At 45.1% G+C, this 56,569-nt stretch carries 60 protein-coding genes (2 of these 60 only partly in view); 23 read left to right on the top strand and 37 right to left on the bottom strand.

The window, feature by feature from the left end; translation table 11 throughout:
• A protein-coding gene (locus R7035_RS03300) for a DUF6482 family protein (protein ID WP_005374898.1) crosses the window boundary here: on the top strand, window positions 1–187 show its 3' portion. Its footprint begins 119 nt before the window's first position; 187 of the gene's 306 nt are visible here — the last part of the coding sequence; its start codon lies off the left edge, out of view; the stop codon is at window positions 185–187.
• A 68-nt stretch (window positions 188–255) separates the two neighbouring features.
• Here R7035_RS03300 and R7035_RS03295 read toward each other — a convergent pair whose 3' ends face one another.
• Both R7035_RS03295 and R7035_RS03290 read right to left on the bottom strand, forming a co-directional pair.
• A complete protein-coding gene (locus R7035_RS03295) occupies window positions 256–1,236 on the bottom strand; it encodes a rhodanese-related sulfurtransferase (RefSeq protein ID WP_005374899.1) in 981 nt (326 codons plus the stop codon).
• Between the two features lie 455 nt (window positions 1,237–1,691).
• Complete coding sequence (locus R7035_RS03290) at window positions 1,692–2,987, bottom strand: alpha/beta fold hydrolase (protein ID WP_186585073.1); 1,296 nt, start codon at window positions 2,985–2,987, stop codon at window positions 1,692–1,694.
• Window positions 2,988–3,197: 210 nt separating this feature from the next.
• Here R7035_RS03290 and R7035_RS03285 point away from each other — a divergent pair, with 210 nt between their 5' ends.
• Window positions 3,198–4,355 carry a D-alanyl-D-alanine carboxypeptidase family protein gene (locus tag R7035_RS03285; protein ID WP_186585074.1) on the top strand — a complete coding sequence of 386 codons (1,158 nt, stop codon included), beginning with the start codon at window positions 3,198–3,200 and terminating at the stop codon, window positions 4,353–4,355.
• An 85-nt stretch (window positions 4,356–4,440) separates the two neighbouring features.
• Here R7035_RS03285 and R7035_RS03280 read toward each other — a convergent pair whose 3' ends face one another.
• Both R7035_RS03280 and R7035_RS03275 read right to left on the bottom strand, forming a co-directional pair.
• Entirely contained in the window at window positions 4,441–7,098 is a 2,658-nt protein-coding gene (locus R7035_RS03280) for an alpha-amylase family glycosyl hydrolase (protein WP_262651684.1), read from the bottom strand.
• Between the two features lie 129 nt (window positions 7,099–7,227).
• Window positions 7,228–8,691: a helix-turn-helix transcriptional regulator gene (locus R7035_RS03275; protein WP_262651686.1), complete on the bottom strand. Its 1,464-nt coding sequence runs from the start codon at window positions 8,689–8,691 to the stop codon at window positions 7,228–7,230.
• A 167-nt stretch (window positions 8,692–8,858) separates the two neighbouring features.
• Here R7035_RS03275 and R7035_RS03270 point away from each other — a divergent pair, with 167 nt between their 5' ends.
• On the top strand, window positions 8,859–9,512 hold the full coding sequence (locus R7035_RS03270; RefSeq protein WP_005374924.1) for an oxygen-insensitive NAD(P)H-dependent nitroreductase NfsB: 654 nt from the start codon (window positions 8,859–8,861) through the stop codon (window positions 9,510–9,512).
• 69 nt (window positions 9,513–9,581) lie between these two features.
• Window positions 9,582–9,872, top strand: coding sequence for a putative quinol monooxygenase (locus tag R7035_RS03265; protein ID WP_017820150.1), 291 nt, complete (start codon window positions 9,582–9,584; stop codon window positions 9,870–9,872).
• Here R7035_RS03265 and R7035_RS03260 read toward each other — a convergent pair.
• On the bottom strand, window positions 9,869–10,792 hold the full coding sequence (locus R7035_RS03260; protein ID WP_005374928.1) for a LysR family transcriptional regulator: 924 nt from the start codon (window positions 10,790–10,792) through the stop codon (window positions 9,869–9,871). The genes R7035_RS03265 and R7035_RS03260 overlap by 4 nt on opposite strands.
• A gap of 132 nt (window positions 10,793–10,924) precedes the next feature.
• Between R7035_RS03260 and R7035_RS03255 the strand changes: the two genes are divergently transcribed.
• On the top strand, window positions 10,925–11,143 hold the full coding sequence (locus R7035_RS03255; RefSeq protein WP_005374929.1) for a VF530 family DNA-binding protein: 219 nt from the start codon (window positions 10,925–10,927) through the stop codon (window positions 11,141–11,143).
• A 693-nt stretch (window positions 11,144–11,836) separates the two neighbouring features.
• On the opposite strand, the gene R7035_RS03250 is transcribed toward R7035_RS03255, so the two are convergent.
• Window positions 11,837–12,289, bottom strand: a complete 453-nt coding sequence (locus R7035_RS03250) for an acyl-CoA thioesterase (protein ID WP_005374933.1) — start codon at window positions 12,287–12,289, stop codon at window positions 11,837–11,839.
• Between the two features lie 210 nt (window positions 12,290–12,499).
• Between R7035_RS03250 and R7035_RS03245 the strand changes: the two genes are divergently transcribed.
• Together R7035_RS03245 and R7035_RS03240 are read left to right on the top strand one after the other, a co-directional pair.
• Window positions 12,500–13,264 carry a ferredoxin--NADP reductase gene (locus tag R7035_RS03245; RefSeq protein ID WP_062730902.1) on the top strand — a complete coding sequence of 255 codons (765 nt, stop codon included), beginning with the start codon at window positions 12,500–12,502 and terminating at the stop codon, window positions 13,262–13,264.
• A 180-nt stretch (window positions 13,265–13,444) separates the two neighbouring features.
• Window positions 13,445–13,891, top strand: coding sequence for an RDD family protein (locus R7035_RS03240; protein ID WP_005374936.1), 447 nt, complete (start codon window positions 13,445–13,447; stop codon window positions 13,889–13,891).
• A gap of 59 nt (window positions 13,892–13,950) precedes the next feature.
• On the opposite strand, the gene R7035_RS03235 is transcribed toward R7035_RS03240, so the two are convergent.
• From R7035_RS03235 to R7035_RS03190, 10 genes are all read right to left on the bottom strand, one after another.
• Window positions 13,951–14,622, bottom strand: coding sequence for a DUF2057 domain-containing protein (locus R7035_RS03235; RefSeq protein WP_017634411.1), 672 nt, complete (start codon window positions 14,620–14,622; stop codon window positions 13,951–13,953).
• Window positions 14,623–14,838: 216 nt separating this feature from the next.
• Window positions 14,839–15,987, bottom strand: coding sequence for an AI-2E family transporter (locus tag R7035_RS03230; RefSeq protein WP_005386936.1), 1,149 nt, complete (start codon window positions 15,985–15,987; stop codon window positions 14,839–14,841).
• Entirely contained in the window at window positions 15,980–16,666 is a 687-nt protein-coding gene (locus R7035_RS03225) for a potassium channel family protein (protein WP_005374942.1), read from the bottom strand. Before R7035_RS03225 ends, R7035_RS03230 begins: the two co-directional genes overlap by 8 nt.
• A gap of 16 nt (window positions 16,667–16,682) precedes the next feature.
• Entirely contained in the window at window positions 16,683–17,573 is an 891-nt protein-coding gene (locus tag R7035_RS03220) for an HlyD family secretion protein (protein ID WP_033906681.1), read from the bottom strand.
• 12 nt (window positions 17,574–17,585) lie between these two features.
• Window positions 17,586–17,789 (bottom strand): DUF1656 domain-containing protein, encoded by a 204-nt coding sequence (locus R7035_RS03215; protein WP_005374946.1) that lies wholly within the window; start codon window positions 17,787–17,789, stop codon window positions 17,586–17,588.
• Window positions 17,789–19,432 (bottom strand): TolC family protein, encoded by a 1,644-nt coding sequence (locus tag R7035_RS03210; RefSeq protein ID WP_054730103.1) that lies wholly within the window; start codon window positions 19,430–19,432, stop codon window positions 17,789–17,791. Before R7035_RS03210 ends, R7035_RS03215 begins: the two co-directional genes overlap by 1 nt.
• Window positions 19,433–19,442: 10 nt before the next feature.
• Window positions 19,443–21,620: an FUSC family protein gene (locus R7035_RS03205; RefSeq protein ID WP_262651689.1), complete on the bottom strand. Its 2,178-nt coding sequence runs from the start codon at window positions 21,618–21,620 to the stop codon at window positions 19,443–19,445.
• Between the two features lie 388 nt (window positions 21,621–22,008).
• On the bottom strand, window positions 22,009–22,878 hold the full coding sequence (locus R7035_RS03200) for a DMT family transporter (protein WP_053303887.1): 870 nt from the start codon (window positions 22,876–22,878) through the stop codon (window positions 22,009–22,011).
• Window positions 22,879–23,019: 141 nt separating this feature from the next.
• Window positions 23,020–23,988 carry an HTH-type transcriptional regulator YidZ gene (gene yidZ, locus R7035_RS03195; protein WP_053303886.1) on the bottom strand — a complete coding sequence of 323 codons (969 nt, stop codon included), beginning with the start codon at window positions 23,986–23,988 and terminating at the stop codon, window positions 23,020–23,022.
• A complete protein-coding gene (locus R7035_RS03190) occupies window positions 23,963–25,153 on the bottom strand; it encodes an MFS transporter (protein ID WP_005386919.1) in 1,191 nt (396 codons plus the stop codon). The genes yidZ and R7035_RS03190 overlap by 26 nt, the downstream gene beginning before the upstream one ends.
• 132 nt (window positions 25,154–25,285) lie before the next feature.
• Here R7035_RS03190 and R7035_RS03185 point away from each other — a divergent pair, with 132 nt between their 5' ends.
• From R7035_RS03185 to R7035_RS03175, 3 genes are all read left to right on the top strand, one after another.
• Complete coding sequence (locus tag R7035_RS03185) at window positions 25,286–25,756, top strand: GNAT family N-acetyltransferase (RefSeq protein ID WP_005374960.1); 471 nt, start codon at window positions 25,286–25,288, stop codon at window positions 25,754–25,756.
• A gap of 118 nt (window positions 25,757–25,874) precedes the next feature.
• Window positions 25,875–26,957, top strand: a complete 1,083-nt coding sequence (locus R7035_RS03180) for a type I restriction endonuclease (protein ID WP_053303885.1) — start codon at window positions 25,875–25,877, stop codon at window positions 26,955–26,957.
• A gap of 184 nt (window positions 26,958–27,141) precedes the next feature.
• A complete protein-coding gene (locus tag R7035_RS03175) occupies window positions 27,142–27,600 on the top strand; it encodes a GNAT family N-acetyltransferase (protein ID WP_053303884.1) in 459 nt (152 codons plus the stop codon).
• A 34-nt stretch (window positions 27,601–27,634) separates the two neighbouring features.
• Here the strand turns inward: R7035_RS03175 and R7035_RS03170 are convergent, their stop codons facing one another.
• Window positions 27,635–28,147, bottom strand: coding sequence for a DUF2799 domain-containing protein (locus R7035_RS03170; protein WP_005374970.1), 513 nt, complete (start codon window positions 28,145–28,147; stop codon window positions 27,635–27,637).
• A gap of 259 nt (window positions 28,148–28,406) precedes the next feature.
• Between R7035_RS03170 and R7035_RS03165 the strand changes: the two genes are divergently transcribed.
• From R7035_RS03165 to R7035_RS03150, 4 genes are all read left to right on the top strand, one after another.
• Window positions 28,407–29,117, top strand: coding sequence for a response regulator (locus R7035_RS03165; RefSeq protein WP_053307945.1), 711 nt, complete (start codon window positions 28,407–28,409; stop codon window positions 29,115–29,117).
• A complete protein-coding gene (creC, locus tag R7035_RS03160; protein ID WP_104980176.1) occupies window positions 29,117–30,559 on the top strand; it encodes a two-component system sensor histidine kinase CreC in 1,443 nt (480 codons plus the stop codon). Before R7035_RS03165 ends, creC begins: the two co-directional genes overlap by 1 nt.
• Before the next feature lie 75 nt (window positions 30,560–30,634).
• Entirely contained in the window at window positions 30,635–31,975 is a 1,341-nt protein-coding gene (gene creD, locus R7035_RS03155) for a cell envelope integrity protein CreD (protein WP_262651696.1), read from the top strand.
• Window positions 31,962–32,390 (top strand): DUF2809 domain-containing protein, encoded by a 429-nt coding sequence (locus tag R7035_RS03150; protein ID WP_053303880.1) that lies wholly within the window; start codon window positions 31,962–31,964, stop codon window positions 32,388–32,390. The genes creD and R7035_RS03150 overlap by 14 nt, the downstream gene beginning before the upstream one ends.
• 505 nt (window positions 32,391–32,895) lie before the next feature.
• Here R7035_RS03150 and R7035_RS03145 read toward each other — a convergent pair.
• Window positions 32,896–33,570, bottom strand: a complete 675-nt coding sequence (locus tag R7035_RS03145; RefSeq protein WP_053304029.1) for a fructose-6-phosphate aldolase — start codon at window positions 33,568–33,570, stop codon at window positions 32,896–32,898.
• A gap of 258 nt (window positions 33,571–33,828) precedes the next feature.
• Between R7035_RS03145 and R7035_RS03140 the strand changes: the two genes are divergently transcribed.
• Complete coding sequence (locus tag R7035_RS03140) at window positions 33,829–34,770, top strand: glycyl-radical enzyme activating protein (RefSeq protein WP_262651699.1); 942 nt, start codon at window positions 33,829–33,831, stop codon at window positions 34,768–34,770.
• Between the two features lie 2 nt (window positions 34,771–34,772).
• The gene (locus tag R7035_RS03135) at window positions 34,773–37,211 is read left to right on the top strand and encodes a formate C-acetyltransferase/glycerol dehydratase family glycyl radical enzyme (protein ID WP_262651701.1); all 2,439 of its coding nucleotides are present in this window, start codon (window positions 34,773–34,775) and stop codon (window positions 37,209–37,211) included.
• 84 nt (window positions 37,212–37,295) lie between these two features.
• On the opposite strand, the gene R7035_RS03130 is transcribed toward R7035_RS03135, so the two are convergent.
• On the bottom strand, window positions 37,296–37,841 hold the full coding sequence (locus R7035_RS03130; protein ID WP_042521682.1) for a TetR/AcrR family transcriptional regulator: 546 nt from the start codon (window positions 37,839–37,841) through the stop codon (window positions 37,296–37,298).
• A gap of 98 nt (window positions 37,842–37,939) precedes the next feature.
• Here R7035_RS03130 and R7035_RS03125 point away from each other — a divergent pair, with 98 nt between their 5' ends.
• The 4 genes from R7035_RS03125 (at window position 37,940) to R7035_RS03110 (ending at window position 39,486) form a co-directional block, all read left to right on the top strand.
• Window positions 37,940–38,413 carry an HPP family protein gene (locus tag R7035_RS03125; protein WP_064369614.1) on the top strand — a complete coding sequence of 158 codons (474 nt, stop codon included), beginning with the start codon at window positions 37,940–37,942 and terminating at the stop codon, window positions 38,411–38,413.
• A 138-nt stretch (window positions 38,414–38,551) separates the two neighbouring features.
• Window positions 38,552–38,767, top strand: a complete 216-nt coding sequence (locus tag R7035_RS03120; RefSeq protein ID WP_005374999.1) for a TIGR02450 family Trp-rich protein — start codon at window positions 38,552–38,554, stop codon at window positions 38,765–38,767.
• A 112-nt stretch (window positions 38,768–38,879) separates the two neighbouring features.
• Window positions 38,880–39,257, top strand: coding sequence for a PH domain-containing protein (locus R7035_RS03115; protein WP_005386881.1), 378 nt, complete (start codon window positions 38,880–38,882; stop codon window positions 39,255–39,257).
• Between the two features lie 10 nt (window positions 39,258–39,267).
• Window positions 39,268–39,486: a DUF6500 family protein gene (locus R7035_RS03110; protein WP_017634431.1), complete on the top strand. Its 219-nt coding sequence runs from the start codon at window positions 39,268–39,270 to the stop codon at window positions 39,484–39,486.
• On the opposite strand, the gene R7035_RS03105 is transcribed toward R7035_RS03110, so the two are convergent.
• The 9 genes from R7035_RS03105 to fliD all read right to left on the bottom strand — a co-directional run bounded on the left by R7035_RS03105 (window position 39,483) and on the right by fliD (window position 46,114).
• Entirely contained in the window at window positions 39,483–39,770 is a 288-nt protein-coding gene (locus R7035_RS03105; protein ID WP_005375002.1) for a hypothetical protein, read from the bottom strand. The genes R7035_RS03110 and R7035_RS03105 overlap by 4 nt on opposite strands.
• 77 nt (window positions 39,771–39,847) lie before the next feature.
• Window positions 39,848–40,843 carry a flagellar motor protein MotB gene (locus tag R7035_RS03100; RefSeq protein ID WP_005375003.1) on the bottom strand — a complete coding sequence of 332 codons (996 nt, stop codon included), beginning with the start codon at window positions 40,841–40,843 and terminating at the stop codon, window positions 39,848–39,850.
• Entirely contained in the window at window positions 40,843–41,700 is an 858-nt protein-coding gene (gene motA, locus R7035_RS03095; protein WP_005375006.1) for a flagellar motor stator protein MotA, read from the bottom strand. The genes R7035_RS03100 and motA overlap by 1 nt, the downstream gene beginning before the upstream one ends.
• A gap of 10 nt (window positions 41,701–41,710) precedes the next feature.
• The gene (locus R7035_RS03090) at window positions 41,711–42,439 is read right to left on the bottom strand and encodes a FliA/WhiG family RNA polymerase sigma factor (RefSeq protein ID WP_005375008.1); all 729 of its coding nucleotides are present in this window, start codon (window positions 42,437–42,439) and stop codon (window positions 41,711–41,713) included.
• Between the two features lie 12 nt (window positions 42,440–42,451).
• Entirely contained in the window at window positions 42,452–42,952 is a 501-nt protein-coding gene (gene fliL / locus R7035_RS03085; protein WP_005375011.1) for a flagellar basal body-associated protein FliL, read from the bottom strand.
• A gap of 22 nt (window positions 42,953–42,974) precedes the next feature.
• Complete coding sequence (locus R7035_RS03080; RefSeq protein WP_171345518.1) at window positions 42,975–44,048, bottom strand: flagellar hook-length control protein FliK; 1,074 nt, start codon at window positions 44,046–44,048, stop codon at window positions 42,975–42,977.
• Window positions 44,045–44,365 (bottom strand): hypothetical protein, encoded by a 321-nt coding sequence (locus R7035_RS03075; protein ID WP_005375013.1) that lies wholly within the window; start codon window positions 44,363–44,365, stop codon window positions 44,045–44,047. Before R7035_RS03075 ends, R7035_RS03080 begins: the two co-directional genes overlap by 4 nt.
• On the bottom strand, window positions 44,349–44,735 hold the full coding sequence (fliS, locus tag R7035_RS03070; RefSeq protein WP_005375014.1) for a flagellar export chaperone FliS: 387 nt from the start codon (window positions 44,733–44,735) through the stop codon (window positions 44,349–44,351). The genes R7035_RS03075 and fliS overlap by 17 nt, the downstream gene beginning before the upstream one ends.
• 32 nt (window positions 44,736–44,767) lie before the next feature.
• A complete protein-coding gene (gene fliD, locus R7035_RS03065; protein WP_318145955.1) occupies window positions 44,768–46,114 on the bottom strand; it encodes a flagellar filament capping protein FliD in 1,347 nt (448 codons plus the stop codon).
• Window positions 46,115–46,530: 416 nt separating this feature from the next.
• On the opposite strand from fliD, the gene R7035_RS03060 reads away from it, so the two are divergent.
• Entirely contained in the window at window positions 46,531–46,818 is a 288-nt protein-coding gene (locus R7035_RS03060; protein ID WP_025768597.1) for a hypothetical protein, read from the top strand.
• 70 nt (window positions 46,819–46,888) lie between these two features.
• On the opposite strand, the gene lafA is transcribed toward R7035_RS03060, so the two are convergent.
• From lafA to R7035_RS03015, 9 genes are all read right to left on the bottom strand, one after another.
• A complete protein-coding gene (lafA, locus tag R7035_RS03055; RefSeq protein WP_005375019.1) occupies window positions 46,889–47,740 on the bottom strand; it encodes a lateral flagellin LafA in 852 nt (283 codons plus the stop codon).
• A gap of 301 nt (window positions 47,741–48,041) precedes the next feature.
• Entirely contained in the window at window positions 48,042–48,812 is a 771-nt protein-coding gene (locus R7035_RS03050; RefSeq protein ID WP_005375023.1) for an EAL domain-containing protein, read from the bottom strand.
• A 19-nt stretch (window positions 48,813–48,831) separates the two neighbouring features.
• Entirely contained in the window at window positions 48,832–50,922 is a 2,091-nt protein-coding gene (gene flhA, locus R7035_RS03045; RefSeq protein ID WP_005375024.1) for a flagellar biosynthesis protein FlhA, read from the bottom strand.
• A gap of 31 nt (window positions 50,923–50,953) precedes the next feature.
• Window positions 50,954–52,081 carry a flagellar biosynthesis protein FlhB gene (gene flhB, locus R7035_RS03040; RefSeq protein WP_005375025.1) on the bottom strand — a complete coding sequence of 376 codons (1,128 nt, stop codon included), beginning with the start codon at window positions 52,079–52,081 and terminating at the stop codon, window positions 50,954–50,956.
• On the bottom strand, window positions 52,078–52,854 hold the full coding sequence (fliR, locus tag R7035_RS03035; RefSeq protein WP_005375027.1) for a flagellar biosynthetic protein FliR: 777 nt from the start codon (window positions 52,852–52,854) through the stop codon (window positions 52,078–52,080). The genes flhB and fliR overlap by 4 nt, the downstream gene beginning before the upstream one ends.
• Complete coding sequence (gene fliQ / locus R7035_RS03030; RefSeq protein WP_005375036.1) at window positions 52,854–53,123, bottom strand: flagellar biosynthesis protein FliQ; 270 nt, start codon at window positions 53,121–53,123, stop codon at window positions 52,854–52,856. The genes fliR and fliQ overlap by 1 nt, the downstream gene beginning before the upstream one ends.
• Before the next feature lie 12 nt (window positions 53,124–53,135).
• Window positions 53,136–53,894: a flagellar type III secretion system pore protein FliP gene (gene fliP, locus R7035_RS03025; RefSeq protein ID WP_318145954.1), complete on the bottom strand. Its 759-nt coding sequence runs from the start codon at window positions 53,892–53,894 to the stop codon at window positions 53,136–53,138.
• Window positions 53,895–53,912: 18 nt separating this feature from the next.
• Window positions 53,913–54,284: a flagellar motor switch protein FliN gene (fliN, locus tag R7035_RS03020; RefSeq protein WP_005375038.1), complete on the bottom strand. Its 372-nt coding sequence runs from the start codon at window positions 54,282–54,284 to the stop codon at window positions 53,913–53,915.
• The gene (locus R7035_RS03015; protein ID WP_005375039.1) at window positions 54,281–55,099 is read right to left on the bottom strand and encodes a FliM/FliN family flagellar motor switch protein; all 819 of its coding nucleotides are present in this window, start codon (window positions 55,097–55,099) and stop codon (window positions 54,281–54,283) included. Before R7035_RS03015 ends, fliN begins: the two co-directional genes overlap by 4 nt.
• Window positions 55,100–55,479: 380 nt before the next feature.
• Here R7035_RS03015 and R7035_RS03010 point away from each other — a divergent pair, with 380 nt between their 5' ends.
• Window positions 55,480–56,499 (top strand): OmpA family protein, encoded by a 1,020-nt coding sequence (locus R7035_RS03010; RefSeq protein WP_021707593.1) that lies wholly within the window; start codon window positions 55,480–55,482, stop codon window positions 56,497–56,499.
• Window positions 56,499–56,569, top strand: partial view of a sigma-54 interaction domain-containing protein gene (locus tag R7035_RS03005; protein ID WP_031778880.1) — the 5' portion only. 1,261 nt of this gene lie beyond the right edge of the window; the window shows 71 of its 1,332 coding nt (coding positions 1–71); the start codon lies at window positions 56,499–56,501; its stop codon lies beyond the right edge, outside the window. The genes R7035_RS03010 and R7035_RS03005 overlap by 1 nt, the downstream gene beginning before the upstream one ends.

Raw genomic sequence — 56,569 nt, 5'->3', positions numbered from 1 at the left:
CACTGATGACAACGGTATCTTTTTGAGGGCTCATTCCCTGATCGAGATGCAAAAGAAGTGCAGGAATATCAAAGCAAATAAGCAGGTCTTAGTGCATCAAAGTGCTTATGATGAAATGGTGGGGCTACCCGAAGGCAAAAGAGACAATCAACTAGAGGTATTGGTGAGGGATACAAAATTGTATTGAAAGAGTATTGTTGCGTAGTAAAAGCGAGCCACCTTACGGCAGCTCGCTAAATATAAGGAGAGTTGGGCTTAGTCTTGTTTACGCTGCGCTTCTTTTTGCGCGTACTTAGCGGCACGTCGGGCTTCTCTTTGCTTGGCACTTTCACCACCAACATGCTGCTCGCCTCGCTGCTCTGCAAGAACAACTTGTTTTTCACGCTCGCGGAATCGAGCAATTTGTTCTTCTGAGTGTGTGCCGTGACATTTTGGACAGCTCACGCCTTGCTCGAACAATTCTGACTGTTTGTCTTCTTCAGTGATCGGTAGACGACAAGCGTTACATAAATCGTAATCTGCTTTTTCTAGCTGGTGGTTCACTGCAACACGACCGTCAAATACGTAACAATCGCCTTCCCACATGCTCTCTTCTTGAGGAACTTCTTCAAGATATTTAAGAATGCCGCCTTCTAGGTGGTAGACCTCATCAAAGCCCTGTTCTTTCATGTAAGCCGTTGATTTTTCGCAGCGGATACCACCGGTACAGAACATCGCAACTTTCTTGTGTTTTGCCGGGTCCATGTTTTCTTTTACATAGTCTGGGAATTCACGAAAGGTTTCAGTATTTGGGTTTACAGCGCCTTTGAATGTCCCGATCTCGATTTCGTAATCATTACGTGTATCGACAACAAACACTTCAGGATCAGCAATAAGATCGTTCCACTCTTGAGGTTTCACGTAAGTACCCACCACGTGGCGAGGGTCTATACCTTCAACACCTAATGTTACGATCTCTTTTTTCAGTTTCACTTTGGTGCGATTGAATGGCTGGGTCTCAGAATACGACTCTTTGTATACGGTGCCAGTCAAACGAGGTTCGTTGTTTAGCCACTCCAGTAGCGTATCAATACCTGCACGATCAGATGCAACAGTACCGTTGATACCTTCACTTGCCAGTAGTAATGTTCCGCGAATATGGTGTTTTTCCATCAACGCAAGTAATGGCTCGCGTAGCTCTTGATAGTTATTCAGCTCAACAAACTTGTACAGCGCACAAACTACATACTGACTCATGAGGTTTCCTTTAAAAATACAGGTGGTCAACGACCTTAAAATTTTAGCGGCACGAAGTATACCTGACTAAACTAGTCGGAAATACGGACAAATTATACGGATATTATGAGTAGGCGGGGCCTGGCGGTCTTTGATAGGGGGAGCATGTCCGCAGGTGAAGCCGCTATGTGTTCAAATTATAAGCATTAATTATAGTGGGTTAGGTAGGTTGGAGCCGATACTTTTGGTTTAAATTTATGCTGTTTTGGGCCCTTCAAAAAAGTTAGGCGCAAGAAGCACCAAGTAATCACCGGAGTCATTGACAAGGAAAGGACATGTCGCAGTTTTATACATGAGGTGGTGAGGGATAAAGGTTTAGGGACAAAGAGTGAATGACTGATCGCCATTGTTCATAAACCGCTATAAACGCCTTTTCATCAAATACTAAAAAGGCGTATTTCTAACGTCTGTCCTGCTTATTTCAACGCAGCTGCGGTCTGTTTACCCATGGCAATGAGCCTGTCGAGAATGCGTTCACCGTCGGCACGCAAACCGTTGTGCTCGTACTCGTTGGTGATCCACGCTTTTGAATTTGGGATTAACGCGAGCGTCTCTCGGCTGATATCCATTTCAACAAACATATCATCGGCGTAAACGGCGCAACTGACAGGCACTTTATTTTGAGCCAGTTGATTTTGATCGTACAGCGCAGCCCAATCGTCTTTCGCGGCCAATATTTCTGCGGCGTCTTTTAGTGGTTTAAGGTTGACGTATTGGTCGAACATCCACGGGAAGACCATTTCCCCCGTAAAGTAAAATGGCTGGCCAAGTTCATAATTAAACTCTGGTCGGGTTTGGCGAACACGGTGCGCACTCCAACTCGACGCAAAGCCTTGGCAGTAAATCGATTCATGCAAAATGGCGTAGATCGGGTTGGTTTGGAAGTTTTGCTGCGCCAACATATCGTTCAAGAACTCATAGCGAAGTTGTGGTTTGCCGTTCACTTCAATCAACGCGCTTTCTAGCCAATAGTAAGTTGGCAAGAAAGTATCACTCACACCAAAATTGATGCCGATTTGTTGAAATTGTTCCACCGTGAAGCGTTGACCATTTGGTAGGTACTCTTCATTTTCCAGCAAGTGATTCGCAATGTTTTGGCAAAGTTGTTGCGCACTTGGAAATTGTTGGAAGAACGCTTGGTTTTTCTCCATGGTGCGTTTGAAGGTGGCTTCATACACATCGTCGGCATGACGCGAGACTGATGGCACGCCACCTGTGATGTAGCTTTGTAGCAAGCTGTCTGGGAACAAAGACAAATAGGTGAGGGAGCAAAACCCACCAAAGCTTTGACCTAAGATCGCCCATTTTTCGACGCCAAATTGCTCACGAATGTATTCCGCGTCGCGCACGATGTTATCCGCTCGGAAGTGGCTCAAGTAGTCTGCTTGTTGCTCTGGCGTGAGGTGAGCAAGCGTCTGGTGATTAATTACGCTGCTGTTGCCCGTACCGCGCTGGTCGAGAAGCAAAACTCGGTACTCTTGCAGGGCGCGTTTTACCCAGCCATTATTGCCGTTTTGACGTGGAGAGGGAAAGCCAGGCCCGCCCTGAAAGTAAACCAACCAAGGTTTGGTCGATTCTTCATCGCCAACTAGGCAAACCGAACGGGCGAAGACTCTAATGGTGCCTTTGCTTGCGTCTTGGTAATCCAGAGGAACGGTAAAACTGTGGGGAGTGTAATGCAATCCTGCGTCGATAAATGATTGAGCGTTCATTGTTATCTTTATTTCCTTATTGAGGGGTAGCGCTACTTTACTGCGAATGGCGCGAAGAACCAACGCTATTTCCCAATTGCCTCTTCAGTTCTATACCTTGGTCAAATCAATGTAAGTTCAAGAAAATGAAACGATTAGCGACTGGTGCAACTGGTTGAGTGAGCTATGCTCAATAGAGTTGCGACAAAGTAAGAGCATGGAGGAAGTCGGATGAAAGTGTCACTGGCTCGATGGACAATTGTGACTTGTTTAATGAGCGTACCTACTTTTGCCGTTGTTACGCCCAACCCACCTCAGTTACAGGCAAAAGGTTACGTATTAATGGACTTTCAATCCGGTGCCATTATTGCCGAGCATAACGGGCGAGCAGGCCTTGCTCCGGCGAGTTTAACCAAGTTGATGACCGCTTATGTAGTTGGACAAGAAATCAAAGCGGGGCGTTTGAAATGGGATGATGTTGTCACCGTGAGCGAAAACGCGTGGTCGGCCAAGTTTCCCGGTTCTTCTAAAATGTTCATCAAACCGAAAGATGAAATTAGTGTTGCGAACTTAATGCGCGGCGTGATCATCCAATCAGGAAATGACGCGTGCGTTGCACTGGCTGAGCACGTTGCAGGCAGTGAACGCGGCTTTGTCGCCTTGATGAATGGTTGGGCGGAGAAATTAGGACTGCAAGACACCTATTTTGTGAACTCCCATGGTCTTGATAGTGATGGCATCCAAACCTCACCAACCGATATGGCAAAACTCATGCAGTCGATCATCAGCGATGTTCCTGATGTGTATGCGCTATACAGCGAGAAAGTCTTCAAGTGGAACGACATTACGCAGTACAACCGCAATAAGTTGTTATGGGACAATTCCATTGATGTCGACGGGGGCAAAACCGGCTACACCAGCAATGCCGGATACAGCTTGGTGAGCTCGGCCAAAGAAGGAAGAATGCGCCTTATCTCGGTGGTGATGGGTACGCCAAGTAAACAGGCTAGGATCAGCCAATCGAAGAATCTACTCAGCTATGGTTTTCGCTTTTATGACACCAAGCAAGTTGCTAAACAGGGGGAAGTTGAGTCTAAAGTTCGCGTTTGGAAGGGAAATGCTAATCAAATTGAGGCGATCTTTGCTAAAGATGCCTATCTCACTCTGCCTCGTTCAATGACGGCTGGGCTTGATAAGAGTGTGGTGTTAAATGAACCGTTGATTGCGCCGATCGCGCAAGGAGATGAGATTGGTAAGGTCGTTTGGAAAAGCGATGACAGTACCGTGGCGAGTTATCCCTTGGTCAGCAGCCAAGCGGTAGAAGAGGGCTCGTGGTTCGCTCAGCTTTGGGACAGTCTGGTGCTGTGGGTGAAATCGTTCTTTAACTAGAATAAAAACGAGCAGAAGTGTCTTTCTGCATTTTTTTGTTGATGGCCGCCCTGCTATAACGCTGGGCGGTGTCTTATTTAACGGTTTATTCCGACAAGGTGATGATTGGTAAATCGTCCCAAATCTTACTTTCATCCGATGCGCCACCGGAGAAGTTCCAAGGGCCTTTGTCTTGCTCTAGCGGACGGTAAGTTGCCGAAAGGCCGTCTAAGTCCCAAGTCGTGACATAGAAGCGGATACCATCGAGCGAATCTGGGCGGCCTAGTGCATCGCTAGCAAAGTCCATTGAAATGGTGTTGTTGGCTTTGTCTACTGTCACTGTTGGTGCTGGCGTTACGGCTTCTCCCCATGTCGTCGCATTTGCTCCTTTGGTGTTGTAAATCGAGCTTTGCCAGCCAAAAACAACCGCATTGCGACTCCAGGTTCCGCTTGGCATAGAAGCGTTGATCTTCGGTAGCTCAGACAAGTTGGTTGCCGTTTCTTCCGGTAAATCCATAAAGATGGTGAAACCCACGTGGTCGAAGCCGTTTGGTGGTAACCAAGTGTCGGTGATTTTGTCCATAGTGAAGGTCAAACGTACGTTACTGCCAACGGTAAATACCTCAGCTTTGTTGATTGCGAGTTGGCTGTTATCTTTATCGAACGTTGGATCCGTTGGTAGCGAGTAGTTACCGTTAGGACCGCCCATGCCATCTTGCGCATCGCCTGCGTCATCAATAGTGTCGTCTGGCGTGTTTGACCAGCTTAAGTCCGACACAAAGTTTACATCTTCAATGCCCGCTTTTTTCTCAGTGGAGTAAATCGCGAAGCGGTGCTGTTGCTCGCCAATTGCAAAGTGACGGGTAGATAAAGTCACGCTAAATTGACCGTCAGCACTTACGGTAATGGCTTGTGCGGTTTCTAGATTACCGTCCACGACAAGGTTCAATTTCTCGTTTGCGTTAGCAGTACCAGTAATCACGATGTCATCAGTGATGGTTTGTCCTTCCCAATCCTGTGCCAGTTGGATGTTGAGATCTGGGGTCTCTACCGATTGGATGTCGTTAGTTTTCGAGTAAATCACGGCAGATTTGGCTGGTAGCTCAAGGGTTACGTGACCGTTTTCATCGGCGATTAACTGTTCTGGAGCTTCTGCCCAGTTCGACATGATTTGTTGTTGGAAAACGGTGCCGCCCGCTTGCTCTACATCGAGTTGGTTCATCAACATTGGGGAGTTAGATGTGTTCATTACCACTAAGACTTCGTCGTTATCCAAAGTGCGGGTAAAGGCGAACACACCTGCACCAGCTTTATCGCTGCCAATGACTTTCATTTCGCCGCGTGTCATGACTTTGTTTTCGGTACGTAACTTAGCAAGCTCTTGGATGAACAAGTACATCTCGCTGTTTTGGTCGAATGAATCTACGTAGTCGCCGTCTTCACGGTAACCGCCAGCAAACATCGCATCGCGCGCCGCTGACATCGCTTGCTCTGTACCTTGGTAAATCACAGGGATGCCCGGTACCGCCATCATTGTGATCAGAGCTTGCTTCATATCGTTGACACTGCCTTGCGATAGAAAACGTGGCATATCGTGGTTATCAATGAAGTTCGGTATGATGTATGGATTCGGGAACATCGCCATCATTTTTTCAAGACGGAAGCGTAGGTAATCGGTCGGTTGTCCTGCTGCAAACACGCGAGTCATGGTTGCTTGCAATGGGAAGTTCAACACCGAGGTTAACTGCTCCGGCGAGCCGCTTTCGCCGATGTAAGTCAGCATCTTCTCTTCGCCTTCTGTGTGGTAAGGCGTAGATGTTTCGAAGACTTCACCAAAAGTGAGGAAGTTGTCACGACCGGTATCAACCGCTTGCGTCATCACACCATCGTCGGCGTGTAGGAAGTCATTCCAGAAATCATGTTCAACAAACTTCACCGTATCGATACGGAATCCGTCGACGCCGACTTCGCGAATCCATTTTCGGTAGCTCTCTTTTAGATAAGCGCGTACTTCAGGATCGGACGTATTAAGGTCATCCAAATCAGAGAGCTGCCAGGTTTTTTCTTGTACTGGATCGTTGTGGTCGGTGATGGTCGGCGTCCAGTGGTAGCTGCCTGTGCCGTCTGTTTTACACTCGTTCATGTTGAGTGGGTACGGCAGTTCTTGCCCGGCGGGTAGCGCATTTTTAATCAAACGGAAGCCTTGGCAAGGTAGGCTTGGATCATAACTGTAAGGATCATCGTAGGTGAAGAAGTTGCCTACATGGTTGGTCACGATGTCCTGAATTAAGAACATGTTACGCGCATGCACTTCGCGTGCTAACGCTTGGTAGCTTTCCATGTCACCAAAGTGTTCATCCACTTTTTGAAAATCGCGCGCCCAGTACCCGTGGTAGCCGCCGTAGTTTTGCTCTGCATCCCACCATTGGTTTGCCACTGGCGGTGTAATCCAGATAGAGGTAGCGCCTAGGTCTTCGATGTAGCCCAGTTTGTCACTGACACCAACCAGGTCTCCACCACTGAATTTCTTGTCTGAGGTAGGATCGTATTCATTCTGACCTTGATCGTTAAGCGTGTTGTCGCCGTCGTTAAAACGGTCGATCATCAAGAAGTAAATGATCTGGTCTTGCCAATCAGGAGATGCCACGTGGCTTCCTGTATCGGTTGGCGTAGTTTCATCGCTACCACAGCCAGAAAGAGCTAGGGCGATCGCTATAGGGAGTATTTTTATTTTATTCATAGGGTTAGGTAAGATTTCAAACACGGTTTTTGTCTCCGTTGTGCAGCAATGCGGAAACGATAAATCAAAGGTTTGAAATTGAGAGTGTCATTTCACGCCAAAAAAGACGTGAAATGATGTCACGAAGTGCTGAATTTGAACTGTGCTACATATTTAACTGAGTGGTTGCATAATTGGGTATTGAATCGGGTAATGGTCTTTGGCTAACTCATTACCAGAATGATCATAGAGTCGAAATCGACACTGTTTAGCCGTTTGGGTGAGGGGAAGTTGTAGCGCCCAGCATGTGTAATCTTCTGCATTCTGAGTTTGGCTCATTGTGTGCGGAGCTGGCGCATCACCCACGTAGCCATCGATCTTCGCCACGTCTTTTAATCTACATGCGAGTTCCACAAACAAGGTGTACTGTGTACCGAGTTGGATAAGTTGTTTTGTCGGGACAATGTATTCCGTTGCGCCAATTAAAAGTCCCTTGGAGACCACGTAATCACGCTGGTGGTTGTTATCAATGTAGCGCTCACCATCGACTTCATAACACAGTCTAAAGGTAAGGGGATGCGCTACCGGAAGTTCGGTCGTTGCCCATAGCTCGGTGCCATGACTTAAAAAACGCTCGAAGAAGGCGGGGTAGCGCCGCCATGCGCCATCACGGTCACGGCATTCTACCGAGACCACTTTTTCAAACGCAATATTGTCCACTTCCATCCAGATTTTGCCGACAGGTTGGTCGATGTGGTTATCGTCGAAGGTATTGGCTTTGGCGTAGTATAAGCGGATCGGTTGTTGATTTAGTTGAGTTCGGTTATCCAAACATTGTTGGCGATATTGCATGGGTGAAAACGGATACCAACGACGAAAAGTCCGGTGAAAGTTCGAAGGTTCTTCATAACCAAGTTGATAGGCGATTTGCTGCGTTGTGAGTTGGGTGTCGGCAAGCAAAGTGAGTGCTTGCTTTCTTTTAGCGAAATCAACGCATTGAGAGTAGCTCATTTGCTTCTCTTGCAGTCGACGTTGCAAGGTGCGTTTGGAGACGCCCAGTTGCCTTGCCGCTTGCTCTAACTTGAGCGCGTAATTGCTGTTTTTGATGAACAAGGCGTTCAAAACACTCAGCAATTCGGGTTGCTCAATGGGTTGGTGAGAAAGCAGTAAATAAACATGTTTCACCAGTTCAAACACGCTTGAACTCGTTTTAGAATCTCGCGTTTCCTCTAGAAAAATATCGGCCGCGAGTGGATTGTTGGCGTGAACTTGTACCTGTATTGATTCGCTTAGCTCAAGCATTTCCAACTGCATTTTGAGCAAGCCAAACACCGACTCCGCCCAATTTGGCATATCGGCTGTTCTGCATTCTACCTGCAGATGGATTGGGGCATCACCATGTTGCAATGTGACGTACAAACGGCGGTCGAATAATGAAACACTTTTACTCCACCAAAGCAGCCCTTCTTGGAGGTTAGGCGCTTCTTTCAACATCATGCATTGCAAGGCCACCAACTTCTCAATGTGCCAATATTCGCCGGCAATTCGAAGGTGATTGTGACCGAGCTTTTTGCACAGAAAGGATGTAATAACGTTATCTTGAGGCAGCATGAGTTGAGTTTGGTTGCGAGCAAACATGCATTATTGCTGAAAGGATGAAGAAGTTCAGTGAGAACGCTCAAAGCCTTTCTTATCGTTTTATTTTCAAATTTATTTTGAAAATGTTTTTAATCGAAATCGGTTTTTCCCTTTATCTCATGAGGTTATGCTGTTACACAGCTTAAATTCATTAATTGGAGAACCTCATGGATATCGTACAAGCTGCAAAATCTCGTTACTCAACGAAAGTGTTTGACCCAACGCGCAAGCTACCTCAAGAAAAAATCGACGCAGTTAAAGAGCTGATTCGTTTTAGTCCATCGAGCGTGAACTCTCAACCTTGGCATTTCATTCTGGCAAGCACAGAAGAAGGCAAACAGCGCATCGCTAAAGCGGCGCAAGAGAATTACGCGTTTAACGCGGCGAAGATTCTCAACGCTTCTCACGTATTGGTGTTTTGTGCAAAAACAGGCATCGATAACGACTACATTGAAGCGCTAATGGTGCAAGAAGAAAAAGATGGCCGATTCCCAACTGAAGAAGCGAAAGCGGCTGTGCGCGGTGGTCGTAGCTACTTTGTAAACATGCACCGTTTTGATCTGAAAGATGCGAACCATTGGATGGAGAAACAAGTTTACCTCAACGTAGGTACGTTGCTGTTGGGTGCTTCGACGCTAGAAATTGATGCAGTGCCAATTGAAGGGTTTGATCCAAAAGTGCTGGATGAAGAATTTGGCTTGCGTGAAAAAGGTTACACTAGCGTTGTAATCGTGCCGCTTGGCTACCACGCGGAAGATGACTTCAACGCGAAAACGCCAAAGTCTCGCTGGGACGCAGAAACCGTATTCACCGAGATCTAATTCAAGCTTACTTGCAGGTTACGTAGAACCCTGTAATCAATATATAAATCGCAAAAGAGTGATAAAACGATGATCCACTTAGTCGCAGAAGTTAAAGCCTATCCAGACCGTAAGGATCAGGTGGCGAATTTGCTTTCTGGTTTACTAGAGCCAACTCGCAAAGAAGAAGGCTGTTGTCAATACGAGTTGTATCTTGACGAGAAAGTTGAAGGCCTATTTATGTTCCAAGAAATCTGGGCATCGCAAGAGGCCTTGGATAAGCATTTGCAAAGCCCGCACATGGCGACGTTTCTTGAAACATTAGAAGAGAACGATTGGGTTGAATATACCCAGATTCGTCCTCTTCGATTTATCGCCTAATGACAGAAGGTTGCCAGCACGTTGGCGCGTTGCTGGCAGCATTTTTGTTGGATAAAGTCGCGGAAAGTCCGAATCGTTGGCGTTAGTAACCGACGATCGGCGCACACCATGTAGAGCGGCACTGGGCCGCAATCCCACTCTGGTAACACTCGCACCAATCTTCCCTCGATTAAGTCTCGGCTAATGTCCATCAATGATTTATTCGCAATGCCTTTGCCTTTGATCGCTAACCGGTGTGGCAAGTCACTATCGTTGCTCAACAAGTTACCGCTGACCACGATTTGTTCTTTCTCGCTGCCACGCGTGAGCGTCCATTTGTTGTAGACCGAATCCGCGACCATGTAGCACAAGCAGTTGTGTTGCGTTAAATCGGCAGGAGAGGCGAGTTCTGGATGTGTAGCTACGTACTCTGGCGATGCACATAATATCCGTTCGTTTGACCCACATAATGCCAATACGACCAGATTGGAGTCGGCCGGCTCGCCGTAGCGAATCGCAATATCGACAGGCTTTGTGTACATATCCGTCAAGCTATCGGACAGCTCTAGTTTGATGGAAACATTTGGGTAGAGATCGATGAACTCATCCACCCAATCGAGCAACATATTGCGACCAAAATCGGAGGGTGCAGTAATGTGCAGCTGACCAGACAACTCCCCGCGCGCACTTGAGATCTGATCCAACCCCTCTTGCAATGTTGCCAACGCTTGCGTGGTTTTGTCTAAAAACAGTTCGCCCTCTGAGGTTAAACGCAGGCTTCGGGTGGAACGCACAAACAACGGGAAACCGATTTGCCCTTCAAGACGCTTAATCGATGCGCTAATGGCGGCAGGTGTCATGTCCATACTGTTAGCGGCTTTTGAAAAGCTGCCTTGGCGCGCGGTTTCGACAAAAATATTGAGGTCGTTGAGGGCTTTCATAATGAAAAGGGCTTTTAAGAAGTTTGGGCTACTATAGGGGAGAGTCGTAGGCCAATTCAAGGTTAAAACATTAGGTTGCACGGCGAGTTTGAGTTAGATTAGCGCGCAACTTCACTTTACCGGATCAATAGCATGAGCCAACAGCAGCCGAATAACCCACTTCACGGGTTGAGTTTAGAGAAAATCGTCACCCGACTAGTTGAACACTTTGGTTGGAATGGCATGTATGAGCGCGTTCGTGTGAACTGTTTCAAGAAAGATCCTTCAATCAAATCGTCGCTGAAGTTCCTGCGCAAAACGCAATGGGCCAGAGATAAGGTGGAAGCGCTGTACATCGAGACGTTCTGCTAACCGCTCTATGGTCTGCAGCAAGCGGCAAGTAGATTCTTAGTCTCGCTAGAATGACGCAGCTTTTCTTATCGCGTAGGCTGGAAGAGTCGCTCTGCTGATACGTCTAAAGCGAGATTCCGAGTGACTCACTTAGGTTCTTCTGGAATCGCTTTTTTAGATGGTTTTGTAGAGCTCAGAGCCAAACTCGAACCGTCATTCTGAACTGCGAGGAACGAGCGTGAATCAGAATCTACCTTCAGATTGTATTGAGTTTATTCATGGCTTTATGGTCTGCAGCAAGCGGCAAGTAGATTCTTAGTCTCGCTTTGGCTCGCTAGAATGACGTAGCTTTTCTTATCGCGTAGGCTGGAAGAGTCGCGCTGCTGATGCGTCTAAAGCGAGATTCCGGATGGTTACTTAGGTTTGTCTGGAATCGTTTTTTTAGATGGTTTTGTAGAGCTCAGAGCCAAACTCGAACTGTTATTCTGAACCGAGAGGAACGAGCGTGATTCAGAATTTACCCTCAGATTGTATTGAGTTTATTCATGGTTCTATGGTCTGCAGCAAGCGGCAAGTAGATTCTTAGTCTCGCTATTGCTCGCTAGAATGACGCTAGTTTTCTTATTGCGTAAGTTGGAATGGTACCTCAGCATCATTCCCGATAGCGATGAAGAAGCGCTGTCGGGAACCTCGCCTTTAATCTCTCGTTTCTTGCTACTCCAAATGATGCGTACTACCCACGGTTCCTTCCAAGTCTAAAATCGACTGGCGAACGTGATCTGGAATCGCAGCTTTAACGTTGTTCTTAAAATCAAACATCACACCAGTGGCGGTCGCGATGGTCGCAATTTTACCCCACTTCTTACTCAGCACTTGGTACTCCATTGTGATGCGATCTTCTTGCATGTCGATTACGCGAGAACCGACTAATAGCGTGTCTGGGTAAGTAACAGGCAATTTGTAGCGGCATTGAGTCTCGCTCAGTACTGGCCCAATTTGCGAGGTCTGCAGGTCGACCAGCAGGTTAATTTTGTTGAAGTAATCTAAACGCGCCGTCTCGAAGTAGCGAAAATAGACCACGTTATTAACATGTTGCAGAGCATCCATTTCACCCCATGCGACTTTTATCTCTGTGATAACGGGAAAGTCCTTTAACAGTGTGTCCATTTTTATTGCTCCTTTTTCATCTGCTTTGCCACAAATTGCGACGCGACTTATCACTTTGAGCATTTATTCTAGATGTAATTATTTAATATGTAATAAAATTGTTTTTAAAATGTGAAATGAAATGGTGGTTTGATTATGTAAACTAGAAACTTTACATAATCGAGTTGAAGGCGTAAGTTTAACTAAGAGTAACCAGATAGGAGGTGTCTCATGATTGAACTCAAAGGTTTCAACCTCGCAAGAGTTGAGAAACGCATTGATTGGACAGGTGAGCTGTTCAGTTTGAGAATATCTGGCGCGCCTCTTTCCTTTAAAGCTGGCCAATTCACCAAGCTTGCTTTGCTTGATGATGAAGGTAAGCCGATCAGCCGTGCTTACTCCGTGGTTAATGCGCCAAGCGAGCAATTCGATTGGTTGGAATTTCTAATAGTAGCCGACCCTCAAGGACAACTTTCTCCACGGCTCCAAAAGCTTAAATCTGGTGATAGTATTTATGTCGGTGCCACTGCACATGGCGATTTAACCCATGATTCTATTCCTAAACAGGCTCATGACCTGTGGCTGCTATCTACAGGTACGGGGATTGGACCGTTTTTATCGCTGCTGGATGATATAAACCTACCGCCTCACAATGAGCGCATTGTGCTGGTTCATGCCGTTCGTTTCGAAAAAGATCTGGTTTATAAATACCTAATTGAACAGCTTCAGCAACGATATGAAGGCAGATTAAAGTATATACCGATAGTCAGCAGGGAAGTGGTTGATGGTAAATTACAAGGCCGAATTCCTGAACTCATCGAATCGGGTTTACTGTCCAACGCCGCTGATGCGCCATTCTCAGCTCAGCGTAGCTTTGTCATGATGTGTGGGAATCCACAAATGATCAAAGATACCGTGCCCGTCTTACAAGAGCTAGGCTTGGAAAAGTATCGCCATCAAACCGGGGGAAATATCATTTACGAACGTTACTGGTAGCGTTTTGTTAAATTGATACGGTTATGCTCAAGATGTAATGATTACTTTTGAGATACGACCGCGATTTAGTATGTTCTTAGTTGAATATTATGTTGGCAATACCTAAACTGCGCTCACCATTGCGCGTCTGTACACTCAGTCATTCTCGCTTAACCAATTACATTGAGGTGACTGAAGTCCATGTATGCTTTTATCGCGAGCAAGCAACAGAGAATCATTGCTGGTTTTATCGACCTGCTCTTTGCGATGGTGGTCGTGTTAATCATCGCATTGAGTATTAACTCTTTTCTTAACGACTTTCAGCTCTCTTTAGCAGATAACCTCACGCTTGTTCGTGAAACTCAGGCGTTTTACTTGCTTTCTTTACCAACGGTTTTAATGATCAACTGGAATGCATTGAGTCATGGGCAAACCATTGGTATGCGCATGATTGGTATTAAAGTTGTAATGAAAAATGATAGTAAGGCAACGAAAGTTACAGCAGGGTTAAGGCTTGTTATTAGCTACTTGCTGGAGATGCTCATTCCGGGGATCCCGTTGGTAAATTTGGCATTGTTGTTCTTTCATCCGGAGCGACGATTGTTGCATGACTTGATCGCCAATACTAAAGTTGTCCAAGCTTCCTAATTTTTGATCAAAAAAGCCACGTGAAGTGGCTTTTTTAATATCGATAAAGTTAACCAGATTTACTGTTGATTAACATATTTCTTAAAGCGAGCTTTGGTTTCTGCGTCTGCTTTTTGGTACCAGAAGTGCAGCATCTCTTCAGCTGTCGAATCCGCTTTAACCGCAGTTGCTCTCACTTGCTTCATATCCGCAGGAACCTTTGCAGGAAGCGTGACTGGCTGCATGGTTGCTGCGCCAGCAAAAGCCACGGCTGCTGCACCGCCAGCTTGGTTATAATCTTCGATTTCACGCACGTAATCACGACCGATTTGCATACCCGGTTTGAGCAACTTGTCCTGGTCAACCGCGATTGCGTTGCCAGAATCATCAACCAGTTTCCAATCTAAGTCTTTGATCTTCTCTTCCGCATCACGTAGGTTGCGGTATTCTGGCATTTGTAGAGTGAGTTCGGCATTGGTCGCGTCAAATCGTGTAACGATAACATCGCTTTCAACACTTAAACGGTCATTACCTTGGTTGAAGTAAGGGGCGAAACGAAATACGACTTGGTTAAGGCCATCAGGTAACGTCAGTGTTCTTTCAGAGGCGAAAAAACCACCCGAAAGATCTGCTTTTTCACCGTTAGCCGCTAATACTGAAACGTTGTCAGGAACACTCACGGTTACATCTGCGAATGCCATGCCACTCATTGCGAGAGCAAGCGCACAAGTTAAAGGCTTGATCAATTTCATTGTTTTTATCCTAAGCAAATTAGTGGTCATCGAGAGTGCATCGTTCATTGCCCGATTGCAACTCCCAAGTGTAATAAGTATGAAAATTTAACAAGAACGTCATTTTTATCGCATTTATTACGACGAAACTGTGATCCAAATAGAATCAAACCGCTGAAATGCAGCGGTTTGATATCATAAGTTATAGATTAAATTTCTTTCTAACTTATTGATTTATTAAATACCAGCACCGTGTCCAGGTTCTGATTGGTCATCAGAAGCGTCTTGTTGTTCTGCCATTTCTTCTTGCTGTTGTGCTTTCTCAATGCTCAACCACCAAACAAATAACTCATACCAAATTGCTAGGATAACGGCACCTAAGAACAGACCAACGATGCCGTAGAAAAGCATACCACCGATGGCACCGAGCAGAATCACAGGCATTGGCACGTCGACGCCACGTCCCATTAACATTGGTTTGAACAGGTTTTCAGAAAGAGCCGCAACTACGACCCAAACAGTAAACATGGTTGCTGTTGAGGTGTCTTGGGTCATGTACATGAAGCCAATCACAGGTAGCACTGCGAGCAACGCCGGGAGCTGAGCGATACATAAAATCATTAGAAGCAGTGTGAGTAAACCTGCTGCCGGAACGCCAAATACGAAGAAACCAGCACCGATCAACAGTGCTTGAATCGCCGCTACACCGACTACGCCAAGCAGTACGCTTTTAATTGTCGCAGCGATAAGCGTGGTCCAACTTTTTGCGTTTTCACCAGCGGTTCGAATCGCGATGGTTCTTAAGCCTGATGCTGCAGATTCAGAGTACGTCATGAAACCTGCTGCAATCGCAAGTGACAAGATTGAAAGCAGTAAACTTCCCAATACGCCCCCCAGTGTACCCAGTAAAGATGTGAGTCCTGCCTTTATTTGTGGCATAAAGGTTTGAATAGCTTGTTCAAGATTAGTAGCGAATAGGGTCCACACTTCGTAGAGCTTATCACCCACGATAGGCCAATCCGCTACGGAAGGTTTTGGCCCTGGTATTTTCACTTGTCCATTTTGTAGTACTTCAAGCGCGTGCGTTGCACCATCCACAATGGAGCCTGATACCATAACAAGTGGCGTGACAAGGAGGGCAATACCAAGTAAAGCAATGGTTGTGGCTGCCAAGCCTCTACGACCACCATATACACGCTGCAATTTTTGGGTAAGCGGCATTAAAGCGACGGCTATAATAGCGCCCCAAATAACCGGAAGGATGAAGGGTTTGATGATGTCGTACGTAAACATCAGCAAGACAAAGATCAAGCCAATGCGTATTGCCGATTCCACCATATTACTGATGAAAAGCTTACTGTCGATTTTTACCGATTGTTTATCCATTTTTGTTTACCTGATGATCAATGTTAGAACTGACGAGACTTGAAACAACAATCGCCATATAAAAAACACCTGTGATGGCCTCTAAATACACCACGACTTGAGCCAGTGGTGTTAGAGGACTAATGTCGCCATAACCGAGCGTGGTTAAGGTAACGAAACTGAAATACGCTGCATTGGAGAAGTTCTGCCCCCAAGAAATCGCTTCCATACCGGTAAAGGCTTCAGGCGAAAACTCAAGCAGAATGAGGTAGGCAATCGCCCACATCAGACCAAGCAGCAAGAAAAGCGCGACCGAGCCAATGACTTTGTTGCTGTTGACATGGCCGGTGAAAAGAATCTGTCTTGCGATGGATTTAAAAGTGCCGAAAAAGAACGCAAAGGTGAGGGCAAGCATCACCACATTCATCTCTCTGATGTCGAAAACGGTCTTGATCACAATCACAAGAACCCAAATACCAAACAGGCTGTAGAGGAAACGAGACCAGGTTTTGTCAAAGCGAAGGCTCGCAAAACAGACGATAAACGTCAGAACCGTGAAAGCCTGAAGTATGTGTTCAATCGTCCCTTCACCTACGACTTGTGCCATCGCACTCCCTAGCAACAAAATCACTAGTGCTAAGGTTAGATAGAAGAAGTTGTTTTCTTCATTAATATTTTTGAGGTTTTTACCAATGACCATGGCTCTTCTCACTCAGTTATTGTTCACTTTCTGCGGATGACTCTTTCATCACCATGATGGACGCAGAAAGCCCGAATCGAAGATCAACATCTTCAGGAAGTTCTTGTAGGGAGATTCGCACCGGAATACGTTGTGCTAAGCGAATCCACTGAAAAACAGGGTTTACGTTTGGAAGAAGGTTGTAGCCGACCGTGCCGTCTTTGGGCGCAATACCCCAACCAATCGAGTCAACCGTCGCGTCAATTGGCGTGTCTGGGTGAGACATCAAAGTGACACGCGCTTGGCTGCCAGGTTCGATTTGCGCAAGTTGGTTTTCACGGAAGAAACCAAATACCCAAAAGCTGTTTTTGTCGATCAGTGCGAGCAGTGGTTGGTTTGCGACCGCTTGCGTACCGTTTCTAATATCGAGGTTAGATACAAAACCATCGACGGTCGCATAAACTTTGGTAAAGCTGAGATTAAGGCGTGCTGATTTTAGTTGCTCTTCTGCAGATTTGATTTGCAGTAGCGACTCTTCGTAAGCGATTTCACGACGAATCAGATCCTTGTGAGAAACCGCGCCACGGTCTTTGGCACGAATGTCTTTTAAGCGGTCATATTCGATTTTTTTACCGCGAGAGCTAACAATGGAGCGCTCCAGTGCTACTTCGGCTTGAGATAACGCAACCTGGTAAGTCGCAGGGTCGATTTCAAACAGTAAATCCCCCGTTTTTACTTCTTGGTTGTCTTGCACCGCGACATTTACAATTGGGCCTGATACGCGAGGAGCCACTTTGATGACGTTAGCACGCACTTGCCCATCTCGTGTCCATGGGTTATTAAAGTATTCCTCAAACTTTTGATAGCCGAGCCAAGCTGCGCCACCAAGAATGACAAGATTGAGTGCGATTACGAATAGTTTTTTCATCTTGTTTGGCACCTAAAATTGAATATAAAAGCTGTCGATGGCCACCACATAACCGACCATGATGGCAATAAACGTCAGAGACGGAAAAGCGATGAAGCGAGACAAACGTGTCTTGTTCAATATCATCACCGTTATCCACGTGGCCGTGACGGCGAGAAAGAGCACGAGTAGCGTAGGAGAAAAGTAAACGTCTCCCCAAGAAAGTTCATGAGGCATTAGAGATCCTCCGTTTTGTTCTTATCGCCGTTTTCCGTCGGTGTTTCGATAGGCAAAGGCGGCAATACGCGGTTTTCTTCATTTAAATAACTTCCCCAGTCAGTGCGCTCTGTCATCTGCGTGGCAATCGATTCACTGATGAAAGGTTTGCCTGTTTGGGTTTGCCAGCCTCCACCGAGGGCTTTGTAGAGCGCGACAACTTGGTTCGCAACATTACCTTTGATCGTTGCGTAGCTGTCTTCTGCGCGGGTCATTTTTTCTACCGAGTTAAGCAGACGTTCGAATGAAATTTGTCCGTTTTCGTACTGTGTCATGGATATGTTGAACGCACGAATGGAAGAGTTGACCGATTGCAAGCGTAAATCTTTTTGCTGCAAATACAGGTCATATGCTTCGATTGCATTGGTGACTTCATTAACGGCTTGCAGTACCTTTTTGTTGTAGTTCGTCAGCGTTTCTTGGAAGCGAGCATCTTCGAAACGAATGTTATTTTTCACGCGTCCGTATTGGAAAATGTTCCAACTGAACGTTGGGCCAATCACCATGGTGAGCGAATCGCTAAAACTGAAACTGCTGCCATCGGGAACCGTACTGTCGATACCGATGGAACCGAACAACGAAAAGCTTGGGTACAGAGCGGTTTCTGCCACGCCAATCTGCGCACTTTGCGCGCGAGCTTGCATCTCAGAGACTTGCAAATCCGGACGTCGCATCACTAAGTTAGCATCCACTAATGTATCCAAAAGCGGTGGACGTGGCACAATGGAACGCTCGTCGGTGCCCGATAGCGCCGATTTTCTGCCCGTCGCTTTGAACTGGGCTTCGTACTCAGCGATTTGCTTGTGCATCCCATCCGACTGTAGCAGTCGATCTACTTCTTCTGGTAACAGACCCAGTAGCAAAGCCAACACAGTACGTGATTGCTTCATTGCCACTTCGAGGCTCGGTAACGCTGCTTTGGTGGTGTAGAGTTGGTTTTTAGCTTGTTGAACGTCCAATTCTGTAACGTTGCCAGAGTCGAACTGCACCTGAGTAATACGTACGACACGCTCTTGAATCTCTATGTTGCGGCGAGACAGCAAAATACGTTCTTGGAATGTGCGATAGTTGATGTAATTGCGCGCCACTTCGGCGGTTATGGTGACCATGATGTCGTGATACGATGCGATGGATGCGTAGTAACCCGCTTCTGCCGACTCAATACCGCGAGCATACTTGCCCCAAACATCCATTTCCCAAGCAGCATCAAACGACAAAGTGGCGTTATTCACGCCCTGATCATTTACGTAGGCACGCGCTAGGTTTCCTGACACGCTTTGAACTTGTGGGTATTGCAAGCCAGTCGAAATACCAAGCAATGAACGTGCTTGGACAATTCGTAGCCCTGCGGCTTCTAAATCGAGGTTTTGTTTGCTCGCCAACTCAACCAGCTGATTAAGAGTTGAGTCATTAAATTGCTGCCACCATTGTTGTAGCTGTTGCTCTGATTGCTGCGTATCTTTGGCTGCTTTTTGCACCGACCAGTCACTTGGCAGTGGCGCCTGCTTTGGATGAACATAATCTGGTCCTACCGTGGTACACGCACTGAGTCCGAGCAAAGAAAGTATGGCGAGGCTTGGTTTGGTTAGTTTTGGAAGCATCATATCCCCACCTTTAAAAACGCTTCTGTTGTAAGTTCACCCAATCGATATCCTCGTAGGTTTGCTTGCAATGCTTGATTGCTTCGAACACGTTCCGTTTTAAATTCAGCAAGATATAAAAACCGGCTATCTCTGAATAAGCGTAGTCAGATAAATCCAACTCACTAAAAAAATCTTCCAGTTTATCTTCGAATGTTTGGTAATCCTGACTGTATTGGTCGAATACGGAGTCGAGTTCTTGTGTTGCTTGATGGCTGGCTAAAGCGCCTGCCATCAAAGGAATGATGGAGTCGCGGTGTTGTTGACGAAGCTGAGTAATCAGCGGATTGGCCATCAACTTTTTCTCGGCGGCCATTAAGATGTTGATGTGATTACTGAGTACATCACACGCTTTGCTAAACGCGCCAATCGCTTCTGGCGTGGTTTTATCAAAGTGTTTGTGGTTGATTTTCGAACCCCAGACTTTGAGCTTTTTCGATGAGACATTGAGCGTCACCAAGTGCAAGGCCCGTTTGAGCGGCGTAATAACCGAGCTGGACTGCTGTTGATAGGTAGTGAACAGCTCTCGGGTATGTCGGAAGTAGCGTTCTTTTATGGTCAAAAAGAGGTGTTCTGGTCGTGAGCTAAACGGGAAGTAGTGCGCGAAAATAATCATGAACACCACCATGTAGAACAACAGCATGATCGTCATGAGGATCCCGAAGTGATAAAACATGTTGTTGTCTAAACCAAGAACAAACAAGCCAATCATATAGAAAATCGTCACTGGCCCGTTAAACAGATAAAAGCCGATAAAGGTGTAGATAAAGATGAACAGGCCAAGTTCTAACCCGAGATCCAATTGCGGAAGAATGAAGACGTAAGAAGGCACCGCGAACAAGAAGCCGAAAGTGAACAGCACAAGCAACAAAATTGGGTGCACAGGCACGAACGACAGCAAAGACATAAACATGGTCGAGAAGACCACGAATGAATAGCCGCCTGGTGGATTGAAATAAATCCAAATCAGTCCAGCAACCCAATAAGTGACAAAGGTTTTGACCGCGGTTTTAAAGTTTTCTGCGTCCCACCATAGAAACTTGCCTTTCGGTTTCGGCAGTGGCACGTCAAAGGAGACATTGTTCGTCACAGAGTCAATACAGCTAATGCTCTCCGCTAAACGCGACAAGTTTTGATGCATCAGTTCCAATAGGTGACCAAGCGTAAGCGCAGAGCCTTTCTCTAGGTGAGCTGCGTCTTCAAGCAACGCTTGGTTGTATTTGACTTTGAATTCCTGGGCACGATAAGCGGGTTCTTTTTCGTCCCAGACTTGTTGGCAGGTATCAAATAGCGCGTCAATTTCCGCCACGGCTTGATCAAAGTTGCTGATGCTTTCACGGTCTTGCTGGTGGCTAAAGTGGCTGTGCGCCGCGACGGTCAATTGTTGCGTTACCTGCTTGTTCAAATGAACTGCCAAGCGCCACTCTTTCATGTAGGCCGACACGTCACTGCATTCCACACTGACCGTGGCAAAACGCTGTTCGAGCGCATTTTGAGCGGCAAACATCTGTTCTATGAGAGTGTCCACGCTAGGAGGTTGTGGCTCTTCCGCTTCTGGATTTTCTTCTCCGCCTTCTTGAGGAGAGATTTGCCCTGGCGATTTTTGCTCGAAATTTTGTAAGATAGCGGTGAACAACGCGCGTTGTGCTTGGTTGAGTTGTTCGATGAGCTGTCTTAGGTTTTGTTCTGTTTTGGTCGGGAATAAGAAAGTTCCCACGAGTGTGTAAACCACCACCCCAAACACCGTCATATAGGCGCGGTCAACGCCATAAAGGAACGCACCTTCTGCGTCACCGCCATTGGACATCATCAACGTCATCACACCGGTCAGCATGAGTAGCGTAGGATCTTTTTGATAGGCATTACGGAAGTAAAAAATGAATGAGACCACAACCGACACGCTCAGCATGTACAGCAAGCGGTCTTGAGCAAACAACCCCACCAGTAACAAGCCAACCACGGCACCAACCAATGTACCTAACACGCGTAAGGTACCTTTGGCGAGTGATTCACGACGACTGCCTGTCGATGCAATCAGCATTACAGTAGTTGCGGCCGTCGATGCTTGCGGCCAACCCATGGCAAACGGGATCAGATAAGCCAGAGTCAGGCTAAGCGATACTTTAATAGCGAATTTTATTTTGTCGTTCATAGTGTCAAAGTTTGCTCAGGCTTATCGTTATAAGTTGATGAATTTCTTATATGAATAATCAGAATCTTGTTCTGAATAAATTCGGGGGGCGGAATATAGCGGGTGAAAAAGTGTGCTTTGTAAACCCTTTGTCAAAACAAAAAGTGCGTATTTGGCTTGATCTCGTGCTAGCCCTTGGCGTTATTGGTGAAACGCCTAAAACGAGCAAATTCGCGATCTGTGATGATTCTCACTTATGAAACAAAATCGTTGCATTGTGTGAGCCAATGCTCACCTTATATTCTTCGCCTGGTACCAAAGCAGACCACTTATACCATCTGCAATGAGCTTTACTGCTTTAAAAAGCATAGATGATGAATGGGTACTTGAGAGGGAAAGTTATTACTTTTTATCGGCTTGCCGATTGTTCGTTTGTTTTTTTGGATCGAGATAAAAAAACCAAAGCGATCCCACCAAGAATGATGCCGCTGGTTAAAAGAGTATGCAGTGAAAGAGGCTCGTGGAGTACGATGCTGCCGAGTAGCAAAGCAATGGCTGGCACGGAAAGTTGGCTGACGGCGGCTTGAAGTAAAGAGAGCTTACGCATGACTTGATACCAAAGCGTATACCCAAGGCCAGATGCAATGGCACCAGATGCGATAGCGAGCAACACTCCGCTCAAAGAAAGGTGGATTGAGGACAAGATTAATGGCGAAAGGAGCACGCCAATTATTGATGCAGCGATGAATCCCCACGTGATGCCACTACTTGGAGAAGGCGCTTGTTTACCGAGCGCAGTAAACGCAGCCCAACAAACGCCAGAAATCAACATGAGAAGTGCAGAGCTAATATCGGGGCGAGTGGCAGATGGCAACATCAACCAAACAAATCCAACAATTGAAAGGCCGATACCGATGATTTCGAGAAACTGAAAGCGCTCACCTTGCAACCAATAGATCGCCAGTAATGTAAGTTGCACGGCACCAAACAAAAGCAAAGCACCAGTTCCTGTCGCCAGTTGTAAGTACGCGAAAGAGAAAAGGGCAGCGTAACCAAATAACGCCACGCCAGCAAAAAAGCGAAAGCGAGAAGTTGGCCGATCGGTTTTCCACTGACCTCTCACGACAAGCATTGCGATTAAGGTAATCGCGCCAGATATCAATCGAACGAGCGTGAAGCTTCCTGCATCAATTAACCCTTCTGCCAAGGCAAGTCGGCACAATAATGAATTGGCAGCGAACGCCAGCATTGCAATAGCAGTGAGTAAGAAGGTCGACATCCTTGATCCTTAGCGTGTAAATGAACAGCTAGTGTAGATCCAAAAGAACATTTTTATTAGTTGATAAAGTGATTAGTTATAGCTATCAGAGCAAGAAAGTCATTAAAAATAACCAGAGAAAACCTGACCTTAGCCTGAGTCTTACTGTGGTTGGAAAGGTTGTTTGTACAATGACTCAATGGTGTTTTTCAACCATAGCAATTTGGGATTGTACGCATTGCGTTTATGCCAAATCATGGTAAATGGAATCAGTAATTTGTCTTGTTGAGCTTGGTCTAATGGAATTGGCAAGCACACCAAATCGAGATGCAGCTTTTCTGTGTAACTTTTGCAATAGTGCGGCGCGGTGGTGATCATATCATGCGTCGGCTGCGCTGCCATAAAAAGGGATTGCTCAAAGTTGGACATCGTCAGCCCGATAGAGCGCTGTAGCCCTAGTTCCGCTAATACTTCATCCAACGCCCAAGTTTCACTTTTTTCCCAAACAATATTGATGTGTTGGTAGCTCAGAAAGGTCTCGAGATTCCACTCTTGCTGTAATGCCGGATGATCTTTATGTAAATACACCATCGGCAGGTCATAAAATAGAATCTCAAAATCCAAGAAATAAGGCAGAAGATCCAACGACTCTTTCGATCTAGGGTGGCTTTCTCGGCCGGTAAAACCGATATCCGCCTCGCCCCGAATGATTGCGTCGAGTGAATCGTAATCCCAGTTACTGGTTTTTACTTTCGCTTCAGGGTATCGCTGGTGGATAGCGACGATGACTCTGTCCAGCATTGTGAGCACTAATGGCGACTCAATCGTGATATCAAAACGCACTCCTTTAGGCGTAATATCGCTGCGTTTTTCTGCAATCTGGCAGCCAATTTGCAGCCATTCTGCAAGATCTTGCTCCATGCTTTGCGCCAAGGGCGTTGGCGCAAGACCTTTAGGTGTTTTGACAAACAAAGGATCATCGAACCAATGACGAAGTTTGTTGAGCGACTTACTTACGGTAGAGGGCGTAACGTTCAGCTTTTTCGAGGCTTTCGAGACGCTTTGCTCTTGCAACAATAATTGCAGAGTGAACAGTAAGTTTAAATCAAGTCGCGCTAGGGATTTCTTCATAATGGGTATCGTGAACAGGCTTTGGAATCAATAGTATTAGAGCAAGGCTGATTACGCTACCTAGCACTAAGATAAACACCAACATATTCAGTGCAGTAACGCCGATGAAACCCATAAACCAAATATAGAACGCGGAACTACAAACTTGAGCAATGCCCAGTAACGAGCTTGCCACGCCAGCTTGTTGAGAGAATGGGCTGAGCGCTTGGCTCATGGCCACGCCAAAGCCACAAGCGAAGCCTGCGCAAATCAGCCCAAGTCCGAAAACATAGTAAAAAGGTTGTCCATCATGGAAATGGGCTGCACTGAGCACGATGGCTGAACAAACGAGCAATCCTTGAGAGCTCATCATTAAGGTTCGCTGCTTGAAAATCCCCAATGCCAATGGCGCCGAGAACGAAATCAACATACTGATCGTCGCAGTCCCCGCCATGATGGAAGAATAGCCACCGCGATCAAAACCAAGCATACTCATCACAACAATTGGTGAAGCGTTAACAAAGGTCAGGATGGTGGTCACTCCAAGTGCAGTAATGATCAGCCTACTGATAAAAAATCGCTCGAAGAAAGTCTCTTGATGGCTCTCTGGCGTTGTCTGTTCTTCACATTGTTGGCTGGGTAGTGATTCCTTGAGAACAAAAATGGCCAATACACTGACGAGAATGCCCATTCCTGCCATCGTGGTAAACAAACTCGGCCAAGGAAATTTCAGCATAATCAAGTGACCAATCACGGGTGCGATCACTGGAATGATACAGGTGATGCCATTGAGCATCGACAATACTTTCGCGCGGCGTTCATCGTCTAACGTGTCGCGTAAAATCGCGAACGCGACGACATAGCAAGATCCAGCACCGATGCCTTGGCAAAAGCGAGCAATCAAGAAAGCGTTTGGTTGTTCAGCCATTCCGCCGAGAAAAGACGCGAGCACGAAGATCATCGCGCCGACGACGGCAACAGGCTTTCGTCCCACAGAGTCTGCAATTTTCCCCGCGAATAACATGGTGGTAGCCATGCCAGCTAAATAGATCGAAAACGCAATATGCAACTGAGATTCACTGGCATTGAGATCTGACGCAATTTGAGGCAAACCAACAAGATACAAATCAATGGCAGTAGGGTAGAGTAAAACGAGTGCAAAACTACAAAGTAAAAAACGGGACATGGAAACCTCTCTATCGAATGGTGAGGATAATAGAGTGCTAAACGTTTGCCTGCGAGTGGGAAATACGACACTAGGTATTTCTATTTACGACATACCCTGTATGAATTGAGCATAAAAACAACAAGGAAGATTATGATTACTATTGAAAAGTATTCGCCTGAGCGACATAAACAAACTTGCGAACTTAGCGTGCTAGAAGAGCAATCGCAGTTTACGGTCGCGGATGTGGGTGAAATGCTTACATGTCTTGAACCTACAGAACTTCCGCATCTGATTTTGGCAGACGATGACGTGGTTGGCTTTTTTCTATTTGATGCAGCTTACAGCGAGAAATACGATTTTTGCCCGAAAAACAGTTTAGGCGTGCGTGCTTTGCTGGTGGATCACCGTCATCAAGGCAAAGGCATCGCCAAGCAAGCCATTCAACAGTTTGCCGATTTCGCCAAACGCCATTATCCCGAGTTTGATGCGCTTTATCTCACCGTGAATTGCCGCAACATACCCGCTTATCAGTGCTATTTAAAATCAGGGTTTGAAGATACCAATGAGCTTTACCACGGCGGCCCCGTTGGACCGCAGCACATTATGAGACAACCGCTTTAAGTTCGCTGTTGGGTGAGTGTTTGCATATGGCATTCAAACTTTTAACTACACAACATTTTAAGATACCAGTGTCATATATACTTTAAGTATTTAAATGAACAATATGATGGAGTGTCTTATGGATTTTATAGAACGAGTTCAAGCTCTTTCCAAAAAAATTCCCCAAGTATCAGCGAGTTTAGCTACAGAAGAAGCAACAAAAAACGCATTAGTAATGCCATTTTTGCACTCTGTATTAGGTTATGATGTCTTTAATCCAAATGAGGTTATCCCTGAGTTTACTGCTGACATTGCTACGAAGAAGGGAGAAAAAGTAGATTACGCACTCATTAAAGATGGGGTTGTACAAATTCTTATCGAGTGTAAAAAATTTGGTGAGCCATTGGCCACTAAACATGCTAATCAATTGTTTCGGTATTTTTCAGTAACCAATGCTCGTATTGCGATTTTAACTAATGGATCTGAATATCAGTTTTTTACGGACTTAGACGCTCCAAATAAAATGGATGAAAAGCCGTTTTTGACTTTGGATCTTGCCAATCTTGATGAGCACGTAATTCCCGAAGTGAAAAAGCTTACCAAGTCTTCTTTTGATGTTGAGTCTGTAGTTGATGCTGCCGGTGAGCTCAAGTACCTCAATCAAATTAAAAAAGCACTTCATGAACAGTTTCAGAACCCTGAAGAGGAGTTTGTAAAATTCTTTACTTCAAAAGTGTACGATGGCGTCCAAACCGCAAAAGTCAAAGCACAGTTCATGGATATTACAACGAAGGCTCTAAAACAATTCTTGAACGACAGCATTAATGCTCGATTGAAATCTGCAATTGGTGGAGATGATAAAGCACCGATCAAGGTAGACGATAGCGTTAACACCTTTGAAGAATCCGTCGAACCTGCTCAAGATAAGCCCAAAGTTCAAACGACAGATGAAGAGATCGAGGGTTTTAATGTAGTTAAGGCGATATTGCGACAACAAGTTGATGTACAGCGAGTGTGCGCCCGTGATACGCAAAGTTATTTTGGTATCCTGCTTGATGACAACAATCGGAAGCCATTATGTCGCCTTTGGTTCAATACCAAACAAAAGTACATTGGCCTCTTTGATGAAGCTAAAACAGAAACCCGCCATCCAATCGACTCGATTGACGATATTTTCAAATTTAGTGAACAGTTACAAAGTACGCCAGAACTTTACGAATAGGCTTACATAGAAATGCAAATGAAGCTCCAACACATGATGTTTTGATATCTGTGCTGGGGCTTTTCTATTATTCAATCGCCTTAGTTTTGTACAAACCTAGGTATCTTTGAGTTTTGGGATGGACATTTAATTTTAAAACATATACTTAAGGTGACTTAGATAGTTAAAAGCCAAGGATGGAAAGATGAGGATTGAAATCGACAATTTAGAACGGTCGCAAGTGATAGCGCTGTTGGAAGGACATTTACAGGACATGTACGCCACGTCACCACCAGAAAGCGTGCATGCGTTAGATTTAGATAAGCTCAAAGCGCCAGAAGTGACATTTTGGACCGGATGGAAAGGTGAGCAACTGCTTGGGTGTGCGGCGATTAAAGAGTTGGATGACCAACACGCGGAGCTGAAATCCATGCGCACCACGCCTACGGCAAGAAACCAAGGTGTGGCATCTCAATTATTGATTCATGTGATTGAGCAAGCGAAGCAAAAAGGTTTGCAGCGCTTGAGTTTAGAAACGGGCTCGATGGAGTTTTTTAAACCAGCGCGCCTGTTGTATGAAAAGCATGGCTTTGTGTACTGCGAGCCGTTCGGGGATTACGAACTCGATCCGAACAGTCAATTCATGACCCTAGAACTGAGCTAGGGCCATGAATTTTTAGAAGCTAAATCCAATCGATTTAGAAATTCAGATTCAAGTTGATGGTTGGCGACAAGAGGCTTGAACGCTCGTCAGCCAATCGCTTTCTCTTCTCTTTCAGTCTCTTGGCATTATCTTTGTCTGGATTGCCATCAAGCTGATTATCGATGACCGAGATTTCAGTATCGATTTGTTGGATGCGTTGCTGGCGTTGATATTCTTGATGACCTAACTGGTAGTTCTCAATAAACTCTTTGCTGCTGCATACACCGTAATATTCTTTGCCTTCGATACCGACAGTGTACCCATTGTCTGGTGAGCAATATTGGATAGTGCCTTTATCAAAGCCTTCTTTCCATTTCGCTCGGTCGGGTGTCACACCCGCTTCACCACAGTCTTCGGTATAGCTATTGATAATGTTTGGATCGTTGCCGTCTCGGCCATCTTGATAACCTACGTTGTACCAGTTTGCCGTTTTGCACTCATCCGGAGACATGCTGGCGCAACCTGAGAGCAAAGTCAGTAAAGCCAGGGGGATTAGCGCTCTTTTCATCAGTGACTGTCCTTTAAATAAAATCGAATTGATAACTTGAGTTTAAAATGAACACTGTTCATATCAATGGTTGAAATCATTGTATTCACAATTGTGGTGACTCATTAATCTAAGTGATAAATTTATTATGCTGAATAGAAGTGTGTTTGATTAGTATTATCCACGAACTGCGCCTTTGCTGCATCAATCCACTAGCCTTGGCCCCAAATTAAGTGATAATACCAACATAAAGATAAACACCGTCAATGAGGCTAAGACATTGAGCGAACAACCCACCGTCCTTATTATCGAGGATGAATCTGCTATCGCAGAGAACCTGATTCATGTATTAGAGATGGATGGCTACCACGCAGAGTGGTTTACAACAGCAGGAGAGGGCTTAGCTTTTTTGCAGCACAACTCCGCAGCGTTACTTGTCTTAGACGTAGGCTTACCGGATGGCAATGGTTTTGAATTATGCAAAACCATCCGTGAGTTTTCTGATATTCCCATAATCTTTCTCACCGCAAGAAGCGATGAAATTGATCGCGTAGTCGGTTTGGAAATTGGCGCGGATGATTACGTGACTAAGCCATTTAGCCCGCGCGAAATGTTGGCTCGCATTAAACTTCGAATCAAAGCTAAAGCGCCAATGATGGAGGACAAACCAGAGCCTGTAGCTGTTCCAGAACAACCTCATTTGAACCATGATTTAGTTGCGCAGAACTTCGACTACGGTGTTGGCGGGCAAATGCTTGGGTTAACTGCGGTCGAATTTAAGATTCTCGATAAACTGATTTCTGTCTCTTCCAATGTATTGAGCCGAGAGCAACTTATGGTCGCTGCTGACATGGCGCCGGAAGCTGCGTACGAGCGCAATATTGATACCCACATCAAAGCCATTCGCCATAAGTTGAAGCCGTTTGAGATGTCTGAACGCATCTGTACCAAGCGTGGCTTTGGTTACTTTTACTGCATTAAAGGTGAATGATGAATCGCTGGCCGAAGATCCCTCTTGGACTCAGACTGTTTTTTCTCTACTTCATCTTAGTCGGAATGACGGCTTACATGGTGAGCAAAACGGTCGTCCAAGAACTTAAGCCAACCGTGCGTCAAACCACCGAAGAGACGCTGGTGGATATGGCGAACTTGCTTGCAGTATTGGCAGAAGAAGATGTTGCGAACGGAAAGTTGTCTGAAAGTCGCTTCTCCAAACTACTAGCGGCTTATGGGCAGCGAGAGCCTCAAGCGCGCATTTGGGAAATTGGCAAAAAAGCGATTAACCATCGAATTTACATTACCGATAAACAAGGCATTGTGATTGCGGATTCTTGGCAGCAAGACGTAGGCAAAGACTACTCGCAATGGAACGATGTATATCTCACGTTGCGTGGTCAATACGGCGCGCGCAGTACCATCGAAGACCCGAAAGATCCGCTCTCAACCGTTATGCACGTGGCTGCGCCCATTTACCACAAAGGTGAAATCATTGGCAGCGTGACGGTGGCAAAATCCAATCGCTCAGTACAACCCTTCATCGATCTTTCTAAACGCAATGTGCTGTTTTGGATGGTGTGGATGAGTGGTTTAGTGCTATTGGCAGGGGCATTGTTTGCTTGGCGAATTCACTCAGCACTGAACAAGCTAGAAGACTACGCGACCAAAATGGGTGAAGGTGAAAAGGTCTCTAAGCCGACATTTCGTATCTTTTATGAGTACGGCACGCTAAGCGATGCATTAGAGAAGATGCGCAATCAACTCGATGGTAAACAATATGTGGAAGAGTACGTACAGACGCTGACTCATGAGCTGAAAAGCCCGTTATCAGCGATTAAAGGCGCGAGTGAAATATTGCAAATGCCGTTGCCTGCAGAAAAGGTCACGCGCTTTGCTGGCAATATTGAGCGAGAAAGCGACCGCATGCAGTCATTGATTGATAAGTTGCTCGAACTGGCTCGTCTTGAAAAGCGCCCCGAGCTAGAGCAAGTCGAAGCTATCTCGCTAAAACAAATGGTCAATGAAGTGGTTGAATCGGCGGATGCGCGCTTGAGTGCAAAGTCGGTGATTGCCAACATCCAAATTGATGACCATCTCGCCGTGCTTGGTGATGCCTTCTTACTGAAACAAGCCGTTTTTAACTTGATGGACAATGCGCTGGATTTTGTTGATTCGGAGGGATGCATTGAATGGAAAGCTGAGGTCGCGAAAGAGAAAATGTGCCTGTCGATTTTCAATTCAGGTCCTCACATTCCCGACTACGCGATGTCGCGTTTGACGGAACGCTTCTACTCCCTCGCTCGGGAAAATGGCGTTAAGAGCACTGGGCTCGGGCTGAATTTTGTTGAGCAAGTGATCAAGCTGCACAAAGGTCAGTTACAAGTCGAAAACGTCGATTCTGGCGTGAAAGTGACCCTGATTTTACCAACTCCATAGAAACTCCACATTAGCTCCATTCGTTCTCCAAATTGCTGATTTAGATTACTTCCATCAGCAAATGGAGAATGAAACATGAAAAAGATCCTCAATAACCAACTCGGCACGAAGTTCGCCTTCGTGCTGTTTTTGTTTGTCTTACTGCAAATCCCGCTTTCAATGGTCACAGGACTGATCTCAGAACGCTCATATCGCCAAGATGAAGTCAGAAACGACATCGCACGCAGTAGCAGCGGCGAGCAGCGCATCATTGGTCCATTCATCATGGTTAACTACACCGAAACCAGTTACCGAGATGACAAAGTACAGATTAAAGAGCGTCGTAAATTTCTTTTACCTAGCACTTTTGATATGAGCGCGAATCTGGACAGTTTTGAAAAGTACCGAGGCATTTACCGTGCGCGTTTATACAAAGCACAAGTGGCACTGAAAGGCACTTTCGATGCAGACGATCTCGCGGCGTTGCATGGGCTTGATATTGACAACATGAGCCTAGTGGTTGGCATTGAAGACAGCCGCGGATTAATTCGTTTGGATGACATGACCATGGCGAGTGCTAACATCGAAGTCGCACCGGGAACGGGGTTAGACCAGTTACCACAAGGCTTCCACAGTACTCTGACACTTGCAGACCTAAACGCAGAACAACCTTTGGCATTCGATCTTAACTTCTTGTTGCAAGGGATGGGGCAGCTTCAAGTCACACCAATCGGCAGTCAAACAACGGTTGAGCTCTCTTCAAAATGGGCGCATCCAAGCTTTATCGGTGATTACTTACCGGTGTCGTCAGAGGTATCTGAAGATGGATTTAATGCACAGTGGGCGAGCAATAACTTCTCTACCAATATTGCGCAGCTGTTCCAAAGCTGTTTGTCATCGAATCATGCGTGTCACGAGCTTGAACAGCGACAAATGGGCGTAGATTTGATTGACCCCGTTGACCACTATTTGAAGTCTCACCGAGCTGTGAACTATTCACTGTTGGTTATCACATTAGTATTTGCGAGTTTCTTCTTACTGGAGCTGTTCCAAGCGCGTCCGGTTCACCCAGTGCAATACGGCTTTATTGGTCTGGCTTTAGCGCTTTTCTATCTGTTGTTGATTTCGATGAGTGAACACCTCGGCTTTAACTGGGCGTATGTGGTGTCGGCAATCGCCTCGACGGGACTTTTAAGTGTGTACGTGAGCGGTATGTTGAGCAACACCAAGCACGGCGCGGTATTCGGAGCGTGTTTGCTCACTCTCTACGGATTACTGTTTGGCTTGCTACAAGCAGAAAGCTACGCATTGGTTATGGGGACATTGCTGTGTTTCGCGATTTTGAGCTTCACTATGGTTATTACACGCAACATCGACTGGTACGCACGAAATAAGAAAGCGGAAGAAAGCGCAAAGGCGAATCATGAAGATGTTTAAACGAGCAATTCTCACTGGGCAGCCAAGCAATATGGTGGAAGAAACGTCTGCTATCCGCCTGCAATTTTCTGCAAAAAATGGACTCAAAAGCTTGGTGTGTTTTATCGCATTGGTCGTTATCGCGCTCTATGTTCGAGACAGCTTTATTCGTCCGACAGTTGGTGATGTTCTCGTTGTGGTTTGGCTCTACTACTTTCTTGCAAGCTTGTTCTCCATGCCCGTTAACTGGCTGGTTTCACTGGTGGTGTTGATTGCGTTTGCTGTTGAGTTAGGGCAATTGTTACAGGTCGCGGTTTGGCTTGGTATCGAATCTTCATCGCCTCTGGCTGTGATTTTGGGCGCCACATTTGATTGGAAAGATCTGCTGGCTTACTGCATCGGGGGTCTACTGTGTTGGTGGATGGAAAAGAAATGAAAACCGAGATGAAAGCCATTGCGCTACCAAACCGACTCCGCCATTCCAAACGAGGTATTCGTAAAAGGATCAAAATCAGTTTACTAAAGCGCGTGTACCTTTGGTCACTGACCAATAGAGAACTACTGTAGCGCTACTTCTCTATCTGAAATACAAAAGGGAATCTTAACTCACCGGCGCACAGGGTGAGTTAAGATTCCCTTTATTAATAGGGTCTATTGAGCTTTCAAGCTGATTTTTGCAGCTGTTTGTGGGTAATTTATATAAGGCAGAGACATTTGAAATGTAGTTGGTGTAACTGATAAGCCGGTAATGAAGTAGAAATGAACCACAAACGCTGCCCGAAGGGTTCGGCTAAAAGCGTTTTACTCTTTGTTGAGAGGTAATTGCTTAGAATGACTAGGCGGCAAACCTCTCGCCGCGATTAAAACGCTTTTATCTCGAACAAAATTTAACCATGAAAGTTCAATAGACCCTAACTAAGACATCTAGCTGCTATTTTTAATTAGCTTTCAAATGAAAGCTTCTCGCCGAACGTCTCTTTCCAGTCTTTATCGAACTGTTCAACCGCCGGTTTTACTGCTGGATGTGCGAACATTTGTGCCGCCACATCAGTTGGCAATGTAATGGCTTCGATGCCCAGTTTCATCACCTCCATCGCTTGTTGAGTATTCTTGAAACTGGCTGCCAAAATCTTCGCTGGTAGTTGGTTTTGATCGAGCAACAATTGAAGATCCGCGACCACTTCAACACCGTTGCCGTTCATCGTATCAATGCGGTTTACGTAAGGTGCTAGGTAGTCTGCACCGCACAGTGCTGCAAGGAAACCTTGTTGAGCTGAATAGATAGCGGTAGCAAGAACCTGAATTCCCTCTTTTTTCATTAGCTTAATTGCAGCTAAGCCTGTTTCTGTTGCTGGCACTTTTACCACCATGTCGTAAGGCAATTCATTCAATTGGCGTGCTTCTGCCACCATGCCTTCGACGGTTGAACTCACTACTTGAGCGTGAAAGCGAGGTGTCCCGCCAAGTGCTTCTTGCATGCCTGCTAGGGTTTCATTCAGTCCCTGTTTTGACTTCGCCAAAATGCTTGGGTTTGTCGTCACGCCTTTTAGCGGTAGGCATTGGTTAAAGCGTTTTACTTCTGCCACATCAGCAGTATCTAAATAAAGTTCGATCATGGTTTCTACCTTAAACAAAATCTTCGTTTTGATGATGGGATCACTATAGATCTGACAATCGAACGAGATCTTGATTTTGATCAATTGATATTTCATTTGAAACTATAATAATTTCATTAAATGAAAGCTGAGTGAAACTTGTAAACGCTCAAATGAAGCTTTCAGTTCGAACAAAGAAAAACCGCTCATAAGACTTAACCAGTAAGAAAGAAACGAATTAGGTACACAGCGGTAGCACAGACCAAGAGGCAAGCAGAGATGTATTTCAATATCCAACGATTCTCTACCCATGATGGCGATGGCATTCGTTCCATTCTTTTTCTTAAAGGATGCAGCTTGTCTTGCCCTTGGTGTCAAAACCCAGAAAGCCGCAGCGAAAAGCATTCACTGTTGTTTGATCAGCGAAGCTGCATGGAAGATTGCCAGCTGTGCGTTTCTGCTTATCAAGCCACAACTCAATCCAGAGCGGATAGTGAAACGGTGGGTGATGGTATTCAACGTATCGACAACCAGATCATCATTAATCGCAAAGCCATCAAAGAAGACCAACTGATCGCGCTTCGAAACGTCTGTCCTACGCAAGCACTGACTGTCTGCGGTGAAGAAGCAAAATCAGACATGCTGTTCGACACCTTGATGAAAGACAAACCTTTCTACGACCAAAGCCAAGGTGGCGTGACCTTCTCAGGTGGTGAGCCTCTCATGCAAGCGGATTTGGTGGCAGAACTCGCGCAGCGTCTGCATGACAACCAAGTCTCTACCGCTATTGAATCGTGCATGCATGTGCCGTGGAAGAACGTCGAAAAAGCCGCGCCGCATATTGATTGCTGGTTGGCGGATTTAAAACACACCGATGAAGAAAAGTTTCTTAGCTGGGCGAAAGGTTCACTAAAACGCATCAAAGACAATTTCCGAAAACTGGCACCTATCGCGAAACGCATTGTGATTCGCGTTCCCGTTGTGCCGGGGTTCAATGACACCATCGAAGAGTTGAAAGACATCATCGATTTTGCGGCTTCACTAGAGAGCTGCCAAGAACTTCACTTGCTGCCGTACCACACGCTCGGCATCAATAAATACCGTTTGCTCGATATGCCTTACGAGTGTTCTGACAAGCCATTAAACAAACCAGAACTGCTAGAAAGCGCCATGCAATACGCAAGCGAAAACACCCAACTTAACGTGATTGTAAGAGGTTAACTATGGACCTGAATTACCTTCCTGAGCGTATCAAAGCGCACAAATCGGCACTGGTAAATATCGTAACGCCACCTGTCTGTACCGAGCGTGCAGAGGCATACACTCGTGCTTATCAAGCAAACGAAGACAAACCTGTGATTGTCCAACGTGCGTTAGCACTGCAAGAGCACTTACGCACTCGTACGATTTGGATTAAACACGATGAGCTAATCGTCGGTAACCAAGCGAGCAAAGTACGTGCTGCGCCTATTTTCCCAGAATACACTGTACGTTGGATTGAAGCGGAAATTGATGAGCTAGCCGACCGCCCTGGTGCAGGCTTTGCGGTCACTGAAGAAGATAAGCAAAGCATTCACAGCATCACACCGTACTGGCGCGGTAAAACCGTTCAAGACCGTTGTTATGGCTTGTTCACTGATGAGCAGCAAGAAATCTTAGCCAGCACCATTATTAAAGCTGAAGGCAACATGACTTCGGGTGACGCGCACCTTGCGGTGGATAACGAGAAAATATTGAAGCTAGGCATGAACGGCTTGTTAGAGGATGTTCGTCAGCACCGTGCTAACAATGATGTTTCGACCTTTGAAGGCTTGAAGAAAGAGCAGTTCTACAAATCGGTCGAAATTGTACTGCTTGCCATTCAAGACCACATGGTGAGCTACGCTGAATTAGCAGCAAAAATGGCGCTAGAAGAGACGCGTCCGCTACGCAAAGCTGAGTTAGAAAGCATTGCGGCAAACTGTCGTCATGTCGCGAGCCACGCGCCAGAAAACTTCTGGCAAGCACTGCAGTTGAGCTACTTTGTTCAACTGATGCTACAAATCGAATCGAATGGTCACTCGGTTTCTTTCGGTCGTATGGACCAATTCCTAAACGAATTTTATGTTCGCGATATCGAAAACGGCACGATTGAGAAAGACTTTGCATTAGAGCTTTTACAAAGCTGTTGGTTGAAGCTGCTTGAAGTAAACAAGATTCGCTCTGGTGCTCACTCGAAAGCATCGGCAGGTTCTCCGCTGTATCAAAACGTGTGTATCGGCGGTCAGAAGTTGAATGAAAAGGGTGAGCCTGAAGACGCAGTGAATCCCCTTTCTTGGGCGATTCTGGAATCTTGTGGTCAGTTGCGTTCGACGCAACCTAACTTGAGTGTGCGTTACCATGAGGGTTTGAACCAAGAATTCCTGATGGGCTGTATCGAGGTGATTAAGTGCGGCTTCGGTATGCCGGCGTTCAACAACGATGAGATTGTCATCCCTGAATTCATCAAGCTTGGCGTAGAGAAAGAAGACGCTTACAACTACGCATCTATCGGCTGTATCGAGACGGCGGTTCCGGGCAAATGGGGTTACCGTTGTACGGGTATGAGCTTCATTAACTTCGCTCGTATCTTGCTTGCCTCATTGAACGAAGGTGTGGATGCAACAACGGGTAAAGCTTTCTTGCCGCACGATAAGTCATTAGCAAAAGGCAACTTTGAGAACTTTGAGCAAGTGACGGCTTCTTGGGCAGAACAAATCCGCTACTACACCCGTAAATCGATTGAGATTGATACAGTCGTCGACAGCGTGCTTGAACAGCAAGCACAAGACATCTTCTGTTCAACGCTGGTGGATGACTGTTTGGCTCGCGGTAAAACAGTGAAAGAAGGTGGCGCGAAATACGATTGGGTATCTGGTTTGCAAGTCGGTATCGCGAACTTGGGTAACAGCCTAGCTGCCATCAAGCACCTTGTTTTCGATGACGCGCAAATCACTCAGCCCCTTATCTCACAACAACAGCTAGCAAAAGCATTGGCAGAAGATTTCGATGGCATGGAGAACGAACAGCTTCGCCAACGTCTTATCAACTTTGCACCAAAATACGGTAACGATGATGATGCAGTAGACCAACTACTGGCAGACGCTTACCAAGTGTACATTGATGAGCTAGAGCAGTTCGTTAATACGCGTCATGGGCGTGGTCCAATTGGCGGAGGTTACTACGCAGGTACTTCAAGTATCTCGGCAAACGTCCCATTCGGTGCTTCAACCATGGCAACGCCGGACGGTCGTAAAGCGAAAACACCATTGGCAGAAGGTGCAAGCCCGTCGTCTGGCTCAGACCGTTTAGGTCCAACAGCTGTGTACAACTCGGTCGGTAAGATCCAAGCGAATAAGATCCTTGGAGGCGTGCTGCTTAACCAGAAGTTAAGCCCGGCAGCGGTTGAGTCTGAAGGGGATAAGCTCAAGCTTTCTATGTTGATTCGTACCTTCTTCAACCACCACAAAGGTTGGCACGTGCAGTACAACATCGTTTCTCGTGAGACCTTGTTAGCCGCGAAGAAGAACCCAGAGCAATATCGTGATCTTGTTGTGCGAGTTGCAGGCTACTCAGCGTTTTTCACCGCGTTATCACCAGATGCGCAAGACGACATCATCGCACGTACCGAGCACGAGCTGTAAGTACACTGATTAACTAAAACCAAAGGCACCGATTGGTGCCTTTGGTTTGAATACTTAATCCGCAAATGACTATACCTGAACGCATTAAAGCTTGTGCAAAATGGTCACGCATTTCTTCGTGACGTTGTCGTACTCTTTCGTCATGTAAGCGGTAGTGATCGCGCCCTCTTTCATGATGCAAATGGCATCGAGTAATGAAGCGTTTTCTGATTTGAGATAGCGTTGAATTAGCTCTCTGACTTGCTGTTTATGGTAGCGGCAATACGTTGCGATCTCGCCACTGTCGTCACTGAATTCCGCGGACGTATTGATGAAAAAGCAACCGCGAAACTCGCCCAACTTTTCTTCAGAGCCATGAAACCAGCCGTTGAGTGCTGTAAATAACTGATCGATCACCTCCGCGCACGTTTGTGCTGAAGAAAGCTTTTCCTCCAACCATTCCATAAATACTTGGTGGCGTTGTTCTAATGCGGCGATGATAAGCGCTTCTTTGCTCTCAAAATGGTTATATAGCGTGCGTTTAGCCACGCCGGAAACATTGAGGACTTCATTGATGCCAATAGAGTTGATGCCTTGTTTATAAAACAGTGACAAAGCTGTGTCGATCAATAACTGTTTCTTTTTGTTCATAACTATGTCCTCAAAAAGTTCCATAAACACATATTGACAAAGGTAGACAGATTTGTCTATTTTATTTTGTAGACAATTCGGTCTACTTTGAGGTGTTTATGAATAATTTAATTTTATCGTTGGTTGCCGGGCTTGGCGCTACGTTGGCTATTGGCGTATTGTCCTACGCTGAGGTATCACTGACGGAGGTTGTACTCCTGATGGCACCATTTGGTGCTACCGCAGTACTGGTGTTTGGGGTGCCAGGCAGCCCTCTTGCTCAACCCAAAAACGTGATCATTGGTCACTTCATCACGGCCTCTATCGGTATTGCGTTTAGCCAGTATGTTGACGTCACGCCGGTCACGCTCGCGATTGCGACGGGGCTGGGTGTGTCTGCGATGCTGATTACGAAGACCACTCATCCACCTGCGGGTGCAAATCCAATTTTGATCATGGCGTCTGGGCAGGGATGGAGTTTTCTCTTCACGCCTGTCCTGATTGGCGCGATAGTGATTGTTCTGGTCGGTAAAGGGTTACAGTTGCTACAAAGTCAGTACTTAAACCCTCGACTGAATGGTCAGAAGACCTAGTCGGATTGTAGTTAGAGCCGCGAAAGGGAGTGATCTCTTTTGCGGTTTTATCTTTTGTCGGTTTGCAAAAACAAAATCTGATTCTCTCTTGGTATTCAGTCGTATACATCAACATGGTAGTTAAATTGGTACAATGCGATGAACAGAATCCACCCTAAGAAACTATTGCACAGTAAATGGACGGCAATTTCACCTAAAAACAAAGAGAAGCATTTTGTCGTGACGGAAATGGAACTAGATGAAGATGGTAACGTTGTGAGATGTGTCATCGAGGCAGTCATGAGTAAACGCGACCGAGAGATGAACTGGCAAGACCTAAAAGACTCTGAGCAATGGATGCAAGGGTGGAAGTGAGTGACGCTTCGTTGTTGGGCGAATCAAGCAGAAACGTGCGTTGCGAGTAGGCAAAAGTGGTGCTATCTGATACGTTGATAATTCGTTCTAACGCCCACTCAAAGGATTAATTATGATTGATTTCGACAATTCCTCTGTATTTAAGCTTAAGCCGATTGACGTTTCTAATGCCAGAGAAGACTTCCTTAAGTTCTTGATTGATGGTGAGACTATTTTCGCTGCTTTTAAAACAGTTCGTGACCAAGTGGTGTTTACGAACAAGCGAGTGATAGCGGCAAATGTGCAAGGGATTACCGGCTCAAAAGTGGATTACACTTCTTTGCCTTACAGTAAGATCAATGCATTTTCTATCGAGACCTCTGGTACTTTTGATTTGGATTGTGAAATCGAGTTCTTCATGAGTGAGGTGGGAAGAGTGCGTTTTGAAATTAAAGGCTCGTTTGATTTGATTTCTTTCAACCGTATGGTTAGTGAGTATGTACTAGGTTAAGGGATTAGAAATGAGAGCTTCGCTGAGAGACAAAATTATAGAGGTCTGTGACAAAAAGATCGCGAGTAAAGGTGAATTGGTTGGTCTCTCATTTTATGCGTTTTTCGCTAATAAAAATGACGACCCAGAGCTGTTGATGGAAGCGGCTACGTGGTGGATTCAGACTCATCAGCTCGACCACTTCGAAAAAGCAGTAAAAATAAAATCAATGGTCGAGTCGGGGAGCTAAATTAAAAAAAAGAAGTAAAGAAAGCAGACAAATGCTAATAACGTTGCGGACAAAACAGGGTAGATAATGTAAGAGTCCTGCTTGTTGGTTCGTTGAAAACATAGCGAAACAAGTAAGACGTTATAAACAACAAGTAACAAGCTGATCATGGTTCCGCTGTTTAGTGTCATACTTGATAGCTGAGTTAAGAAAAACGCCAATAAAAGGTAATCGAAGACAATGAGCCATAAAAAGGCTTTCTTTAGTAAGTCGCTTTTTCTTTTTTCGGATGATGTTATGTGCATATAGAACTCAACTAAAAAGTCACAGTAACAGAGGCTTTGGTTAGAGAGGTCACCATCAGAGTGGTGACCTTTTAAGATTATAATTCTTGAATTTTTACTTCGCTGGTGGCGGTATCGCCGGAGTAATTGATGACTTCTTGACGAATGACTGGTTGGTTGAATTCAGCCTTATCTTTCGCTTTTTGCAGTTCGCTTTCTTGGTGGTTGCCAAAAAGGGTCTCAAGCACTTTAGCGGCAGGAGTCGTTAAAACAAACAGTTCAATACGACGGTTTTCGCTAGAATCTGGCTCATCAGGATTAAGCAGCGCTCTATCTGACATACCCGTTACCTGCATTACTCTATCATCCGGCATACCGCCTTCAACTAACGTATTTCTTGCTACGTCTGCTCGAGAGGCTGATAACGCCCAGTTAGATTGACGACCAAAACGCTTTTTAAATGGAATTGCATCTGTGTGTCCGCTGATGATCAGAGGGTTGTTAACACGATGAAATACAGGTGCTAGTGCGAGCAGTAAATCTTCAAAAAAAGGAGTAAGTTCTGCACCACCACGGCTGAACATATGCTGTTTGTAATCATCTTGAAGGACGATACGCAAACCTTGTGGTGTCACCGTGACGTTTACATTTCCCTGCGCATTAATTTGGGCAGTCATTTGCTCAATTACTTTCGCTAGTGCGGCAAGTTGCTCTTGAGTATCGAAGTTACCAGGAATCAAAGAATCAATTTCTGGTCCATCCCCATCACCTTTGAAGTAAGAGCTTACCACATGGTTGGAGTTGTGTTTACTTGGCACAGAAGAGTCCTGTGCCAAGTCGATAGGAGAAATACTTTGTGACGTATCAAATGGGTTGCCGTAACTCTTGTCGAATACGCTTGAACTATGCAAGTGGGCAACAATCGCTTTACGCTCTTCTTTGTCTACCACCTGCATAACCCAAAGTACAAGAAACAGCGCCATTAGGGCGATCATGAAGTCAGCAAACGCGACTTTCCACGCGCCGCCATGAGACGACTCATCATGGCTGTATACTTTGGCACGTTTGAACACTACATGCTCTTGTTTTTGCATTATCCCTCCTGTTCAGCTAACCACTTCTCCATTTGGTTGAATGTTGGTTTGATGTCTAGCTGAATATGTTTACGACCAGCGTCAATGGCGAGCAATGTCGGCTTTTTCGCTACGTAGGCAACCAAGGTTGCACGAACGCACTCAAAAGCAGTCATATTACGTTTTACTCGCTGAGCCATGGCGTTACTTAGTGGATCTAAGCCACAGTAACAACCGAAAATACCAATGAATGTACCAACGAGAGCTGCCGCAACGTGATAACCAATCATAGCGATTGAGCCATCAATAGCTTGCATGGTGATAATGATGCCACCAACTGCTGCAAGAATACCGAAGCCAGGTAGTGCTTCTGCTGTACGCTGTAGTGAGCGTGAAGGTAAAAGCATTTCGTTCTGTATTGCTTCGATTTCTTGCTCTAGCAGTCCCTCTAATTCATGAGGCGACATCTGTCCCATTGCCATTAAACGTAAATTGTCAGTAATGAAAGAAATTAGGCGATGATCTTCTGCGATCGTCGGGTAAGCGAGGAACATAGAGCTTTGCTCCGGAGCCTCAATATGAGAATCCAGAAACTTGTATCCGCGGTTTCTCGCTGTCTCTAGCAAGTTGTTGAGTAGTGCCATTAATTCCATGTAGTACTCATGCTCTTCTGTTGGACCTTTAATGGTCGCTGGCACTTGGCGACGCATTTCTTTCAGTACATGAGGCGGATTACCGATGATCAGAGAACCAGCAGCGGCGCCAATAATGATAAGGAATTCGGCTGGCTGCCAGATAGCACCTAAGCTACCACCGGCCCACATATATCCACCGAAGACGCACACCAGGATAGTGAGCACTCCAAAAAACTTTTGCATCTTGTGACTCCTAAGAGGACATTAATTGGTTGAGTTGTTTCAGCGCTTGTTTGTGAAGCTGACATATACGAGGTGGTGTCAGATCCAATACCAGAGCTATTTCGTGTAAGTTGAGTTCATGTTGATAGAACAGAGTCAGGAGCAGTTGATCGCGCTTAGGTAATTTACCCAAAGCACTGTCTAAACTACGACGAATATGTTCATGTTCCATGCCATCGTATTGCCCGCCAATGTAGCTATCACCGCTGCTCTCCATCAGTTGGTCAAGGCTTTGCATCTCGCCTGCGAGAGCGGCATTTTGGCGGTTGTAATAATCTTGCTCATTCGTCCCTAAAGCCTGGATGATTTCGGCATCCGTTGGCATTCGACCTAACGTTCGAGTGAGATCTCGAGTCACGTCGTTGAGCTCGTGGGCTTGTTGACGAGTCTTACGTGAACGCCAATCTAGTCGGCGTAATTCGTCTAAAATAGCTCCCCGAACTCGACAAACGGCGAAAGCAGGAAAGTGAGGATCGTCAACATCGCCATATCGGCGTCCAGCCTCGACTAGAGCGATAAGGCCTATCTGCTGCATATCTTCAATACTACAGTGAGAAGTGGCATGAACGCGCAGCTGGTTAACTACGCGTTTTACCATGACCTGATGACGTTGTAGCAATGCGTTTTCATCAATTGGTCGTGACGGTGTTGTCACTTCCTCTTCTGTGGTGTAAGTGTCTTGTACATTCATGTCTAACATGGTTGTGCTCCGTTATTGCACAACATATTTAGTCAACAAAACATCGTCGATTTCTCGGACGATGTCTGTTTTAGCAAAAGCGAGTAGAAGCGTTTGCTTCACTTCGTCTTGCAGAATATCGATGGCACCCGCTTGCTGTAACTGATCAAACGTTTTGTCGCTAAACAGTTTTAATAGAGAGTTTTGTACCATAGGCATGTATTCATCGATCTCTTTGATACGCTCTGGACGGCGTGTCTCAATTGCCAGTTCTAGCATCACAAAGTGAGTCTGTTTCTTGCCTTTAACGGTCAAAACGACTTTGTCCAAAGGATGGAAGCTAGGACCTTTACTTGTCGGTTGTTCTGTGACCAAAAAAGACAGTGGAGAGTCTTCGATCAGTGAACCAGAGTCAGGTGACTCTTGAGCGTGTTTGTTTAAGTACCAGATTCCGCCCATAATTGTGACGGCCGAAACGAGGGCACTGGTGATGATCATGGCGATAAACAGGGCGATCATTTGTTGTTTGGTCATAACCTTTTTCCTCGAAGATTCGCTAAGCTTGAGTGCTTAGCCAGTGTTCTGAATAGTTAGTTGTTGTCGTGGTTTGGAATTCACCAGATTCTCGTGCGGCGAAAATATTGGCGTCTTCTTCGTTTGCATGTGGGTCATTTCGACCTTGGTTTTGATCAGAGCCAACATTGACATCGACATGAACGAAGTTTTGCTCTTGTAACTCAGTACGCAATCGTTCCGAAACTTGCATTAAAGCTTCTCGTGTTGCTGCGGCATTGGCGTTGATGTGGACACTTAATCGGTCACCTTCAACACGTACAAGTAAATCCAGTTTCCCCAAGTCTGGTGGGTCTAGGCGGATTTTTGCTTCTTGTACATTTTGTTGAGCTTGGAGCGTCACGCGATCATGTAATACTTGCATCATTTGCTCTCCCCACTTTCCGGCAGTGGTATCAACACGCACTGCTGCCCACTCAGAGCCTTGAGCTTGAACATGACTCGTCGCAATCGGTGAATGTGCAGGTTGTGTTGTAGGAGCTTGTGCTTGAAGTAGAGAGGCGGTTGGTTGCCCTTGAACAGGTTGATTCAAAAGAGTTTGAAACTCAGCACCGGAGATAGGCAAACGCGAACTCGATGAAGTCGGCAGACTTTGCTTCACATCTTGTTTTGATGATGTGTTTAACATAGCGTTAGACGAATCTTGAGTAACAGACTTAACTTCGCTCGCAGTCATTAAAGATGACGCTTTTCCTAGTTTCTCAGCCTGCTTCTCTGCCATGGTAATCATACCCTGGGTTAAAGCTTGAGCTTGCGCTGCAAGATCAGTCGATTCTGTTAACCCTGGTGTACTGGTCAAGTTGGCATCCGGATCTGAAGCTGAGCGGTCATCAGTATCAAAACCATGACTTTGTACTTTGTTTGCGCTGTTCAAAGTAGAGGCCGTAAGGTGAAAACTCGATACCGCTGACGCAGAGTTAAAGTCTTGCTCACCATTCTGCTTGTTCCCTGATTTAAAACCATGAGAAAAGCCGTGTACCGAGTTCGCTTGCTTGATGTGACCCTCATTGTTAGCTGGCGAATTACCCGAGTGCTGAGTTGAAGAAGGTATGATCATTGAGTTAGCTCCATGGTCATTGCTAATTGATAGGCCATAGCGCGTTCTTGATGGTCATTGACCATGTTCATCTCTTTTTTCAACTCGTTGGTCGACTTCTCTAATACTGCGAAGGCATTAGCGTGCACTGTTTTCGCTCGCTGGATTTCAGGTGCAAGCTTAGGATCTTTCAAAAAAGGCTTGTGACTGATCAAAAGCTCTCGCAACTGCAAGTCGTACCGCTTGAGCGCATGCCAATCGGCCGTTTTTGCGGCGAACTGGATGAGCTGAGATAAATGACGGAATCGCTCTGGCGATACTTTATGCTTGTTGTCCAAAATTCATCCAACCTTCACGAATGTTACCCATTACACGCTCAACGTTAACCAAGCGATTTGCATCGTTTTGCACGCTAGCGTAATAAAGTTCGACTTGGCAGAAGTCATACAGCTGGCGTAGGTTTTCCGCAATTTCACCGCCGTTTTCATCATCTAGAGCACTTGTTAGTCCAATCAAGATGTTCATGCATTTGTTGATTCCATTCCCTTTCTCGGCCAAACGATTTGCGGCTAGGTGGCCGCGAATACGTTCAACTTCATCGAGTAGGCCATCGATTAACATGATGACCAATTGGTGTGGATTTGCTGCTGCCGCTTGAGCGTCGAGATCGACTTGTTGGTACGAATCGTAACCAGAATCCATAAGCATGAATATTTCTCCTAAATTTGGAACCAAATGTCTTATTTTTGAGCATTAAACATGGACATGGTTTGGTTCATTTGGGTCATAATTGAATTCATTTGAGTGAATTGTTTGAGATAGCGGTTGTACGACATTTCGTACTTACGCTCTAAATTGGTTTGTTTATCTTTGATTCGGTCTAAGCTTGACTGTATTGCGTCTTTACGCGTGCTGAAGGTACCTGATGAGAACTTCAAGAAAGGCTCTACCATCGCGTCAAGAGAATCTAGCAAAGCGTCATCCCCATTAAACAACGCCTCTAAGCCTGCGCTGTTTGTTTGTTGAGCTTCTTTGAACTTTTCTTGATCAACTTTCATTTTACCGTTGCGGTCTAGGCTCACGCCGATTTCGCTTAGGCGCATACCATTGTGTTCACCTCGGATTAACCCCGTTAACTGACTCTCAATAGAACGCAATGTCGAGTCGCTAGCGAGCACGCCGCGTTTCTGATCTTCACCGCCAATTTGGGTGTACTGATCGATAGTCGAAACAAGGGCATTGTAGGTTTCCACAAACTTATCTAGTTGTTCTTTAGTGCCTTTGCTATCAGCTCCAATTTTTAAACCGATTGGCGAATCTCCCGCGGCTTGCGGTTTAGATACGGTAATGTCAACACCGTCGATGACACCTTCAAAAGTATTACTTGCGTTGGTTAGTTTCAGGCCTGAGTCTTTTGCACCTAGCCACATAACCGCATCTTGCGGAGCGTTGATTTGCTTGAGGTTGGTGAAGGCGTCTTCAAACCACGCTTGGCCAGTACCCGATGCAGATACGTTGATCTTATTTTCGACACCAGTCTCAGTACTCGATAGCATAAAGTGTGTTTGACCATTCGAGCGAACTAGAGTGGCGTTAACGCCAGGGTTATCCGTGTGATTGTTAATCGCACTGGCTAAATCACTGATCGTTGCAGTGCCGTCACCATTAACATCAACGGAGGACAAGTCTAGAGTCATTGTTTCACCGTTGATGGTGAATTCTAAAGATCCAGTTGTTGGTACTTCTGTCGTCGCCTCAAGGTCTGCAGGCATTCCTGTAGATACTTGATGCGCCGTTGCCACTTTTTCTACAAAAATCTGATAGTTACCCGTTAGCGCTTTAGCATCCGCGTTTGCAGTAAAGTTACCTTCTTGAGAGAGTGTCGCACTGTTTTTGATGATGCTGTTTGTGCTGTTATTCATCTCTTTCATTGCAGTACGAAAATCACGTAGTGCGCTTTCAACTTTATTAAAAGCTGACAGTTGTGACTGGTACACATTAGCTTGCGCTTGGTAACGGTTTTTGAATGGGTTTGTGTCCAATTGTGCGAATTGGGTTGCCATTTTTACTGGGTCTAAAGAACTCATGAGGTGTGCTCCTCTCATCTCTTATTGGCTTGAATACTTTGAATGCTACGCCTTAGTTTAATTAGCAGTGGCAAGATGCGTGCCGTATATTAAATTCAATTAAAACAAAGGTTTAGATCTATTTTATTTTCTTGGGAGGAAGTGGTGTTTCCACCTTGTTTGTTCCGCCTTCCTCCATGGAAAAAGTAATTTCCTTATAAGAAAAGGCGACCTAAACAAAGAAAATATTTAATTGTATTGACGGTTCTAATTAGGAGAGATGTTTTAATTAGACGTTATATTCAGCCTTTACTTCAGCTTGATTCAGATAATTCTTACAGAGTGCATTAATTGCGTTCTGATATTATTTTTGATAGTGCGATGTGCAAGTGTTCTCACTAAAAATTAAATTTTTTACGTTTCAAAGAATGTCAGTTATGAATGAATTTGCGTTACGATTGATGAAATGTGCTCGTGCATATGAAGAGTTCATTAACAAAAAACTATTAAGTAAACAGAGCATCAATTCTGATGAGATAGCTAGTATCTTAAAGGAAGCTAAGTTCAATTTTCCTGAACTTAGAGATAGTAAAATAGGAAGTAAATTAGAGACGATAGAATTAGAACTGTTTAATAAGGTTTTATTCAATATTATGTTGAAGTTCGGATTCAGAGTGCCTGAACCTCACAAAGATAATACGAGCTCTATTTATATTCGTAGATAAAAATAAAGCCTTCCATAGGAAGGCTTTATAATTAAGACGATTTAAATTAAGCGCACTATTAACTAAGTAATTAGCGTAGTAGTGACATTGCCATGCTTGGAAGCTGGTTAGTTTGAGACAGAACAGTTGTACCTGCTTGCATCAACATTTGGTTCTTAGTCATGTTTGAAGACTCTACTGCAAAGTCTGTATCCATGATACGACCTTTAGATGCTGTAACGTTTTCTACCATGTTACCAAGGTTAGCCATAGTGTGCTCAAGACGGTTGATGTTCGCACCGAAGTCTGCACGAGAGCTACCAATTTTTTCTACTAGACCGTCAGCGCCGCTGATTTTGTCTAGTGCTGCTTTTGCTTTAGTCGCGTCATCGATACCATCTGTAATTGCTGCATCAGCAAGGATAGTAGTGATTTCACCGATACCTGCGCTTGCGCTTACAGTCAATGTTTCAGCAGAAGATGCACCGATTTGGAATGTTACGTCACCTGCACCGAAGCCGCCGCCTTTAAGAAGGTTTTGACCACCGAACTTAGTGTTGTCTACGATGTTGTTTAGTTCTGCAGTAAGCTGTGTGAACTCTTTGTTAAGAGACGCACGGTCTGTTGCACTGTTTGAACCGTTCAACGATTGTGTAGCAAGGTCGTTCATACGGTAAACGATGTTTGTCATTTCATCCATCGCACCTTCAGCAGTTTGCATCATAGAGATGCCGTCTTGTGCGTTACGCATTGCTACTGACATGCCGCGTGTTTGCGCTTCTAGACGGTTAGCAATTTGAAGACCAGCAGCGTCATCAGCAGCTGAGTTCACACGGTAGCCTGTGCTTAGACGTTCCATTGCTGTGTTTAGAAGTCCGCTTGTTGTGTTCATTGTGTTTTGAGTTACAAGCGAAGCGTAGTTAGTGTGCATTGATAAAGCCATCTTAGTCTCCTTAGTTAGTCACTATATCTTTCAGGCCTCGGGATATTCCCTTGTCACTAACTAGAGGCGGTCGGTCGGCTTTAATGATTAATTTGAAAATTAAAAAATTTCTAAAAAAGATAAAAATTGATGATTTTTAGTGATTTGTATTCCATGAAAACCGGGGAAATCATCATATAAGCCTAAATTTTTTAGTTAAGTTAAAGAAACTATTGCCCAATGATCTTGTGGTTATCCGTTATAAATAAAAAAACAGCACGAATAAATCGTGCTGTTTTAAATATAAATGGTTGAGTTTCAACTATTCCTCATCAAAAGACTGAAAGGAGAGAGAGGTTGGGATATCGCTGAAATAACCAAAATAATAACTGGCACCCAATAAACGATAACGGTTAAGTTCCGTTTGACTCGCTACACGTCCGGCAACCCAAGTATATTTATGCTTTCTTAAGAACTTAGCAATAGGTAGGAAAGCGTGTCTTTCTTCTTTATCTTCTAGTGTGACTGACAATTTGATCATATCGGGACTAAAGTCTGCGACGCGCTCGAAGTTCACTTGCGATGTCGCGACTTCAAACCAAAGTGAATATGCATTCTCTTTTAACTTTTTGGTGAGTGTGGCGACTTTATCACGATCACATAACGTTTCATCAGCTTGAAGAGAAGGAATCACATGTTGAAAAGCAGAAGAGTGGAATTGAATCGTCTGTTCGAGAAAATAAACCCCAGGCTCCCACAGTAATGCATCAACGCGAATCGGCACGACAACATTACTAATCAAGTCGTGGTGAAAGGCTTCTAACTGAAATTGTGTTTGTCTTAGTGCAAGGTAAAGACTGAACAAATCCAGGCAGTACTGCATTTGTTCAGAGAGTTTGAATTGATAGACACTTTGTTCTCCACGCATACCAAATCTCAACGTCAGGTGTTGGAATTCTACTTCCCCTGATTGAGCTTCCCTAATTGCTTGGCATGCGTGTTGGACATCATTGTGTTTTAAAGCATCAAAGACTAATTGATCGTCATCCGTGACGATATGTTGTACTGCGAGACCAACCAAATGTTCGTACATCGCATGTGTTGAAATAAGATTAACCAAGGTTTCCTACCACATTGATTTGTTTGTTTTCTGGGATTTCGTTGTAAGACAATACTGCCAGCCCTTGTGTAAATGTACGAGCGTAACGCGCTAGAAGAGGGCGCAGCTGTGGCATAACGAGAAGGATCGGAGGTAGCCCCTGTTGCTTAAGCTGTTGTCTGATCAATGGCAAGTTTTGTTGGAACTGACCAAGAATGTTTGGCTCAATTGGGAAGCTATCTAGTGTTACCGTACCAGAAGATTGTGCTTGTTGCAGTGAAGTTAGTAGCATTTGTTCTAGCTCATCAGACAGTGCGTAGACATTTAACTCGTTCTTTTGTCCTGCAATTAAGTTAACAAGCGTACGCTTTAGTGCACAGCGCACATCAGATGCAAGTAGGATCGGGTCCTTTGTATTTTCCGCGGATTCCAACATTGTGTTGGCAATCGTGCGAATATCTTTTAGTGGCACTTGGTCTAATAAAAGCTGACGATATACTTTCAGCTGCTGCGCTGGATTAAGTGCTGCTGCTAATGCTTCTGCTAGTTTCGGGGCTTGTTGTGTCAAACGCTGGGTTATTGCTTCCACATCGTCGTGCGTAAACAATTCTGCAAGGTTTGTCTTCATGATTTTACTAATATGAGTGGCAATAACAGTGCCATCATCGACAACTTGGTAACCCATATTAAGTGCTTTTGCTTTATCTTGATGCTCAATCCACACAGCTGGCAACTGATAAGCAGGATCGCTACCCAAAATGCCATCTACCTCACCGTAAGTTTCGCCAACCGCTATCGCCATTAAACGCTCTGGTTCAATAAAACCTTGCTCAATGACTTCGCCATTTAGAGAAATTGTGTATTGGTTTGGCTTGAGGCTTAGGTTGTCACGAATACGAACTTCAGGTAATAAAAAGCCAACTTGTTCAGAAAGGTTTCGACGCACACCGCGGATACGTTGTGATAAAGGAGCCCCTTGCTCTTTGTTGACTAGATGGACGAGTCGGTAACCAAGCGCAAGTGATAATGTTTGGACGTGAGGAATATCATCCCATGTCAGCGGTGTATCATCGTCTTGCATCGCTTGTGAAAGTGCTTCGACCTCTTCAATCTGGGAGTCTTGCACTGGCTTCTTGGTTTGACGCCACCCTGCGAACGCTAATGCGCCAGCAAACGCAAAAAAGGCTAGGTGTGGCATACCCGGTACCATACCGATTACCGCCATAATACCTGCGACAGTAAATAGCGTTGCAGGAGTTGCCAGTAATTGCTTTTGCATGGTTTCCGACATGCCATTATCGCTATCATTAATTCGCGTAACGATAATCGCGGCAGCCGTTGCCAATAGTAGTGAAGGAATTTGAGCAACTAGACCATCACCGATTGTGAGTAGGGCATAAGTTTTAAAGGCGTCAGACGCAGCGAGTCCATGCTCGAAGACACCAATACTAATACCACCAATGATATTGATAAACAGAATCAACAAACCTGCGATGGCATCGCCACGCACAAACTTTGATGCACCATCCATCGAACCATGAAAATCGGCTTCGTTGGCGACTTCTTTACGGCGTAAGCGAGCCGTTTCCTGATCGATAAGGCCAGCGTTTAAGTCGGCATCAATTGCCATTTGTTTGCCTGGTAAAGCATCCAACGTAAAGCGGGCTGAAACCTCAGAAATACGTTCACCACCTTTGGTGATTACGACGAAGTTGATGATCATCAAGATGACGAACACCACCATACCAACGACGTAGTTACCGCCAATGACGACTTCACCGAATGCTTGAATGACCTTACCCGCTGCGTCACCACCATTATGTCCTTCTAGGAGTACAATTCGCGTAGAAGCCACGTTCAATGTGAGACGTAATAATGTTGCGACCAGCAAAATAGTTGGAAAAACAGAGAAATCTAATGGTCGCTTTGCGGTTGTGCTGACCAGCAATACTAGGATTGCTAAGACGATATTAAAGGTAAACAGCGCATCCAGTAGCAGAGGAGGCAAAGGAAGAATCACCATTGCTAATATCATTAGCAAGACGATTGGAATGCCAACGTAGCCTTTGGTTGATGTTTGAAGTTGTTTTAACCGGTTAAGCATACTTTCGTGTCCTTGGATAAACGCGGGTTAATCAGTGCTGCAAATGTTTTGGAATCGAAAAATGAGGTAAAGGAATTGGCTCTTTTCCCTCACCTTTACGAAAGGCTTTCAATTGCAAAACGTAAGTAAGAATATGTGCCACTGCGATGTACAGTTGGCTTGGGATTGCTTGTTCAATCGCCGTCGTGTGATAAATCGAACGGGTAAGTGGCGGGGAGTTAATGATTTCCACTTTGTTTTCTCGGGCGATACGTTGAATGTGCATAGCAGTTTCGTCTACGCCTTTTGCGACGACAAAGGGCGCGTCAGAAAGCGAAGGCTCGTATTTCAGTGCGACTGCGTAGTGCGTTGGGTTTGTGATGATCACGTCAGCTGTCGGCACCATTTTATCGATCTTACGGCGCGCAAACTGTTGCTGTATTTGACGAATACGTTGCTTTACTTCCGGACGACCTTCATTATTTTTAAATTCCTCTTTCAATTCTTGTTTCGTCATGCGGAGTTCTTTTAGGTGTTCCCAACGCTGATAAGGAATGTCGATAACCCCAAATAACAACAAGGCGAAGCCCATTAAGAGTAAGCCTTCAAACAGAATTGACATTACTAGAGAAAAACCTTGGCTTAGTGGGAGGTTTTGCATACCAAGTAATGGCTGTAAGTGGTTGTCTAAATAACCATATAAGATGCCGAAGATGACGGCTACTTTGAACGTCGACTTTAAGAGCTCAACCACTGAGCGGGTCGAAAAAATGCGCTTTATCCCGCTCAAAGGATTAATTTTGCTGAGCTTTGGCATCACGTTCGCGGGACGGAACATCCAGCCGCCTAGCACAAGGCTACTACCACAGGTCACGATAATAATGACGGTAAACAATGGTAATAGCATGTCGATGATGACCGCTAAACTTTGTCCCAATTGCTCGACAAGTTGTTTAGGATTTTCTAGGTCGGCTCGCGTCAGCATCATGTTGTAGCGAAAGATCCCCGACATGCTTTCCCAAATACTATTAAGCTGAGAGTAAAAGTAGAGCGCCACCGCTAGAAATATAACCGCAGTAGTAAACTCTTTCGCGCGAGGAATTTGTCCTTCCTGACGGGCTTTCTTTACCTTCTGCGGTGAGGCTTTTTCAGTTTTGTCTTGAGAAGATTGATCGCTCATGCTCCCCCCAACATAAAGTTACTCAAGTGTCTAATGGTGTCGTGAACGAGCGCCGTGTAGCGACCAGGAACACCAGAAACTGAGATTAATACGCTGAATAGACCCAGCAGCATCGTCATAGGAAAACCTAACGCATAGACATTAAGTGATGGTGCGGCTCGGTTCATTACACCAAAACTGATGTTGGCTAGAAGCATGGAAACAATAGCGGGTAAAGCCAAAGCTAGTGAAGAGGCAAACATCCAACCGAAAATATTGACAACACCTTGCAGAGAAAGCGATGTGATACCAGATCCGACTGGCCAAACAACAAAGCTTTGAATCACGATATCTATGACGAGTAAGTGTCCTTCTAGCGCAAGAAACAACAAGGTTGAGAAAATCAGAAATATGCGTCCCAAAATGGCGACAGAAAGCCCGTTAATAGGATCATTCATCATCGCCATACCTAAGCCCATTTGCAGAGAAATCACCTGACCAAGCATGGTGAAAACGTTAAAGAGCATGTGCAAAATTAACCCAAACATTACCCCCCAAATAGCTTGCTCAAAAGCAAGGAACAGGGAAGTCATAGAGAATAATTCGACTTGTGGCATGGGTGGCATTAACGGTCCAGTAATGACAACGATCGAGAGGGCCAGTAAAGTACGAACCCAAACAGGAATAATTGCATCACCAAAGAAAGGCATTGAAATAAATACGGCTCCCACACGAAAAAACGGCCACCAGAGTTGACCGAGTATCGCCGAGAGCTCTGCAAATGTGATGGCCATTAGCCAATCATCCCTGGTATGTTGTGGAACAAGAAATCAAACAGTTCCATGATCTTACGGAGCATCCAGTGACCTGCAAAAATCACCATTAATAAGGTAACGAGCAAACGTGGCAAAAAGCTGAGTGTTTGCTCGTTGATTTGTGTGGCAGCCTGAAATACGGCGATACACAAACCGACAATTAAGCCTGGAACAACCAATACGGCAACCATCAAAATGATCAGCCATACTGCATCGGAAAATAACGTTACGGTTAGTTCTGGGGTCATAACTGCTCCTAGTTAACCGAAGCTGGCAGATAAGGTGCCAACTGTCATTGCCCAACCATCCACGAGTACAAATACCACCAACTTAAAGGGAAGTGAGACAATTAAAGGTGATAGCATCATCATACCCATTGCCATCAGGACACTGGCGACAACCAAGTCGATGACCAAAAACGGGATGAAAAGCATAAAACCAATTTGGAAGGCGGTTTTTAGTTCACTAATGACAAATGCAGGCAAGACAACGGCAAATGAAATATCCTCAACGTTTTGGTCGAGAGGCTCATTGGCAATACGTAACATTTGTTCAAGAGAGCTTTGGTGCGTCTGTGCCAGCATGAACTCTCTCACTGGTTTCTCTGCAACAGAAAAAGCCTGTATTAGCGTGATTTCGCCGTTGTCGTATGGCTGAAACGCATTTTCATAAATATCGCTCCAGACAGGGCGCATAATCAGCAACGTCAATGCGAGAGCGATCCCGACCAACACTCTATTAGGTGGGCTTTGTTGAAGACCAAGAGCTTGGCGCAAAATCGCAAGGACAACGACAATTCGAGTAAAGCTCGTCGCCATCAAAATAAATGCTGGAAGAAAACTGAGCGCCGTCATCAACAACAGAATTTGCAGTTTAACGCTGTATTCTTGTTGTGTGTCGCCATCAGAAACGGAAAAGATAGTTAAGCCGTTGTCAGCCGCCATTGTTGGGAAAGCAAACAAAAGTGACACCAATACCAAAAGAGGTAACCAACGGTGCCAAGCGCTCAGATTTTTCATTGTGATGCCTACCTAAGATTATTGACCAACGCCACTCAATGCAGAGTCATGTACATCGATCAGACGAAGTCCATACTTATCATTGACAACGACAACTTCAGCGTGGCCCATAAGAGAACCGTTTACTTTCACGTCTAAAGGCTCGCCATTGAGCTTTTCCAACTCGATAACCGTGCCTTCACCCGCTTTCATTAAGTCCCCAAGTGGGATCTCCTTACTCGCAACTTCCAGCGTGACTGTGACAGGAATGCTTTTGAAAAAGCTAAGGTCACGTTCCGCAGTGGCTGGTTCTTGTTGGAGCGTATCTTCGGCTTCAAAGTCTTCTAATTGAAAATCATCAAAGTTCAGTTCTTCTGCGTCGAATGCATTAGTTTCTAGCGCTTCGCTCATCGCTGCGGTTCCTTATCAGGGTTAAAGATCAAAACAAGTTGGCCGTCTTGCTCGGCAATACGACCTGTAAATAGAGATTGGTTGCCAATGCTTACTGGAACCGTGTTAAGAAGCTCAATAGGTAAAATATCGTTGGGTTGTAAGCCAACCACATCACTTAAAGGCATCTTCTTTTTACTTAGAACAACGTTCAGTCGAACGGGGGTCGTCTCTAAAGAACGACAGAAAGGTTGAAACAAATCGGTATCAGGCTGCAGTTCAAGCTGCTCGATTAGCGTTTGAATAAGATGACCATCTAGCTTGAGATGAATTGAGCCTTGATGATCGTCAAACGCAATGTTTAATTGAACGTTAATGCCAATACCTCTAGGGGTCTCATACTCACCCGTGTCCCACATTTCACCAGGAGCAAGCCAACCGATGATGATTCGACTGATGCGCTCTTGTAAACGTAAGTCACTGGCCGTCAGAGTAGCGGCTGAGCGCTCTGCACTTGCACCATAAAATCTATCAGCCAACTTTATTAGCGTGTGGGGGTTACCATGGATGAATACCATGCCGCCTTCCTGATGTTGATAGGTCGACGTTTGCTCTTTGTCCATCTCAACCGATGTAAAGCGGTGCAAGTCTACTGAGGTTAAGCTAGCTTCCACTTTTCCTGTGCTGAGCCAATTTTGTAATTCAGTCGTAAGATTTGAGCAAGATTCTGAAATTAAATTATCGAGCTTCTCACGAATGATATGAATAGGTTTGCCTAATAATTCTACATCAAGTAGTTGACTATCAGAAATAGGCTCGCTAACTCTATTTTCCATTTATATTTTACCGTGCGTTAACAATCGAAAGTGTTTTAACTTAATGGCGTGTAGTCTACACAGAAATTTTAATGATCTTTTAGCTCCAAACTCTAAGATTGTGACTTTAGTTCACATGTTGCTTTGTTCATATAGTCATAATCTTTTAATGAAATTTAAAAAGAGTTAGTTTTCTTTATAAATCGCTTAATAAATAAAATAACAATGTTGAGCGTTTTAGTTGTTATAGATTTTTTAAATTGCCTTTATGGCGTAACAACAACTTCAAATAAATAAATTATAAGATACTGTTTTTTTATGCTTAAAGCTTCCGTTGGAGGCTAAGCGTGCTCTCTTGAGCGTTTTGTAACCAATTTTAATATTCAGAATAGGTAATTAAAATGATTAGCTATGCCAGTTCTCTCGGCTTGGTGGCATATTTAATTAAACGGTTTAAGTCATGGGAATGTAAGATATACATGAATCATGTCCGTTTGATAATTTGTAACACAATTATTGTTATCAGTTTTATTTTTTCAAAAGTGTCATATTCAGAAGAAGTCTTAACAATCCCTATGGACCTCTCTAAATGGACATATGAGGGAAATAAATTCAAATGCAACTTGTTGCAATCAAATAAAGACTATGGGAAGTTTTATTTCCTAGCGGAACCTAATAATAAATTCTATTTTATTTCCGATATAGAATATGAAAACAATAAATGGAAAACGATTGCTTTAACAACTCAAAATGCTCCTTGGGGTGATGAGCTTTATAGAAAAGAATTTGGTTCCCTTGAATTTACTAAGCCGTCTCAGCGTTTCATCTTTAATAAAGGCGCTGAAGAATTCATGGATTCAATTGCTTCGGGTAGTTGGGTGACGCTGTCACTTAAAGGAAGTAATGCTTCCTCTGTTTCAGAGATTGTGATTCCTACTCTTCAAATTCAAAACGCATTGAAATCATTTAATGCGTGTCGCGCGCGATTGCCTAAATTGTCTTTTTCAGAGGCAAGGGATATGGCGCTCTCATTTGAGTTTGGTCAGAAGACGTTAAGTCGTGGACAGAAAGCAACACTAGAAGCGCTGTATAGCTATGTATCTGTGGATGATCGAGTGACCAAAATCCTCATCGACGGTCACACCGATAACGTTGGTTCAAGTTTAACGAACCTTTCTGTGTCACGTACTCGAGCAGAGCAAGTCACCAATGCTTTGATTGAGCTTGGGGTCGACGAGTCGATGATCGAAACACGAGCTCATGGTTCACGTTACCCAATTGCCAGCAATAACTCGGTTAATGGCCAAGCAAAAAACCGACGTGTCACCCTGCGTTTAGTGAGGGACAACGAGTATACGGCTACGAAACACCACCCAGATCTACAATCACAAAATCAACAAACGAAAGTTAAGGTTCAATGATGACGAAAACGAAAATTTTGTTGGTTGAGCCAAATGAAGCTCTTGCTCAACCAGTATTGGATGTGTTGCA

Source organism: Vibrio sp. 1731, from assembly GCF_033339955.1.
In the GTDB taxonomy this organism is placed as follows: domain Bacteria; phylum Pseudomonadota; class Gammaproteobacteria; order Enterobacterales; family Vibrionaceae; genus Vibrio; species Vibrio alginolyticus.
Note: the sequence above shows the minus strand (reverse complement) of the source record. Positions and strands in the feature narration are given on the sequence as shown.

Coding starts and splice junctions, on each gene's coding strand:
- R7035_RS03100 (WP_005375003.1), bottom strand. CDS start 40,843: ATGCAAAAACAAGAGCATGTAGTGTTCAAACGTGCCAAAGTATACAGC.
- R7035_RS03120 (WP_005374999.1), top strand. CDS start 38,552: ATGAACAGAATCCACCCTAAGAAACTATTGCACAGTAAATGGACGGCA.
- R7035_RS03245 (WP_062730902.1), top strand. CDS start 12,500: ATGATTGAACTCAAAGGTTTCAACCTCGCAAGAGTTGAGAAACGCATT.
- R7035_RS03140 (WP_262651699.1), top strand. CDS start 33,829: ATGTATTTCAATATCCAACGATTCTCTACCCATGATGGCGATGGCATT.
- R7035_RS03295 (WP_005374899.1), bottom strand. CDS start 1,236: ATGAGTCAGTATGTAGTTTGTGCGCTGTACAAGTTTGTTGAGCTGAAT.
- creD (WP_262651696.1), top strand. CDS start 30,635: ATGAAAAAGATCCTCAATAACCAACTCGGCACGAAGTTCGCCTTCGTG.
- R7035_RS03090 (WP_005375008.1), bottom strand. CDS start 42,439: ATGTTAGACATGAATGTACAAGACACTTACACCACAGAAGAGGAAGTG.
- R7035_RS03185 (WP_005374960.1), top strand. CDS start 25,286: ATGATTACTATTGAAAAGTATTCGCCTGAGCGACATAAACAAACTTGC.
- R7035_RS03210 (WP_054730103.1), bottom strand. CDS start 19,432: ATGATGCTTCCAAAACTAACCAAACCAAGCCTCGCCATACTTTCTTTG.
- R7035_RS03170 (WP_005374970.1), bottom strand. CDS start 28,147: ATGAAAAGAGCGCTAATCCCCCTGGCTTTACTGACTTTGCTCTCAGGT.
- fliD (WP_318145955.1), bottom strand. CDS start 46,114: ATGAGTTCTTTAGACCCAGTAAAAATGGCAACCCAATTCGCACAATTG.
- lafA (WP_005375019.1), bottom strand. CDS start 47,740: ATGGCTTTATCAATGCACACTAACTACGCTTCGCTTGTAACTCAAAAC.
- R7035_RS03275 (WP_262651686.1), bottom strand. CDS start 8,691: ATGTTTGCTCGCAACCAAACTCAACTCATGCTGCCTCAAGATAACGTT.
- R7035_RS03135 (WP_262651701.1), top strand. CDS start 34,773: ATGGACCTGAATTACCTTCCTGAGCGTATCAAAGCGCACAAATCGGCA.
- yidZ (WP_053303886.1), bottom strand. CDS start 23,988: ATGAAGAAATCCCTAGCGCGACTTGATTTAAACTTACTGTTCACTCTG.
- R7035_RS03050 (WP_005375023.1), bottom strand. CDS start 48,812: ATGTACGAACATTTGGTTGGTCTCGCAGTACAACATATCGTCACGGAT.
- R7035_RS03230 (WP_005386936.1), bottom strand. CDS start 15,987: ATGGATAAACAATCGGTAAAAATCGACAGTAAGCTTTTCATCAGTAAT.
- R7035_RS03080 (WP_171345518.1), bottom strand. CDS start 44,048: ATGATCATACCTTCTTCAACTCAGCACTCGGGTAATTCGCCAGCTAAC.
- R7035_RS03125 (WP_064369614.1), top strand. CDS start 37,940: ATGAATAATTTAATTTTATCGTTGGTTGCCGGGCTTGGCGCTACGTTG.
- fliS (WP_005375014.1), bottom strand. CDS start 44,735: ATGCTTATGGATTCTGGTTACGATTCGTACCAACAAGTCGATCTCGAC.
- fliP (WP_318145954.1), bottom strand. CDS start 53,894: ATGAAAAATCTGAGCGCTTGGCACCGTTGGTTACCTCTTTTGGTATTG.
- creC (WP_104980176.1), top strand. CDS start 29,117: ATGAATCGCTGGCCGAAGATCCCTCTTGGACTCAGACTGTTTTTTCTC.
- R7035_RS03010 (WP_021707593.1), top strand. CDS start 55,480: ATGATTAGCTATGCCAGTTCTCTCGGCTTGGTGGCATATTTAATTAAA.
- R7035_RS03115 (WP_005386881.1), top strand. CDS start 38,880: ATGATTGATTTCGACAATTCCTCTGTATTTAAGCTTAAGCCGATTGAC.
- R7035_RS03175 (WP_053303884.1), top strand. CDS start 27,142: ATGAGGATTGAAATCGACAATTTAGAACGGTCGCAAGTGATAGCGCTG.
- R7035_RS03205 (WP_262651689.1), bottom strand. CDS start 21,620: ATGAACGACAAAATAAAATTCGCTATTAAAGTATCGCTTAGCCTGACT.
- R7035_RS03200 (WP_053303887.1), bottom strand. CDS start 22,878: ATGTCGACCTTCTTACTCACTGCTATTGCAATGCTGGCGTTCGCTGCC.
- R7035_RS03130 (WP_042521682.1), bottom strand. CDS start 37,841: ATGAACAAAAAGAAACAGTTATTGATCGACACAGCTTTGTCACTGTTT.
- flhB (WP_005375025.1), bottom strand. CDS start 52,081: ATGAGCGATCAATCTTCTCAAGACAAAACTGAAAAAGCCTCACCGCAG.
- R7035_RS03265 (WP_017820150.1), top strand. CDS start 9,582: ATGATCCACTTAGTCGCAGAAGTTAAAGCCTATCCAGACCGTAAGGAT.
- R7035_RS03105 (WP_005375002.1), bottom strand. CDS start 39,770: ATGCACATAACATCATCCGAAAAAAGAAAAAGCGACTTACTAAAGAAA.
- R7035_RS03235 (WP_017634411.1), bottom strand. CDS start 14,622: ATGAAATTGATCAAGCCTTTAACTTGTGCGCTTGCTCTCGCAATGAGT.
- flhA (WP_005375024.1), bottom strand. CDS start 50,922: ATGCTTAACCGGTTAAAACAACTTCAAACATCAACCAAAGGCTACGTT.
- fliR (WP_005375027.1), bottom strand. CDS start 52,854: ATGGCCATCACATTTGCAGAGCTCTCGGCGATACTCGGTCAACTCTGG.
- R7035_RS03240 (WP_005374936.1), top strand. CDS start 13,445: ATGTATGCTTTTATCGCGAGCAAGCAACAGAGAATCATTGCTGGTTTT.
- R7035_RS03260 (WP_005374928.1), bottom strand. CDS start 10,792: ATGAAAGCCCTCAACGACCTCAATATTTTTGTCGAAACCGCGCGCCAA.
- R7035_RS03150 (WP_053303880.1), top strand. CDS start 31,962: ATGAAGATGTTTAAACGAGCAATTCTCACTGGGCAGCCAAGCAATATG.
- R7035_RS03060 (WP_025768597.1), top strand. CDS start 46,531: ATGAATGAATTTGCGTTACGATTGATGAAATGTGCTCGTGCATATGAA.
- R7035_RS03250 (WP_005374933.1), bottom strand. CDS start 12,289: ATGGACACACTGTTAAAGGACTTTCCCGTTATCACAGAGATAAAAGTC.
- R7035_RS03015 (WP_005375039.1), bottom strand. CDS start 55,099: ATGGAAAATAGAGTTAGCGAGCCTATTTCTGATAGTCAACTACTTGAT.
- R7035_RS03190 (WP_005386919.1), bottom strand. CDS start 25,153: ATGTCCCGTTTTTTACTTTGTAGTTTTGCACTCGTTTTACTCTACCCT.
- fliL (WP_005375011.1), bottom strand. CDS start 42,952: ATGACCAAACAACAAATGATCGCCCTGTTTATCGCCATGATCATCACC.
- R7035_RS03145 (WP_053304029.1), bottom strand. CDS start 33,570: ATGATCGAACTTTATTTAGATACTGCTGATGTGGCAGAAGTAAAACGC.
- R7035_RS03220 (WP_033906681.1), bottom strand. CDS start 17,573: ATGAAAAAACTATTCGTAATCGCACTCAATCTTGTCATTCTTGGTGGC.
- R7035_RS03270 (WP_005374924.1), top strand. CDS start 8,859: ATGGATATCGTACAAGCTGCAAAATCTCGTTACTCAACGAAAGTGTTT.
- motA (WP_005375006.1), bottom strand. CDS start 41,700: ATGCAAAAGTTTTTTGGAGTGCTCACTATCCTGGTGTGCGTCTTCGGT.
- R7035_RS03255 (WP_005374929.1), top strand. CDS start 10,925: ATGAGCCAACAGCAGCCGAATAACCCACTTCACGGGTTGAGTTTAGAG.
- fliN (WP_005375038.1), bottom strand. CDS start 54,284: ATGAGCGAAGCGCTAGAAACTAATGCATTCGACGCAGAAGAACTGAAC.
- R7035_RS03225 (WP_005374942.1), bottom strand. CDS start 16,666: ATGGTCATTGGTAAAAACCTCAAAAATATTAATGAAGAAAACAACTTC.
- R7035_RS03290 (WP_186585073.1), bottom strand. CDS start 2,987: ATGAACGCTCAATCATTTATCGACGCAGGATTGCATTACACTCCCCAC.
- R7035_RS03180 (WP_053303885.1), top strand. CDS start 25,875: ATGGATTTTATAGAACGAGTTCAAGCTCTTTCCAAAAAAATTCCCCAA.
- R7035_RS03285 (WP_186585074.1), top strand. CDS start 3,198: ATGAAAGTGTCACTGGCTCGATGGACAATTGTGACTTGTTTAATGAGC.
- R7035_RS03215 (WP_005374946.1), bottom strand. CDS start 17,789: ATGCCTCATGAACTTTCTTGGGGAGACGTTTACTTTTCTCCTACGCTA.
- fliQ (WP_005375036.1), bottom strand. CDS start 53,123: ATGACCCCAGAACTAACCGTAACGTTATTTTCCGATGCAGTATGGCTG.
- R7035_RS03110 (WP_017634431.1), top strand. CDS start 39,268: ATGAGAGCTTCGCTGAGAGACAAAATTATAGAGGTCTGTGACAAAAAG.